This is a genomic window from Hydrogenophaga sp. ANAO-22, from assembly GCF_042466645.1.
Classification (GTDB): Bacteria; Pseudomonadota; Gammaproteobacteria; order Burkholderiales; family Burkholderiaceae_C; genus Hydrogenophaga.
Genome location: NZ_CP159956.1, coordinates 5,783,377 through 5,837,931, shown reverse-complemented (window position 1 = coordinate 5,837,931; position 54,555 = coordinate 5,783,377). Strand labels below are relative to the sequence as shown.

Sequence of the window (54,555 nt, the reverse complement as noted above, 5' to 3'; positions counted from 1 at the left end):
CAGCGCAGGCAGCGCAGCGGGCCGGCGTGCAGGACTTCCCCAAGCTGGGGGCCACTGCTCTGGTGGACCCGCCCTCCTCTTGGCAACCTCAGTACCAGCAGTTCGGAAAGGCAGGTCAGGTATGAGCCGCGCGCCCTCGATGTCTCGACGCCTTATGACGCCCGAGCAGCTGCGGTTGCATCACCGCGAGCAGCGTTTGAGGTCCAACGCCAAGCTCGGGCGAAATGGTGGGCCGTCGCCCTGGGATCAGGGGTTTGCGTATGGCCCGTCGCACGCTGTGCCAGTGCCAGCGTTCGCGCCTGGCGCGTTCGAGGCGCTGCGATGTGCCTTCGCTCGATTGGAGGTCTGAGCAAAGCCCTCGTGTAGGCGCCAATAAAGCGAAACGCCCGGGCAGACAGGCCCGGGCGTCTCTCACCAAAGTTCGAACTGAAATGGAGTTACGAAATGGCTAAGTCCGATGTTATTGCAAATGCGCTCGATGGTGCTGACCAGGTGGATGCTGCCTGGCAGGCTGTCGGCGGTCCCATGATCGAAGCTCAGGCCCTTGTGGAGCTGTACCAGGTGGCCGATATGGAGTCTTGGTCTTCGCTGGCCATTGGTACGCTGGAGCGCCTTCTTGCTGGCCTGCAGCGCTATGAGCACTTGATGGAGACTTCGGCGATTAAAGGGGTATGGGGGCCGTGGCCCCCATGGTGACAAAGGTGGTTGATAGCTAATCCACCCCTTCGCGGACGTAACTGAGTAACACCAATTAAAGGCTTCGCGGCCTGACAAGCGGTATTAATTGCGCAACGATTGAAGGAAATTCGCTATCATGACCAAATCAATTAGCCCACGATATACATCGTGGAAGATCAATCCACCACCTAGGAAACGGCCCTGCAGCCCTGAAGCCCGCATGGAACAAGCCCGCCGCTTCAAAGCCATGTACAGCCAGCTGGGCCTCACCGAGGCCGACGTGGCCCGTTTTCTTCAGGTGACGACCCGCACCGTCTACGCGTGGATCTCCGGCCGCGCGCGCATCCCGTACGCGGCCTACAAGCTGCTGCGGCTGCAGCTGCACTACGAACTGCCAGGCGATGCCTGGAAAGGCTGGTCGATCAGCGCAGGCCGGCTGTACACGCCTGAGAACTTCGAACTGCACCCTAGGGACTTCTACTGGTGGGGGTTGCTGGCCCGCAAGGCCGCGATGTTCAACGAGCTCTACAAGGCCAACAACGAGCTGAGAGCGGCGGTTGCATCGCTGCCTGGAGGGCCGGTCGGAGACCGGGCAGCGGCTTGCCGCGACCGCGGCTCAGAACGGCCCGAAGGGCCTGAGGTGCTTGTAACACCTCACTTTAGTCTCACCAGCGAGACTTTCCCCACCGCAGGCGCCCTCGATCGGGCTGAACACTGCGCGGCCTGCAAACGGTCGTTGAGGCCTCGGTTCGGTGCCCGGAAAGGCGGTGTCCGATGAGCACCTCAGCGAAGTACATGGCCGTGCTCCGCCAGCGCCGTCGCGACGGCCTGGTGCCGATCCAAGCGCCCTGGCAGTGGCTCACCAATGCCGAGGCCGCCCGGATCGCTCAGAAGGCCTACAGGCGCGCCGCCTGGGCCTCTCGTGAGCCAGGCACCAGCCAGGCCGACTTTGTTCGCGCCTGGCTGGCCGGCATGGCCGAGCTTGCAGCGCAGGCAGCGCAGCGGGCCGGCGTGCAGGACTTCCCCAAGCTGGGGGCCACTGCTCTGGTGGACCCGCCCTCCTCTTGGCAACCTCAGTACCAGCAGTTCGGAAAGGCAGGTCAGGTATGAGCCGCGCGCCCTCGATGTCTCGACGCCTTATGACGCCCGAGCAGCTGCGGTTGCATCACCGCGAGCAGCGTTTGAGGTCCAACGCCAAGCTCGGGCGAAATGGTGGGCCGTCGCCCTGGGATCAGGGGTTTGCGTATGGCCCGTCGCACGCTGTGCCAGTGCCAGCGTTCGCGCCTGGCGCGTTCGAGGCGCTGCGATGTGCCTTCGCTCGATTGGAGGTCTGAGCAAAGCCCTCGTGTAGGCGCCAATAAAGCGAAACGCCCGGGCAGACAGGCCCGGGCGTCTCTCACCAAAGTTCGAACTGAAATGGAGTTACGAAATGGCTAAGTCCGATGTTATTGCAAATGCGCTCGATGGTGCTGACCAGGTGGATGCTGCCTGGCAGGCTGTCGGCGGTCCCATGATCGAAGCTCAGGCCCTTGTGGAGCTGTACCAGGTGGCCGATATGGAGTCTTGGTCTTCGCTGGCCATTGGTACGCTGGAGCGCCTTCTTGCTGGCCTGCAGCGCTATGAGCACTTGATGGAGACTTCGGCGATTAAAGGGGGTATGGGGGCCGTGGCCCCCATGGTGACAAAGGTGGTTGATAGCTAATCCACCCCTTCGCGGACGTAACTGAGTAACACCAATTAAAGGCTTCGCGGCCTGACAAGCGGTATTAATTGCGCAACGATTGAAGGAAATTCGCTATCATGACCAAATCAATTAGCCCACGATATACATCGTGGAAGATCAATCCACCACCTAGGAAACGGCCCTGCAGCCCTGAAGCCCGCATGGAACAAGCCCGCCGCTTCAAAGCCATGTACAGCCAGCTGGGCCTCACCGAGGCCGACGTGGCCCGTTTTCTTCAGGTGACGACCCGCACCGTCTACGCGTGGATCTCCGGCCGCGCGCGCATCCCGTACGCGGCCTACAAGCTGCTGCGGCTGCAGCTGCACTACGAACTGCCAGGCGATGCCTGGAAAGGCTGGTCGATCAGCGCAGGCCGGCTGTACACGCCTGAGAACTTCGAACTGCACCCTAGGGACTTCTACTGGTGGGGGTTGCTGGCCCGCAAGGCCGCGATGTTCAACGAGCTCTACAAGGCCAACAACGAGCTGAGAGCGGCGGTTGCATCGCTGCCTGGAGGGCCGGTCGGAGACCGGGCAGCGGCTTGCCGCGACCGCGGCTCAGAACGGCCCGAAGGGCCTGAGGTGCTTGTAACACCTCACTTTAGTCTCACCAGCGAGACTTTCCCCACCGCAGGCGCCCTCGATCGGGCTGAACACTGCGCGGCCTGCAAACGGTCGTTGAGGCCTCGGTTCGGTGCCCGGAAAGGCGGTGTCCGATGAGCACCTCAGCGAAGTACATGGCCGTGCTCCGCCAGCGCCGTCGCGACGGCCTGGTGCCGATCCAAGCGCCCTGGCAGTGGCTCACCAATGCCGAGGCCGCCCGGATCGCTCAGAAGGCCTACAGGCGCGCCGCCTGGGCCTCTCGTGAGCCAGGCACCAGCCAGGCCGACTTTGTTCGCGCCTGGCTGGCCGGCATGGCCGAGCTTGCAGCGCAGGCAGCGCAGCGGGCCGGCGTGCAGGACTTCCCCAAGCTGGGGGCCACTGCTCTGGTGGACCCGCCCTCCTCTTGGCAACCTCAGTACCAGCAGTTCGGAAAGGCAGGTCAGGTATGAGCCGCGCGCCCTCGATGTCTCGACGCCTTATGACGCCCGAGCAGCTGCGGTTGCATCACCGCGAGCAGCGTTTGAGGTCCAACGCCAAGCTCGGGCGAAATGGTGGGCCGTCGCCCTGGGATCAGGGGTTTGCGTATGGCCCGTCGCACGCTGTGCCAGTGCCAGCGTTCGCGCCTGGCGCGTTCGAGGCGCTGCGATGTGCCTTCGCTCGATTGGAGGTCTGAGCAAAGCCCTCGTGTAGGCGCCAATAAAGCGAAACGCCCGGGCAGACAGGCCCGGGCGTCTCTCACCAAAGTTCGAACTGAAATGGAGTTACGAAATGGCTAAGTCCGATGTTATTGCAAATGCGCTCGATGGTGCTGACCAGGTGGATGCTGCCTGGCAGGCTGTCGGCGGTCCCATGATCGAAGCTCAGGCCCTTGTGGAGCTGTACCAGGTGGCCGATATGGAGTCTTGGTCTTCGCTGGCCATTGGTACGCTGGAGCGCCTTCTTGCTGGCCTGCAGCGCTATGAGTGTTGAATTCCACCGATCTTTGACCCGAGATTTCCATCGAATACTGACCCACCCGCTTTGTGAGCAAAGTAGCTCACGGTGTGGATAAGTGCTTCGTTTTCTCCTTTTCATGTGTGGAGCTGCAGCAAAGTGCGCCGCTGTTTGCGCGACTTTGTTGCCTCGATCGATAGCCAGGTTGAGAGTTTGTCGGCGTAGGGATCGAGCTTGCTGGAGCTCGCACGCCTGGCGTAGCGGGGTTCTTCATCGCCCGCCCGCAGGTACTTCTTAACGGTGTTGCGAGCCAGGCCTGTGCGCCTGGAGATCTCGCGAATGGACATCTGCTCGCGCAATGCCCAGCGTCTTATGACACTCAGTGTCGCCACGTCTATCACTCCTGAAATCTCCTGCTGTCAAAAGCAGCAGGATAGGGTTCTTACGTGGGTCAGCTTTAAATGGAAATTGCAGCTCTAACTGGGTCAGTTTTCAATGGAAGACAACAACTACGGCGCCGGCGGACTTCAATAGCCGCTCGCGGGTCCAGAAGAAATATGGCCGCCTTCTCGACAGAACTCGGGTCTCCCAGAGTCGCGTCGATGCGTACCTCCCGAAGCGGCCGAGCGGGGTGATTCTGCACGGCCTATGCTCACGATTCCTGAAAGTGCACGGCTTAACGCAAGGGATACCTGCCTGCGCGCGCTATGCAGCAGATGCCTGCGCGTTCGCGGTTGGCGGCCGGTGTGATGCGTGACTCTCGAGCAGGCATTGTGCCCTGTCACTCGAATGTTTGTTCGAGTTTTCAAGGACTTATCGAGCAACCTTCTAGTAAGCCCAATGGTGCGCCGCCCACGAAAACGGTCCCGCCCCGAGCTCAGCTCGCGACAGCCAGAATCACATCCGACGCTTTCACCAGCGCCGTTGCGGAGGCGCCTGGTGTCAGCGCAAGTTCGGCGACGGCACCTTGCGTGACGATCGCGACGACCTCCAGGCCATCCTCGGTCTTGAGGGTGACTTCCGCGTTCACCGCGCCCGGCGTCAGCGCGTGCACCTTGCCTTCGATGCGGTTGCGCGCCGAAATCCTGGCGCCTTGCAAGTCGGTGGCCAGCAGCACGGACGAGGCTTTCACCAGCGCGATCACCGCCTGCTCGGTCTTGAGTCCCAGGGCTTGTGTGCTTTCCCGGGTGATGATGGCCGCGAGCCGCTGTCCACCAGGCAAGGTCACTTCGACCTCGTCGTTGACCGCGCCCGAGCGCACCGCCGTGACTTTTCCCATCCATTGGTTGCGCGCGCTGGTCTTCATGTTCAGTACCTTCAAAAGGGAGAATTCCTGATCCAGGTCCATCGAGCCCTGGTCCAGAAGTTCGACAAAACGTTGGTGAACGGCGTCCACCTGTTCATAGCGCTCGATCAACCTCCGGCCGTGCTCGGTCAAGTGAGTGGACCCACCTCCTCGGCCCCCGACGGCGCGCTCGATCAGGGGCGTTCGAGACAGCTCGTTCATCCTGTTGATGGCATCCCAGGCGGCCTTGTAGCTCATGCCGAAGGCCTTGGCGGCCTGTGTGATGGAGCCGTGTTGGTCGACGGCGCGCAGCAAGGCCACCCGTCCATGCCCACCCAGGCTGTCTCCACCGACCGAGATCCAGATCGATCCGCGGACATCCAGCCGATCGCCGCCTTTGCGCCTTCTTGTCACCATGCCCGTTCCCGCTTGTTGTCCGCCGTCTTGGCCAGATTTTGAGCATAGCAGTCACGGGCGCGGCTACTCGCGCAGTTCCGGTGGCGTTGCGGGACTCTCGACGACCTTGCCCCCGTCGATGCAGATCACCTGCTCCGCCAGGCAGTTCACGTCGTCGTCGTCGTGGGTGATCAGCAGCATCGGCAGCTGGATCTGCATCTGCAGCGCCTTGAGCTCGTCTCTCAGGCGCCGCCGCAGTCCCTTGTCCAGGGCAGCGAACGGTTCGTCCAGCAGCAAGGCGCGCGGGTTGGAGACCAAGGCCCGGGCCAGCGCGGTGCGCTGTCGTTGCCCGCCGGAAATCTGGTGGGGATAGTGACCCGCCACCGATTCCAGGTGGAACGTCGAAATCCAGCGCTGCACGCTCTCGTCCGCGATGGCCTTGTTCGGGTTCTTCCAACCCCGGCGCAAGGCGAAGGCCACGTTCTGGACGACGGTCAGGTGGGGAAAGAGTGCGTATTCCTGGAACACGTAGGCGAGATGCCGTTCCTGTGGCGTGGCGACCATGCCCCGGGCGGTGTCGCAGAGCACCTGCCCAGCCACCACCACCCTCGCCTCGTCCGGTGTTCCAAGGCCCGCGATCATGCGCAGCGTCTGGGTTTTGCCGGCCCCCGATGGGCCAAAAATCACCACGCGCTGGGCCGAGGTCTGGAAGCTCACATCGAGCTCGAACTGCGAGTCTCCTTGCCGCAGGAGCTTGCGCAGCCTCACGTCCCAGACCGTGGCCGGAGCCTTTGCATCGGTATCGCCATCCATGCGAGAGGATGCCATGGCCAGAGGAAGCGTGTTGTCCCGGTACATCTCAAGCCCGCGCGGCCACGCGGCCCGGCACCAGGCGGCCCGCGCTCAGCAGCACCACCATGCAGGTGATCGAGGTCACCGCCACGAGGAAGTTCGCCGTGTGATCCTGGCCGGCCTGCACCGCTTCGTAGACGGCGATGGACAGGGTCTGCGTCTTGCCCGCGATGCTGCCGGCCACCATCAGCGTGGCGCCGAACTCACCCAGCGCCCGGGCGAACGACAGCAGCAGGCCCGCGAGAATGCCGCGCCACGCCAGAGGCAACGACACCCGGAAGAACACCGCCCACTCGTTGATGCCGAGGGTGCGGGCCGCATCTTCCAATTGCGGGTCCACCGTTTCGAAAGCCGCGCGCGCGGCCTTGAACACCAGGGGGAAGGAGACGATGGTGGCCGCGATGATGGCGGCCGGCACCGTGAAGATGAGACGCAGGCCGAAGTGTTCGAGCAGCCAGGCACCCAGCACGCCGTGGGTGCCGATGACCACCAGCAGGTAGTAGCCCAGCACCGTCGGTGGCATCACCATCGGCAGCGTCAGCGCGGCGTCCACCACCTCACGGCCGGGGAAGCGCCAGCGCGCCAGCGCGTAGCCCACACCCACACCGAGCAGCAGGTTGATGGCGGTGGCCCAGCCCGCCACCTTGAGGGTGAGCGCGAGGGGTATCCAGGCTTCGGCCACGGGGCGCTCCGGTTCTCGAAATCAGGGCTTGCCGAAGCCGTACTTGCTGAGGATGGCCTGGGCCGGCGGGGTGAACAGGAAGTCGACGAATTTCTCACCCTGCGCGGCATTGGGGCCGGCGGGCAGCGGTGCCACAGGGTACAGGATGGGCTTGGGCGTCGGCACCGTGAGCGCGACCTTCACCTTGTCCAACATGATGGCGGCGTCCGTCGAATAGACGAAGCCGGCATCGACCTCCCCTCGCGCCACGTAGTCCAAGGCCTGGCGCACGTTGCTGGCGCCGATCATCTTGGGCTCGATCGCGCCCCAGAGGTTGGCGCCTTCCAGCACGCTCTTGGTGTAGCGGCCCACCGGCACGCTGGCGGGAAGGCCGATCGCGATGCGGGCATAGGCCGGCTGGGTGAGATCGTTGGTCGATTTCGGCGCGTTGGCGCTGGCGCTGGGCACGATGACCACCAGGGCGTTGGACACAAAGTTGCGACGCTGGGCTTCCTTCACCAGACCCTGGGTTTGGGCCTGGTCCATGGTTTCCTGGTCGGCGCTGGCAAAGACATCGGCCGGCGCGCCCTTGGCGATTTGCTGCAGCAAGGCGCCCGAAGCGGCGAAGTTGAGTTGCACCTTGGTGCCCGGATTCGCCGATTCGAACAGGGGCGCGATTTCGCGGAAGGCGTTGGTCAGGCTGGCCGCGGCCGAGACCGTGACGTCGGCCGCGTGCGAGGCGAAGGCAAAGCCGGCGGCCAGAGCGAAGGCCAGAGAGCGGGTGGCGAAGGTTTTCATGGGCATCTCATGGAAGGTGGTGGATCGCAATATCAAAGTATATACAGCGATGCGCATATTTTTCTGCATGAGGTTGATTTTCAAAGGAAATATGACGATCCCATCGAAGTATCAACATCCACCTTTTGAATGAAAGATCAAGGCAAAAAAAGCCCGGGCCACTTTGCAGCGGCCCGGGCTTGGTGAAGAGATTGGGCGTGCGATGCGCCCGGTGCTTCAGTCCTCGACGAAGGCTTCTTCGCGCTTCTTCTTGATCGATGGCAGCAGCACGATGAGCAGCAAGGCCACGGCCACGGCCAGCAAGGAGGCGGAGATCGGGCGGGTCACGAAGACCGACCAGTCGCCACGCGAGATCAGCAGGGCGCGGCGCAGGTACTCTTCCATCATCGGGCCCAGGATGAAGCCGAGCAGCAAGGGCGCCGGCTCGCAACCGAGCTTGATGAAGATGTAGCCGATCACGCCGAACAGCGCCACCATCCAGATGTCGAAGCTGTTGTTGTTGGTCGAGTACACACCGATCGCGCAGAACAGCACGATGGCCGGGAACAGCCAGCGGTAAGGCACGGCCAGCAGCTTGATCCACATGCCGATCAGCGGCAGGTTCAGGATGATCAGCATGGCGTTGCCGATCCACATGGAAGCGATCAGGCCCCAGAACAGTTCCGGGTTGCTGGTCATGACCTGCGGGCCCGGCTGGATGTTGTGAATGGTCATGGCACCCACCATCAGCGCCATCACGGCGTTGGGCGGAATGCCCAGCGTGAGCAGCGGGATGAAGGAGGTCTGCGCGCCGGCGTTGTTGGCGGACTCGGGGCCGGCCACGCCGCGGATGTTGCCCTTGCCGAACGGGATCTCACCGGGCTTGAGCTTGAGCTTCTTCTCGATCGTGTAGGCGGCGAAAGCCGACAGCAGCGCACCACCGCCAGGCAGGATGCCCAGCGCAGAACCCAGGGCCGTGCCACGCAAAACGGCCGGCAGCATGTTCTTGAAGTCTTCCTTGGTGGGCATCAGGCCGTGCACCTTGTCGGTGAACACCTGGCGTTCGCCTTCGGGGTGGGACAGGTTGTGGATGATTTCGCCGTAGCCGAACACGCCCATGGCGATCACGACGAAGCTGATGCCGTCGGTGAGTTCAGGCACGTCGAAGCTGAAGCGGGCCACGCCCGAGTTCACGTCGGTGCCCACCAGGCCCAGCAGCAGGCCCAGCACGATCATGGCCAGCGCCTTGACGAGCGAACCCGAAGCCAGCACCACGGCGCCGATCAGGCCCACGATCATGAGCGAGAAGTACTCGGCGGGGCCGAAGCTCAGGGCCACCTCGGTCAGCGGCGGCGCGAACGCGGCCAGCACCAAGGTGCCGACGCAACCCGCGAAAAACGAACCCAGACCAGCGGCCGCCAGCGCGGGGCCTGCCCGGCCCTTCTTCGCCATCTGGTGGCCGTCGATCACGGTCACCACCGAAGACGACTCGCCCGGCAGGTTGACCAGAATGGCGGTGGTGGAACCACCGTACTGCGCGCCGTAGTAGATACCGGCCAGCATGATCAGTGCGGCCACGGGCGGCAGGCCGTAAGTGGCGGGCAGCAGCATGGCGATGGTGGCGACCGGGCCGATGCCGGGCAGCACGCCGATCAGGGTGCCCAGCAGGCAACCCACCAGGGCGTAGAGGATGTTCTGGAAAGTGAAGGCGACGCCGAAGCCCAGCGCCAGATGGTCAAAAAGTTCCATGAAAAGAGTCTCCGGATCAGGCGGTCAGGAACGCAGGCCACACCGGGAACTGCAGATTCAATGCGTAGACAAAGGCGCCGTAGCTGCCGACGGCAAGGATGGTCGCGAGGATCACCGACTCCTTGAGGCTGGAGTTGGGGCGCGCGTAGCCGGCAATGAGGACCAGTGCGTAGATCGCGACGATCAGGCCGAAGGCGGGAAGGCCCACGCTTGGCAGGCCGACGAGCAGGATGCCGAAAGCCAGGTTGGCGCCGATGATGAAGCCCAGGGGGCGCCAGGCAATGCTGCCGATGGGGTCACCATCGATGGCCTTGCTCTTGAATGACTGCAGCGTCACGATCACTCCCAGCCCCGCCAGGACGATGCCTAGCAACAGTGGGAAGTAGCCTGGGCCCATGCGCGCCGCGCTGCCAACCGTGAAGTTGGTCGCTCCGATGGCAAACGTGATGCCAACGATGGTGAACATGAGTCCAGAGAAAAAGTCCTTTTGGCTTGCCAATTTCACGGCGTCTCCTCAATTTGTGGGTGTCGGGGGCGATTTTGATGCGGCCGCGCCATTTGGCGCATGTGGGTTACACCTACTCCAGGCCAGTTCGACCAGAGGCCTGCGGGTCGCAGGCCTGGCTTCACCACTTGCCTTTGGGCTGCTGGGCGCGCACAAAGGCCGCAATGATATCGGCGGAAGCCTGCCGATTCGCCTGCCGCGCGAAATCAATCGCGGTCAGTCCCCGTTCGTTCCTGAGCAGGGGGTCGGCGCCCTCCTCCAGCAACAGCTTGACCACGCCCGCGCTGCCGTATTGGGCGGCCATCATGAGGGGCGTGGTCTTGTTGGGCGACTCGGCGTCGATGTAGGCGTGGTGTTCGAGCAGCAGGCGCACCATGGCCGCGCTGTTGTCGTCGCCGTGGCTGGCGGCGTAGTGCAAGGGCGTCCAGCCCGGCTTGTTGACCTCGGCCTTGCGCGCGATCAGCCGTTTGGCCAGATCCAGCTGGCCCTTGATCGCCGCGATCATCAGGGGGCTCTCGTCCTTGCTGGTGCGAGCTTCCACGTCCACCTTGTTCTGGCTCAGCAGAAAGTCGGTCACCTGTGGTGCGTCGCCGCGAATCGCAAGGTACAAGGCGTGTTCGCCTGCGGCGTTGCGGGTGTTCAGGTCGAAACCCCGCTGCCCGAGCTGCCGCACGGTCGCGACGTCGTCTTTCGCGACGGCGATGAAGAAGTCGTCGAACGAGTTGGCCCAGGCCGAACCCGTGCATGCCAGGATCAGGCCAACGATCCATTTAAAAACAAGGAGCTTTTTAATATTTCTCATGTATTGGATGAGGATTTTTGCGTCGATGGAGCGGCGATCACGTGGTCAAACAGCTGCTCGAAATTGCGGCTGGTGGCTTCGGCCACGGCCTCCACGCTGAGTCCCTTGAGCTCGGCGACCTGCTTGGCGACCCAGGGCACGTAAGCCGGCGTGTTCGTCTTGCCGCGGTAGGGCACGGGTGCGAGGTAGGGGCTGTCGGTCTCGATGAGGGTGCGGTCCAGCGGCACATAGGCGGCCACCTCGCGCAGATCGGCCGCGGTGCGAAACGTCAGGATGCCGGAGAAGGAGATGAAGAAACCGAGGTCGAGCGCGGCACGGGCCACCGACATGCTTTCGGTGAAGCAGTGAAAGACCCCTTTTGCCGGCGCCAGCCCGGCGGTGGTGTCGGAGGCGAAACCGCCCTCCTCGCGCAGGATCGCCACCGTGTCGTCGGACGCGCTGCGGGTGTGGATCACCAAGGGCAGCGCGGTCTGGCGGGCGGCGCGGATGTGGACGCGAAACCGCTCGCGCTGCCACTCCATGTCGGCCACCGTGCGGTCGCCCAGGCGGTAGTAGTCCAGCCCGGTTTCACCGATGCCCACCACCCGCGGGCGGGCCGCGCGTTCCAGCAGGTCCTCGAGCATGGGCTCCTGCACTTCGTCGCTGTCGGGATGCACGCCCACGGTGGACCAGAGGTGGTCGTGGTCGCGGGCGAGGCTGTAGACGTCTTCGAATTCTTCCAGCGTGGTGCAGATGCACAGGGCCCGGTCGACCTGGGCTTGCGACATGGCGTCGAGGATGTCGGGCAGTTGGGCCCGGAGCTCGGGAAAGCTGAGGTGGCAGTGGGAGTCGGTGAACATACGGAAAAGGTGCCGGCACGAAAAAGCCGATGGGCACCGCATTGTGCGCCGCATCGGCTGGCCGGGAATCGGGGTGTCAGAGTGTCTGGGTGGCGCGGTCGGAACCGAGGCTGGAGCCCAGGATCTCCTCGATCTTCAATTTGAGCTGGCGCGACTTCTCGTCGGCCGGGAACCGGATGCCCACGCCCTGCGTGCGGGCCCCCTGGGCCTTGGCGGGAGTGACCCAGGCCACCTTGCCCGCGACCGGGTAACGCTGCGGGTCGTCGGGCAGGCTGAGCAGCACGTACACGTCATCGCCCAGCCGGTATTCGCGCGAAGAAGGGATGAAGATGCCGCCATCGGCGAACAAGGGGATGTAAGCGGCGTACAGCGCCGCCTTTTCCTTGATGGAGAGCTGGATCACGCTCGGCCGCGCCGCCGCGGCCGATGGAGGGGGGGAGGTGCTCATGGTTGGCGAGTTTAGCGGCAATACCCTGCCGCGCGGGTGGTTTTAAGGCCGTGTGTCAGCCCTTGCGCCCCGCCCCGCTGGCCAGCACCTGCCGGGTGCGCGCCGCCCAGGCTTCCTGCATCAGGCCGGCGTTGTAGGGGTGCTCGACCGAGCGCGCGGCGCTCATGAGCTCGCGCGACCACTGCGCCAGCGCGCCCCAGCGGGGGGCGGGGGGAGCTGATCGGTCTGGAAAAAGCGCGCGGGCGCGCCCGCGGCCCGGGCCATGAGGTCGTGGCACAGCTTCTGCAGCACGGCGAGTTGCTGGGCCGGCGGCCAGCCATTGAGAGTGCCCCAATCGCCTCGGGCCAACGCCTGGGGCAGTTGCGCCCAGGTCGCGCCCTGCAAACCGGTGGCCGCCCAGGCCAGGGCATCGTCGGGCCGGCCACCGGCGGCCTGCAGCCACACGGCGGCCTGCGCGCGGTCCACCGCTTTGTTGCCGTCGGTGGCCTGTTGCACCAGCCAGTCCAGCGCCTCGGCCTCCTCGGGCCACACCATGCTGTGGGTCTGGCATCGGCTGCGGATGGTGGGCAGCAGCTGGTGCGCGGCTTCGGTGGAGAGCACGAAGCGCACTTCCCCCACCGGTTCTTCCAGCGTCTTGAGCAAGGTGTTGGCCGACTCGATGTTCATGCGCTCGGCCGGGTGCACCAGGATCACCTTGGTGCGGCCGCGCGAGCGCGTGAACTGCGTGAAGCCCACCGCCTCGCGCGCCGCCTCCACGCGGATGAGCTTGCTGGCCTTGCGCTTCTTGTCGTCGATTTCTTTCTGCGCGCCCTCGTCCAGCGGCCAGCCGAGTTCCAGGCTCAGGGTCTCGGGCATGAGCGCGCACAGGTCGGCATGGGTGCGCACGTCGATCGCATGGCAGCTGCCACAGACGCCGCAGGCCCCATCGGGGGTCGGCTGCTCGCACAGCCAGGCGCGGGCCAGCGCCAGCGCGAGGTCGTACTGGCCCAGGCCCGACGGGCCGGACAGCAGCAGGGCGTGGCCGCGCTGGGCCAGCAGGCCGCGCAGCTGTTTCTGCAGCCAGGGTGCGAGCGGGCTCATGCGCGGGCCTCGGTGGGTTGAAGCCAGCCACGCTGTTCGAACGCCTGGCGCACCTGCTGCCAGACCTCGGCCTTGGGCTGGTCGGACGCGATGCGGGCAAAGCGCTCGGGTGCGCCTTCCATGCGCTGGGCGTAGCCCGCCGCCACCCGCTCGAAGAACGCCTGCGGTTGCGACTCGAAACGGTCGGGCACGCGGGCGGAGGCCAGGCGCTGCGCGGCCACGGCGGGCGGCAGGTCGAACCACACCGTGAGGTCGGGTTGGCGCAGCGCGTCCGTGCCAGGCTGCCCCTGGACCCAGCGCTCCAGTTGCCGCAGGACCTCGAGGTCGAACCCACGGCCGCTGCCCTGGTAGGCGAAGGTGGCGTCGGTGAACCGGTCGCACAGCACCACCTCGCCCCACGCCAAGGCGGGTTCGATGACCTGTTGCAGGTGATCGCGGCGCGCCGCGAACATCAACAGGGCCTCGCTCAGCGGGTCCATGGCGTCGTTCAGCACCAGTTCGCGGAGCTTTTCCGCCAGCGGGGTGCCACCGGGCTCGCGGGTGAGCGCGACGCTGCGGCCCGCCGCGCGGAAGGCGTCGGCCAGCGCGGCGATGTGGGTGGACTTGCCCGCGCCGTCGATGCCTTCGAAGGTGATGAAGAGTCCGGCCGGATGCATGTGCGGAAGTGGGGTGGGTGCCTGCGCGGGATCAGCGGCGCAGGATGTAGCGCTGGACCGCGGCATTGTGCTCTTCGAGGGTGGCGCTGAACTGGCTGGAGCCGTCGCCGCGCGAAACGAAATAGATGGCGTTGGTGGGCTGGGGACGCACCGCCGCCAGCAGCGAGGCCATGCCCGGAATGGCGATGGGCGTGGGCGGCAGGCCGGCGCGGGTGTAGGTGTTGTAGGCGGTGTCGGTCTGCAGGTCGACCCGGCGCAGGTTGCCGTCAAAACGTTCGCCCAGGCCGTAGATCACCGCCGGATCGGTCTGCAGCCGCATGCCGATGCGCAGGCGGTTGGAGAACACCCCCGCGACGCGCCGGCGGTCGCTCTCGAGGCCGGTTTCCTTTTCGACGATGCTGGCCAGGATGAGCGCCTCGTCGGGCGTGCGCAGCGGCGATGCCGGGTCGCGCTGCTCCCACACCTGGGTCAGGCGCTGCTCCATGGCCTGCGCGGCTTGGCGCAGCACGCTGGAGGCCGGCGCGCGCGTGACCACGCGGTAGGTATCCGGGAAGAAGCGCCCTTCGGGATGCCGGCCCGGGTAACCGATGAGCGCCATGATGTCGTTCTGGCTCATGCCCTCGATGTCCTGCGTGAGGTCGGGCGAGGTGCGCACGGCCTGCAGCACCTGGCGGATGTTCCAGCCTTCCAGCAGGGTGATGCTGCGCAGCGCCTGTTCGCCGCGCACCAGCTTGGACAGCAGCGCCCGAGGCGTGGTGCCGGGTGCGATTTCGTAGGTGCCGGCCTTGATGTCGCGGGCCTGGCCGGAAAAGCGGAACCACGCATACAGCAACTGCGAGGGTGTGTTCACGCCGGAGGCCTGCAGGGTGTCGGCCACCGACTGGGCCGAGGCCCCGGGCTCGATCGTGACGAGCAGCGGGTTCTGTGCCGAGGTGCTTGCCGCCAGGGGCAGCGGTTGCTGCAGCCACCACATGCCGCCCGCGGCCAGCAGCATGCCCAGCAGCAGGGACACAACCAGCAACATTTTCAGGAGACGGATCACAGGCTTGGGCTCGGCAGGGACAAGGCGTGGAGGGGCGGCGGGGAACCGGGCCGGCCATGATAATCGACGCCATGAGCACCTCGACGATCCCCTCCAGCATCCCCGACGGCCTGGCCACAAGCGGCGTTGCCCCGCTGCCGCACCTGGGTGTGATCCGGGTGGAAGGCGAAGACGCCGCGAAGTTCCTGCAGGGTCAGCTCACGCAGGATTTCGCCATGCTCGGCCAGTCCGAGGCTCGCCTGGCCGCGTTCTGCTCGGCCAAGGGCCGCATGCAGGCCAGCTTCGTGGGCTTCAAGCGCGGCCCCGACGAGATCCTGCTGGTCTGCAGCCGCGACCTGCTGGCCCCCACGCTCAAGCGCCTGTCCATGTTCGTGCTGCGCGCCAAGGCCAGACTCAGCGACGCGAGCGAGGCCTACGCCCTCTTCGGCCTCGTGGGCAGCGCCGTGCCGCCGGCCCTGCCGCCCACCTTGTGGAGCCAGTGGCGCGATGGCGAAGCCAGCGTGGTGCGCCTGTACCCGGCCGAAGGCCTGGCGAGAGCCCTGTGGGTTGCGCCCGTGCAAACCGAAGCGCCGGCGGGGGACGCCATGGCCGAGCCGCTGTGGCAATGGCTGGACGTTCGCAGCGGCGTGGCCACCTTGAGCCAGCCGGTGTTCGAGGCCTTTGTGCCGCAGATGCTGAACTACGAATCGGTCGGCGGCGTGAACTTCAAGAAGGGCTGCTACCCCGGCCAGGAGGTGGTGGCCCGCAGCCAGTTCCGCGGCACGCTCAAGCGCCGCGCCTATCTGGTGCATGGCCAGACACCCATGGCGGCCGGCCAGGATGTGTTCCATGACGGCGACGCCGAACAACCCTGCGGCACCGTGGTGCAGGCGGCGGCCCATCCTTCGGGTGGTTTCGATGCCATCGTCTCGCTGCAGACCAGCGCGGCCGCGCAAGGCAGCCTGCACATCGGCGGCGCGCAGGGCCCGGTGCTGCAACTGCTGCCCCTGCCCTACCCCTTGCTGGACGACATCTGAGCAACGCGGCGGGTGCGCCATGTGTCTGATCGCCTTTGCCCTGCACGCCGACCCGGGCTGTCCCCTGCTCATCGCGGCCAACCGCGACGAGTTCCTGGACCGGCCGACCGAAGCCCTGCACCGCTGGACCCTCGCCGACGGCACCGAGATCGTGGCCGGGCGCGACCTGCGCGACGGCGGCACCTGGCTCGGTTTGAGCCCTCGTGGCCGGGTCGCCATGCTCACCAATGTGCGGCAGACGCAGGCCGGCCCGGGCCCGCGCAGCCGGGGTGAGCTGGTCACGCGCTGGCTGCAGGGCCAGGGCGACGACCACGACGTGGACCAACTCGCCACCACGATCGATCCTGGCGCCTACGGCGGCTTCAATCTGGTGGTGGGCGACTTCCACCGCCACCGTTGGACCTGGCTGAGCAACCGCCATCCCGATGCACCGCACGAGGCGCGCTCGCCCGGGCTGTACCGCAAGGCGCTGGAGGCTGGCGTCTATGGCCTGTCCAACGCCAGCCTGGACACGCCCTGGCCCAAGACCCAGCGCCTCAAGCGGGCCGTGGCCGATGCGCTGGTGGGCCTGCACCAGCGCTCCGCCTCGGACGACTGGCTGCAGCCGCTGGCGCGCACGCTCACCGACCGCGCGCAGGCCGAAGTGCGCGAACTGCCGCACACCGGTGTGCCCGACGACATGGAGCGCGCGCTCTCCAGCCCCTTCGTGCACATGCCCGACCGCGCCTACGGCACCCGCAGCAGCCTGGTGGTGAGCGCGCGGCCCGGCGCCGACCAGGGCTGGGAGGTGCGCATGGACGAGTGGACGCACGACCACGCGGCACTGGGCGGCCCGTTCGAGGCCGTGCCCCACCGGCGCGAAACGCTGGTGTGGTGAAAGCCTGCCCGGATCAGAGTTTCGCGACCATTTCCTGGTGCGGGATGCCGGCCTCTTCGAAGGCCTCACCCCGGCGGTCGAAGCCCAGCCGGGTGTAAAAGCCCTCGGCGCTGCGCTGTGCGTGCAGCATCACTTCGGTGTCGCCGCGCTCGCGGGCCGCGCCCATCAATGCGTGCAGCACGTCCCGCCCCAACCGCCCGCCCCGCAACGAACGCTCTACCGCCATGCGGCCGATGCGCGCCACGCCCGGTTCGTGCGGCAGCATGCGTCCCGTGGCCACCGCGCGGCCCAGGCGGTTGTAGGCCACGGCGTGCAGCGCGACCGCATCGGCTTCGTCCCATTCGAGTTCCTTGGGGATGCGCTGCTCCTCCACGAACACCGCCGTGCGCAGGCGCTGTGCGTCGGTGCCGAGTTCGCTCCAGGGTCCCACGCGCACCGAGCTCATGGGCTCGCCGGCCTCGTAGCCGTTGAGGGCCTCGCGCAGCGCGGGCGGCACCGGGCGGGACTTCTGCGTGGCGGGGTCGGCGAACACGTAGATCAGCTCGCCGCTGATCAGGTGCTCGTCACCGCGAAAGATCGCGCCGGTGAAGCTGAGCGACGAGGTGCCGATGCGGCTGCACTTCATGGCCACGTCGATCTGGTCGTCCACCCGCGCCGAGGCATGGAACTCCACGGTGGCTTTCACCACGTACAGATCGCCTTCGAGCTGCTCCATCGTCTCGTGGTACGGCAGGGCCAGCGCGCGCCAGTAATCGGTGATGGCGGTGTCGAAGTACATCAGGTAGTGCGCGTTGAACACGATTTTCTGCATGTCCACCTCGGCCCAGCGCACGCGCAGGCGGTGGAAGAAGCGGAAGTCGGATCGGGTCAAGCTCATCTCAAGCGGCTCCAAAAGCGTTGCGCAGCGCCAGGGCCGCGTGTTGGTGGGCGGTCCTGGCCTGGGGAATGGCTCGACCGAAGTTGATGAAGCCGTGGACCACGCCGGCGTAGATCTCCAGGTCCACCGCCACGCCGGCATGGCGCAGGCGGTCGGCGTACATCACGCCCTCGTCGGTGAGGGCGTCGCATTCGGCCAGGCCGATCCAGGCCGGCGCCACGTCGTCCAGATCGCGCGGGTGACCGCTTTCGTCGACCCCGTCCAGCGGGGCAAAGCGCCAGTCGTCCCGGTCGGCCGCGTCGCGCAGGTAATGGCCGAAGAAATAGCGGATGTCCGCTTCCTCGAGCAGGAAGCCTTGGGCGAAGGTCTTGTGGCTGGCCGTGTCCTGGTGGCCCGCACAACCGGGGTAGAACAGGCATTGCAAGGCCAGCGGCCAGCCCGCGTCGCGCGCGGCGATCGCCGTCACCGCCGCCAGCGTGCCGCCTGCGCTGTCGCCGCCCACCGCGATGCGGGTGCCATCCAGCCCGAGTGCGTTGGCGTGTTCACGCAGCCAGGCCAGGCTGTCCCAGGCATCGTGCACCGCGGTCGGAAATTTCGCCTCGGGCGCGAGCCGGTAGTCCACCGAGAGCACGGCACAGCCCGCGAGATGGGCGAGTTGGCGACACAGCGGCCCGTGGGTGGTGACACTGCCCACCGTGAAGCCTCCGCCGTGAAAGTACAACAGCACCGGCAGCGGGCTCCCTGACTCGGGCGCGAAGAGGCGCGCCGGCAGGTCGGCACCATCGCGCGCCGGGATGCGCAGGTCTTCCACGCGGGCCATGGGGTGCGAGGGCACCTCCAGCACGCCGGCACCGGCCTCGTAGGCCGCCTTGGCCTGTTCCGGCGGCAGCGCGTGCAGCGGCGGGTGCCCGGCGCGGGCGATGCGGTCGAGCACGCCACGCATCATGGGCGTGAGCAGGTCGCGGGGATCGGGTGCATTCGACATGGCATGCGATTGTGGCTGTCTTTTGCGCGACCCGTGCAGGCCCAGCGCCATAGGCAAGGCCCCGGGTCAACCGTATAGTTTTCCTCGCACCACGGAGACCCACATGGCCCAAATTCTTTACGTCACCAACGTCCTGATCGATTTCGGCGCCCTCGCGCAATTGAAAGCGGAGTGCGAGCGCGTCGGCATCACCCGCCCGCTCATCGTCACCGACGCGGGCGTGAAGGCCGCGGGCCTGCTCGACAAGGCCCTGGCCGCCCTGCCTGGCCTGCAGCCGGCGGTGTTCGACCAGACGCCATCCAACCCCACCGAAGCGGCCGTGCGCGCCGCCGTCAAGGTGTACCGCCAGGCGGGCTGCGACGGCCTGATCGCGCTCGGCGGCGGCAGCGCCATCGATTGCGCCAAGGGCGTGGCCATCGCGTCCACGCACGAAGGCCCGCTCAAGACCTACGCCACCATCGAAGGCGGCTCACCGAAGATCACCGACCGCGTGCCCGCCCTGATCGCCGTGCCCACCACCGCCGGCACCGGCAGCGAAGTGGCGCGCGGCGCCATCGTGATCGTGGACGACGGCCGCAAGCTCGGTTTCCACAGCTGGCACCTGGTGCCCAGGACCGCCCTGCTCGACCCCGAACTCACGCTGGGCCTGCCGCCCATGCTCACCGCCGCCACCGGCATGGACGCCATCGCCCACTGCATGGAAACCTTCATGGCCCCCGCCTTCAACCCGCCGGCCGATGGCATCGGCCTCGACGGCCTGCAGCGCGGCTGGGCGCACATCGAGCGCGCCACCAAGGAGGGCCAGGACCGAGAGGCCCGCCTGAACATGATGAGCGCGTCCATGCAGGGCGCGATGGCGTTCCAGAAGGGGCTGGGCTGTGTGCATTCGCTCAGCCACAGCCTGGGCGGCGTGAACCCGCGCCTGCACCACGGCACGCTCAACGCGGTGTTCCTGCCCGCCGTCATCCGTTTCAACGCCGAAGCCGAGTCGATGAAGAAGGACCACCGCCTGCAACGCATGGCTCACGCCATGGGCCTCGCCAGCGGCAGCGACGTGCCCGAGGCCGTCAAGGACATGAGCGCTCGCCTGGGCCTGCCCAGTGGCCTGGCGGCCATGGGCGTCACGCCCGACCTGTTCGACCGCGTGATCGAAGGCGCTCTGGCCGACCACTGCCACAAGACCAACCCGCGCCTGGCCAGCGCGGACGACTACCGCGCCATGCTCGCCGATTCGCTCTGAGGCCCGCGCGGCACCGAGTCCCGCTGCGCGGCGATCTCGCCCAGGCGCTGTGCGTCGATCACCCGCACCCCGCCATAGCCCAGCTCGACCGCGCCTTTCGCCACCAATTGCTGCAGGGCCGCGTTGATGCGCTGGCGCGGGATGCCGATCAGGTACGACAGCTCCTGCTGCGTGATCTGGAAGAACGGATCGACCGCCGGATACAGCACCGGGTTGAACAGCGCGAGCAGGCTGCGCGCCACCCGGATCTCGGGATTGCGCAGGCGGTCGGTCACGCGCGCCGCCATGAACTGGCCCAAGCGCTCGTTGATCTGCGCCATGAGGTACTGGTTGAACTCCAGCGACCCTTCCAGCAAGCGATGAAACGCCCCCACCGGCAGGCAGCCCACCGTGCTGGCGCGAATGGCCGATACCGTGTACCGGTAAGGCTCCAGCTTGATCACCGTGCCCTCGCCGAACCACCCGCTGGTGGGCAGGCCGGCGTAGGTGATGGCCAGGCCGTCGCGTCGGTCGTTGCCGAGCTTGAGCAGTCCCTTGAGCGTGCCGTACCAGTGCGTGGGAAGGCTGCCGAACTGGCAAAGATGCTCCTGCGCGCGCAATTGCAGAACCTGGATCTCCGCGCTCACCCAGTGCCGGTCTTCCGGTGCGAGCCGCTGCAGCCAGTGGATCTGGGCCAGCTCTTCGGGAGAGGCGGACCGGCGTCGGGGCGGAGAAACGGGGGCGGGCATGTCGAGTGGGTGGACATCGAAAGGTGAAGAAGCCCTCCACGGTAGGTCAGCCTCGGGTGGTTTTTTGTCCGCCCAATCACAATTCTCGGGTCTTCCCTAGGTGGATGTCGGCGCGGTGGCGCGGGCTCAGTGCTCCACGGTCAGGTCAACGAGCTTTTGCGCGTCCAGGACGCGCAGCGTGCGGTACTCCGCCCGGAGCACCCCCCGGTCCTCCAGCCGCGCAAGCGCCCGGTTGACACGCTGGCGCGAGATGCCGATCAGGTTGGAGAGGTCCTGCTGCGTGATCGACAGCACGTTGCCGGCGGAGGGAAACAGCACCGGATTGCGGAGCCAGAGCAGGCTGCAGGCCAAACGCTGCTCGTCGTCGGCCATGCGTTCGATTTCCCGGGCCGCGATGAATTGCGCCAGGCGCTCATTGAGTTGCCCCATGGCATGGCGGTTGAAGGCAATCGAACGCCGCGCCAGCAGGTGGAAGTCGGCCGCGGCCAGGCTGGCCACCACGCTTTTGCGCAGGGCCTGCACGCTGAACATGAACGCGTGGCCTTTGAGCAAAGTGCCTTCGCCGAACCAGCCGCCCGCTGGGATGCCGCTGAACATGAGGTGATCCTCATCGCCATGCGGGTGCTCCACCCGCAGCATGCCTTCGAGCACGCCCCTCCAGTGGGTGGATGGATCGCCCGCCCGCACCACGAAGCGACCGGCCTCCCATTCGCGCACCCGCAGGCGGGGCACCACCCACGCGCGGTCCTCGCCCGAGAGCACGGCCACCCAGGGAATGCGGTCGAGTTCGCGCCCCGTGGCCGGCCGTTCGTTTTCTGCTTCTGCACACATCCGGGCAATGGTAAATCGCGCGAGGCATTAGGTGACTTCCCTAGGAATGGTGTGTCACGGACAAACTGGGCGAGAGACCCTCCCTAGCATCGGCCCTGCTCAAAACGACCCCTTGAAGGAACCGATCGATGGGAAACACCTTTCCGCTGATGCTGCTGCACCATGCGCTTGAGCGCGGCGATGCGCCGGCCATGCGCGAGAAGGAATACGGCATCTGGCAAACCACGACCTGGGCCGAACTGGCCCGACTCGTGGAGCACATCGCCTGCGGCCTGTATTGCGCGGGCCTGCGGCGGGGTGAGCACCTGGCGCTGGTCAGTGGCAACCGCCCTTTCCTCTACGCCACCATGCTGGCGGCGCAGTCGCTGGGCGCCATCCCGGTGCCGCTGTACCAGGACGCGGTGGCCGCCGAATGCGTCTTCCCGATCAACAACGCCGAGGTGCGCTTCTGCGTGGTGGAAGACCAGGAGCAGGTCGACAAGATGCTGGAGATCCGCGAGCGCTGCCCGCAGCTCAGCCACATCTACTACGACGACCCGCGCGGCCTGCGCAACTACGACCACCCTGGCCTTGTGCCGCTGGCCTCGCTCATCAAGATCGGCCGAGCCTTTGCCCACAGCCACACCCAGTTCTTCCGCACCGAGATCGGCAAGACCCATGCCCACGACGTGGCCGCCATGTTCTTCACCAGCGGCACCACCGGCAACCCCAAGGGCGTGGTGCACACGCACCACACGCTGCTCAACCGGGCGCGGGCGGGCGCCCTCTTCGACAGCCTGAGCGACCACGAGGAAGTTCTTGCCTACCTGCCTCCCGCCTGGATCGGCCAGAACATCTTCAGCTACGCGCAGTGGCTGGCCTGTGGCTACGTGGTGAACTGCCCGGAGTCGGCCTCCACGGTCACGATCGACCTCAAGGAAGTCGGCCCGACCTACTACTTCGCGCCACCGCGCATCTTCGAAGGCCTGCTCACCAGCGTGATGATCCGCATGGAAGACGCCGGCGCGATCAAGCGCGGCATGTTCCACCGCTTCATGGCGCTGGCCCGCCGCGTGGGCCCGGACCGCATGGACGGCAAACCCATCGGCCTGATCGACTCGATCAAGTACCGCCTGGGCGACTGGCTGGTCTACGGCCCGCTGCGCAACAACCTGGGCATGAGCCGCGTGCGCGTGGCCTACACCGCGGGCGAAGCCATCGGGCCCGACCTCTTCAGCTTCTACCGCTCCATCGGCATCAACATGAAGCAGCTCTACGGCTCCACCGAAACGGCCGTGTTCGTCTGCCTGCAGCCCGACCACGAGGCCCGCGCCGACACCGTGGGCGTGCCCTGCGAGGGTGTGGAGATCAAGCTCTCCGAGACCGGCGAGATCCTGGTCAAGTCCCCCGGCCTGCTCAAGGGCTACTACAAGAACGAGGCCGCCACGGCCGAGGTGCTCACCGCCGACGGCTGGTACCACACCAGCGACGCGGGCTTCATCGACGCCTCGGGGCACCTGAAGATCATCGACCGCGTCAAGGACGTGGGGCGGCTGAAGGGCGGCGCGCACGACGGCGCCATGTTCGCGCCCAAGTACGTGGAGAACAAGCTCAAGTTCTTCTCCCACATCAAGGAGGCCGTGGCCTACGGCGACCAGCGCGAGCGGGTCTGCGTGATGGTCAACATCGACTTCGAGGCGGTGGGCAACTGGGCCGAGCGGCGCAACCTGCCCTACGCGGGCTACACCGACCTGGCGCAGAAGCCCGAGGTGTACGAACTCATCCGCGAGTGCGTGGAGAAGGTCAACGCCGACCTCAGCCGAGACGAGCTGCTCGCGGGCAGCCAGATCAGCCGCTTCCTGGTGCTGCACAAGGAGCTGGACGCCGACGACGGCGAGCTCACCCGCACCAACAAGGTGCGCCGCGGCTTCATCGCCGAGAAGTACGGCGTGCTGGTCGAGGCGCTGTACGGCGGCAAGGCCGAGCAGTACATCCAGACGCAGGTGAAGTTCGAGGACGGGCGCACCGGCTCGGTCAGCGCCACGCTCAAGCTGAGCGACGCGAAGACCTTCACCCCCGTCAAGGCCGCAGCCTGATTGAGCCAGACCCCAACATGACACAGAAGAAGATCGGCGACGTCGTCCTCAACGTCCAGAACATCAGCCTGCGCTTTGGCGGCGTCAAGGCGCTGACCGACATCAGCTTTGACGTGCGCGAGCACGAGGTGCGCGCCATCATCGGGCCCAACGGCGCGGGCAAGAGCTCCATGCTCAACTGCATCAACGGGGTGTACCAGCCCCAGGAGGGCTCGATCAGCTTCCGCGGCCGCACCTTCAGGCACATGAACAGCCGCCAGGTGGCCGAGATGGGCATCGCGCGCACCTTCCAGAACCTGGCCCTCTTCAAGGGCATGAGCGTGATCGACAACCTCATGACCGGGCGCAACCTGCGCATCAGGAGCGGGCTGCTCGCGCAGGCCTTCCGCAACCCCTTCGGCATCGGCGGCGCTCAGAAGGAAGAAGAAGCGCACCGCGAGTTCGTCGAACACATCATCGACTTCCTGGAGATCCAGGCCCACCGCAAGACGCCGGTGGGGCAGCTGCCCTACGGGCTGCAGAAGCGCGTGGACCTGGGCCGAGCGCTGGCCATGGAGCCGCAGGTGCTGCTGCTGGACGAGCCGATGGCGGGCATGAACCTGGAGGAGAAGCAGGACATGAGCCGCTTCATCCTGGACGTGAACGACGAGTTCGGCACCACCATCGTGCTGATCGAGCACGACATGGGCGTGGTGATGGACATCTCCGACCGCGTGGTGGTGCTGGACTACGGCAAGAAGATCGGCGACGGCACCCCCGAAGAGGTCCGCCGCAACGAGGAGGTCATCAGCGCCTACCTCGGCACGAGTCACTGAACGAGAACGACACCATGGCATTTTTTCTTGAGACTCTCTTCGGCGGCCTGATGGTGGGCATGCTGTATTCGCTGGTCGCGCTGGGCTTCGTGCTGATCTTCAAGGCCTCCGGCGTCTTCAACTTCGCCCAGGGCGCCATGGTGCTCTTCGCCGCCCTGGCCATGGCCCGCTTCTCCGAGTGGATCCCCCTGTGGCTGGGCATCGAGAGCAAGTGGCTGGGCAATCTGTTGGCCTTGGCCACCGTCGTGCTGCTGATGGTGGTCGTGGCGCAGCTCATCGAGATGGGCGTCTTGCGCCATCTCGTCAACCAGGACGGCATCACCTTGCTGATGGCCACGCTCGGCATCAGCTACTTCCTGGATGGCCTGGCCCAGCTGGTGTTCGGCAGCAGCACCTACAAGATCGATGTCGGCATGCCCAAGGATCCGATCATCGTGCTCGAGAGCACCTTCCAGGGCGGGCTGTTGCTGAGCCTGGAAGACCTGTATGCCGCCGCCATTGCCGCCATGCTGGTGGCCTTGCTCACGCTGTTCTTCCAGAAGACGGGCACCGGCCGGGCGCTGCGCGCCGTGGCCGACGACCACCAGGCCGCGCAGTCCATCGGCATTCCGCTCAACCGCATCTGGGTCATCGTCTGGTCGGTGGGCGGCCTCGTGGCGCTGGTGGCCGGGATCATCTGGGGCTCCAAGCTCGGTGTGCAGTACTCCATCTCGCTGGTGGCGCTCAAGGCCTTGCCGGTGGTGATCCTGGGCGGCCTCACCTCCGTGCCCGGCGCCATCGTGGGCGGCTTGATCATCGGCGTGGGCGAGAAGCTCTCGGAGATCTACATCGGCCCCATGGTGGGTGGCGGGATCGAGAACTGGTTCGCCTACGTGCTGGCACTGCTCTTCCTGCTGGTCCGCCCGCAGGGCCTCTTCGGCGACAAGATCATCGATCGCGTCTGACCCCCTCCTCCCGACACACGCACAAGGACACGCACCATGTTTTACCGGGAGAACGGTCAGCTCAAGACCTCCTACCGCGCCGATCAGCAGATCTTCACGGTGGCACAGGACCGGCTCGCCATCGGTCTGCTCGCCGTGCTCGCTTTCGTGGCCATCCCCCTGCTGGCCAGCGACTACGCCTTCCGCGCCGTGCTCATCCCCTTCCTGATCCTCTCGCTCGCGGCCTTGGGCGTGAACATCCTGGTCGGTTACTGCGGCCAGATCTCGCTGGGTACGGGGGCCTTCATGGCGGTGGGGGCCTATGCGGCGTACAACCTCCAGGTCCGCATCGAAGGCCTGCCCCTGTTGCTCGCGCTGATCGGCGGTGGGCTGTGCGCCATGGCCCTGGGCATCGTGTTCGGCATCCCCAGCCTTCGCATCCGTGGCCTGTACCTGGCCGTGGCCACGCTGGCGGCCCAGTTCTTCGTGGACTGGTTCGTCAACCGCGCGGCCTGGGTCACCAACCACTCGACATCGGGACTGGTGAGCATCCGGTCCCTCGATTTTCTCGGCATGGCGCTGGACACGCCCGCCCGCAAGTACCTGCTCTGCCTCACGTTGCTGGTGGTGCTCGGCCTGATGGCCAAGAACCTGGTGCGCAGCGCCAAGGGCCGCGAGTGGATGGCGATCCGCGACATGGACGTGGCCGCCGCCGTCATCGGCATCCGGCCGGTGAGCGCCAAGCTCAGCGCGTTCGCGGTCAGCAGCTTCATCGTCGGTGTGGCCGGCGCGCTCTGGGGATTCGTCCATCTGGGGGCCTGGGAACCCGCGGCTTTCGGCATCGACAAGTCGTTCCAGTTGCTCTTCATGGTGATCATCGGCGGCCTGGGCTCCATCGTCGGCGCCCCCATGGGCGCAGCCTTCATCGTCCTGCTGCCGCTGGTCCTCAACCATGTGCCCCATTGGCTGGGATTGCCGATTTCCACCGGCACCGCCGCCTTCCTGGAACACATGATTTTTGGCGCGCTGATTGTCGTTTTCCTCATCGCCGAACCCCATGGGCTGGCCCGCCTGTGGTCGACCGCGCGCCAGAAGCTGCGGCTGTGGCCCTTTCCTCATTGACCGCGCGACACCCTCGCCTTCTTCCTTTCCCCAACCCCTTGAACCTCTCAGGAGACCCGCCATGAAGACCCACAGCCCTTCTTCGTTCGCCCGCGTCGCCGCCCTGGCGGCCATGAGCCTGACGTCCTTCTTGCCGCTCGCGGCAAGCGCACAGGCGTCCGAACAGTTCATCCCATTGCTCGTCTACCGCACCGGCCAGTTCGCGCCGCTCGGCATCCCATGGGCCGACGGCAAGCAGGACTACCTCAAGCTGATCAACGCCCGCGATGGGGGTGTCAACGGCGTGAAACTCGTGTTCGAGGAGTGCGAAACCGCCTACGACGCGGCCAAAGGCGTGGAGTGCTACGACCGCTTGAAAGCCAAGGGCTCCGGCGCTTCCGGCTTCGACCCTCAGTCCACCGGCATCACCTTCGCCGTCACGGACAAGGCCCTCACCGACAAGGTCGCCATCCAGACCATGGGCTACGGGCTTTCGCAATCGGTGGACGGCACGGTGTTCGAGTGGAACTTCCCGTTGCTGGGCACCTACTGGACGGCCACCGACATCATCCTGCAGGACATCGCCCGCAAGGAAAAGGGCAACCTCAAAGGCAAGAAGATCGCCCTGGTCTACCACGACTCGCCCTATGGCAAGGAGCCGATCCCGCTGCTGCAGAAGCTGGCCGCCCAGGATGGCTTCGACCTCTCCCTCTTCCCCGTCACGCCGCCCGGCGTCGAACAGAAGTCCGCCTGGCTGCAGATCCGCCAGCAGCGTCCCGACTACGTTCTGTTCTGGAGCGCGGGGGTCATGACGCCGGCCGGCATCCGCGAGGCCCAGGCCAGCGGGTTCCCACGCGACAAGTTGTATGGCGTCTGGTGGGCGGGCTCCGACCACGATGTCAAGGACATCGGCGAAGGCGCCAAGGGCTACAACGCCGTCACCATCCACAACAGCGCGGCACGGGACAAGGTCCACGATGAGCTCAAGAAACTCGTCTACGACAAGGGCATGGGCACCGCGAAGGACGATGGTGAGGTGGGCGTGATGGCGCACACGCGCGGCATGATGATCGCGATGCTTCAGGTCGAGGCCATCCGCGCCGCCCAGGAGAAGTTCGGCAAGGGCAAGACCATGACACCCGAGCAGGTGCGCTGGGGCTTTGAAAACCTGGACCTCACCGAGGCCAGGCTCAAGACGCTCGGCTTCGGCGAGATCATGCGGCCCGTCAAGACCTCTTGCAGCAACCACATGGGCGCCGCCTGGGGACGCATCGCCCAATGGGATGGCGCCAAGTGGGCCGTGAAATCCGACTGGTACGAAGCTCGCAAGGCCAATCTGGACCCCCTGGTGAAGGAGCACGCCGCCAAGTACGCCAGGGACAAGAACATCACGCCCCGCAGTTGCAACTGAACACCGCTTCAGCGACCAAAACATGCGCCCTTCCGACTCCACCCGCGCCGCGCCTCAGGCCATCGCATCCGTCGATGCGGTGGTGCTCAACGTCAACGGCATCGAGGTCATCTACAACCACGTCATCCTGGTGCTCAAGGGCGTCTCGCTGCAGGTGCCCCAGGGCCAGATCGCGGCCATCCTGGGCGGCAACGGCGCGGGCAAGACCACCACGCTGCGCGCCATCTCCAACCTGCTCAAGGGCGAGCGCGGCGAAGTCACCAAGGGCAGCATCGAACTGCGCGGCGAGCGCATCGAGAACCTCTCGCCGGCCGACCTCGTGCAGCGCGGCGTCGTGCAGGTCATGGAGGGGCGCCACTGCTTCGCCCACCTCACCATCGAGGAAAACCTCATGACCGGCTCCTACACCCGCAAGAGCAAGGCCGAGGTCGCGGCCAACCTGGAGAAGGTCTACACCTACTTCCCGCGCCTGAAGATCCGGCGCACCAGCCAGGCCGCCTACACCTCGGGCGGCGAGCAGCAGATGTGCGCCATCGGCCGCGCCCTCATGACCAACCCCAGCGTGATGCTGCTCGACGAACCCTCCATGGGCCTGGCGCCGCAGATCGTCGAAGAGGTGTTCGAGATCGTCAAGGACCTCAACCAGAAGGAGAAGGTCACCTTCCTGCTGGCCGAGCAGAACACCAACATGGCGCTGAAGTACGCCGACTACGGCTACATCATGGAGAGCGGGCGCATCGTGATGGACGGCGTGGCCAGCGAGCTGCGCAACAACGAGGACGTCAAGGAGTTCTACCTCGGCATGGGCGGGGGCGAACGCAAGTCCTTCAAGGACATCAAGAGCTACAAGCGGCGCAAGCGCTGGCTGGCGTAGGAGATACCACCATGAGCGAGCATTTCGATCACTTGGAGACCCGCTCGCAGGCCGAGCGGGAGGCCTATCTGATGAAGGCCTTGGCGCGGCAGGTCGAGCACGCCAGACGGCACACCACCGCCTATGCCGACATCCTCAAGGATGTCGACCCCGCGGCCATCAACACGCGCGAAGCGCTGGCGCAATTGCCCGTGACCCGAAAGCACGAACTGATCGCGCTGCAACGCCAAGGGCGCGAGTTGCATGGGGGCCCTTTTGGTGGCTTCTGCAGCATCGGCTACGGGCCCGGCATGTCCCGGGTCTTCGCCAGCCCGGGACCGATCTACGAACCGGAGGGCGAAGGCCGGGGCAGTTGGCGCGTCGCGCGCGCCATGCACGCCGCCGGTTTCCGGCGCGGCGACCTGATCCACAACGCCTTCAGCTACCACCTCACGCCCGCTGGCGCCATCATGGAGTCCAGCGCCATCAGCCTGGGCTGCACCGTGCTGCCCGCCGGCACCGGGCAGACGGAGCTGCAGGTGCAGACCATGGCCGATCTGGGACCGCAGGCGTACGTGGGCACCCCGAGCTTCCTGAAGATCGTTCTGGAGCGGGCCGCCGACATGGGCGTGCCCCTGTCTTCGCTCAAGCGCGCCCTTTTCAGTGGCGAGGCCTGCTCGCAGAGCCTGCGGGGCTGGTTCCAGGAACAGGGCATCTCGGCCTTCCAGGCCTACGCCACGGCCGATCTGGGCCTGATCGCCTACGAGACCCAGGCGCTGGAGGGCATGGTGCTGGACGAAAACCTGGTTCTGGAAATCGTGCGGCCCGGCACCGGCGAGCCGGTGGCCGTGGGTGAAATCGGCGAGGTGGTCGTCACCACCTTCAACCCCACCTACCCGTTGATCCGCTTTGCCACGGGCGACCTGTCGGCCTTCCTGCCCGGCCAATGCCCCACCGGCAGGACCAATCTGCGCATCGAGGGCTGGCTGGGCCGCGCGGATCAGACCACCAAGGTGCGGGGCATGTTCGTGCACCCGACCCAGGTGGCATCGATCTCCGAGCGCTTTTCGGAGATACGGCGTGCCAAGCTGGTCGTCAGCGGCGAAATGGGCACGGACCACATGCTCTTCCAGGTCGAGGTGTCGAGACCTTCCGAAGAACTCGAGCAGCGCATCCAGGAGGCGATCCGCGAAGTCACCAAGCTGCGGGCCGAGGTGGCGCTGCTGGTGCCCGGAGCGCTTCCCGAGGACGGCAAGACCATCGAAGACCTGAGGCGCCACCGCTAGGGTCAGGCATGCGGCTCGGGCTGGCCCTCCGCACCGCCGCCTTGCCCGTCCATGCGCGCCCCCACGTGCACCTCGCCGCGCGCTTCGGCCAGCTCCACCTGGCGCTGGCGCTCCGCGAGGCGGGCTTTCTCTTCCGGGCTGCGCTGGTCGTGGCAATGGGCACAGCTCACGCCCTTGACGTAGTGGGGTGAGGCCTTTTCCTCGGGGCTCAGTGGCCAGCGGCACGAACGGCAGAGCTCGTGCGGGCCGGGCGCCAGGCCGTGGCCCACGCTCACGCGCTCGTCGAACACGAAACAGTCGCCCTGCCAGGTGCTTTGCTCGGGCGGCACCTCTTCCAGGTACTTGAGGATGCCGCCTTCCAGGTGATAGACCTCGTCGAAGCCCCGCATCTTCATGAGCGCGGTCGACTTCTCGCAGCGGATCCCGCCGGTGCAGAACATCGCCACTTTGGGTTTCCTGCCCTCACCCTGCAAGGCCGGCTGGGCATCCAGCCAGGCCGGCAGTTCGGTGAAGGTCTTGATGTTCGGGTTGATCGCGCCCTGGAAGGTGCCGATGGCCACTTCGTAATCATTGCGCGTGTCGATCAGCACCACGTCCGGATCGGCCAGCAAGGCGTTCCAGTCCTGTGGTTTCACGTACTGGCCCACGGTCTGGTTCGGGTCCAGCCCGGGCACCCGCAGGGTGACGATCTCCTTCTTCAGCCGCACCTTCATGCGGTGGAACGGCGGGTGGTCGCTCCAGGAGGTCTTGTGCGGCAACTGAGCCAGGCGCGGGTCGGCGCGCAGGTGGGCAAGCACCGCCAGCACCCCCTCTTCCGGCCCCGCGATGGTGCCGTTGATGCCTTCGCGCGCCAGCAGCAACGTGCCCTTGACGCCGTGGGCCTCGCAGCAGGCCAGAAGGGGTTCACGCAGGTCGGCGTGGTCCGGCAGATCGACGAACTGGTACAGGGCGGCGGTGAGAAAGGCGGGCATGGGGGGATTATCCCGCGCCCTACAGCGGCTCGACGCGCGAGAGGTCGGGCTTCTCCAGCCAATGGGCGAACTCGTCGGCCAACTGGCGCGCGGCGCTGGTGGCGCCGTTCCAGGCCTTCATGCGCGCCGGCAGGTCCTGCCCGTAGCGGCTGAAGTCGTCCCGGTCGGGCAGCTTGCTGTTGGGCAACTGCTTGACCCACTCCGGGTCGGGCGCGATCACCAGCATGGTGTCCAGCGCCGGGCTGCTGCGGTGCCGGCCCTTCCAGGCCTTGTCGAGCCAGCCGGGCACCACGGCTTTCTGGAAGTGGGGGTACAGCACGAGGGGCGATGCCGTCGGCGGCTGGTATTGCAGGTGCAGGTGGTAGTCGGTGAGACCGCCGTCCCAGTAGGTGCCCGGTGGCGCGCCCGCGATGTTGCGCACCGGGCGCAGCATGAAGGGAATCGAGCAGCTCGCCTGCAACGCGTCCATGAAGTTGTCGGCGAACATCGGTACCTGCCGCGTGCGGTAGTCGAGCGTGGCGAAAGGCAGCGGGCTCACCCCGCCCGAGCCGGACGGCACGGACGAGAACACCACCCGCTCCAGCCAGGCGCCCAGCGCCTTGCGGTGCAGCGCATTGGCGGTGAAGGCACCAAGGTAACCCAGCGGCGTGCGCAGGTGGCCTTCGTGCCGCAGCAGCAGGCGCCCCCGCGAGGTGACGATGTGCAGGCGGTAGCGGGGGTTGTGAAGGGCTTCCTCCACCCGTCCGCCGTAGAACAGCTGAAGGTTTTCACCGAAGCGTTGGCTGATCTGGCTGGCCGTGGGGCGCTTTTGCCCGGCGGGCAGGTCGTAGTGCTGGGCGATGTAGTCCCGCTCCAGCCGTTCGAAGGCTTCCACGGGGTTGTCCAGGCAGGCCGTGGCCATGCGCCAGGCGCCGATGGACGCACCGACCAGGTGCACGGCCTGATCGCTGCGCGGCAGCCACTCGCCGAACAGGAAGCGATCGAGGGGGCCGAGGATCAGACCCTTGGGGCCGCCCGCCGCCGCGGGGATGATGCCGACGTCGTGGGGACGCAGGCCATGTTGTTCGATGTGCCGCCGGGCCGTGGGGCCGGCGTAGAGACGGAGCGCGGACATAGGGCTGCGATTGTCGCGCAGCCCCGGAGGTTCAAAAAGATCAGTTCGGTTCGGACGCCTCGGTGACTTCCGAATGGCGCGAAATCGACGGAATCTCTTCGGCCACCACGGTGTCGGGATCGATGCCGAGCACCAGCCCCACGGGATCCGGGTAGGTGTTGATCAGCAGCTCCGAGCGCATCTGCTGCTCTTCGGCGCGGGCGCGCCAGGAGCCGATGTGGATCACGCCGGCAATGGGCTCGTACACGTCGTTGTCGAACGGCGCGGTCTGGTGCAGGATCGCGTTGATCATACGCTTGGGGAAATGCCAGTCGCGGGCCAGCGCCGCGCCCACTTCGGCGTAGCTGTAGCCGAACAGGCCGCGCTCGGCCTTGGCGCGCTTGAGATCGAGCATGGGCACGCTGCGGTCGAGGTCGATCATCGCCTCGGGCATGCCCACGTGCATGACGAGTTCCCCGATGCCATGGATCAGGCCGGCCGTGAACGCGGTGTTCTCGTCCATCTTGATCGGCAGCGCGATGTAGCGCGAGAGGTTGGCCGTGTTGAGGCTGTAGCGCCAGAACTGGTTGAGGTTGACCCCACCCACGGTGTGGAAGCCTTCGCCCAGCGAGGCGGCAATCACCAGCGCGCGCACCTTGATGAGGCCCAGCACATTGATCGCGTCGCGCGCATTGCTCACCGAGCGGTGCAGCCCGAAGAAGGCGGAATTGGCGGTCTTGAGCAGCTTGGCGGTCAGCACCGGATCGTCTTCGATCAACGAGGCCGCCAGCATGGCGTCGACATCTTCCTTGTCGAAGGTCTCGATCAGCTTGCGCACGACCTTGGGCGCAGACGGAAGTGCATTCGGTTGCTTGAGGAGCTTTTCGAGTTGCATGATGACCTGCCTTTGCTGAGACTTGACTGCAAGAAAGTTGTCCCTTTGTCATCGTCGCAAAGGCGACGCACTTTAGAACTTTTCAGTCAATGAATGCGCTGAGGGCCTGGCTGAATGACCATTCCGTGGGATCCTTGCCCAGCACGCTGTCCAGGTCCAGGCCCAGCGTGAGGCCGATCATGTCGGGGAAGGTGGCCACCAGGCCGGCTTCGTCGAGCTGGATTTCCTCGGCACGGGCGCGCCAGGAGGCCAGGTGCAGCACGCCGCCGAGCGTGTCGTACACCTCGCCGTCGAACGGCGCGGTCTGGTGCTTGAGGGCGGAGACGATGGTGGTGGGGAACTGCCACTTTTCGGCCATGCCGGCGCCGACCTCGGCGTAGGTGTAGCCCAGCACCGAGCGCTCCACCTCGGCGCGGCGCAGGTCCAGCGGCGGCGTGCCCATGTCGATGGGGCCGATCACGTCGGGCATGGCGATGTGCATGATCAGGTCGCCGATGGCGTGCACCAGGCCGGCGGTGAAGGCATTGCCCTCGTTCTGGCGCAGCAAGCTGGAGAGCGAGCGCGAGATATCGGCCACCCGCAGGCTGTAGCGCCAGAACTGGACCATGTCCACGCCCGGCACGTTCTTGAAGCTTGAGCCCAGCGCCGCGGCCATCACCAGCGAGCGCACATGGGTCATGCCCAGCAGGGCCACGGCCTCTTCGGCGCTGCCGATCTGGCGGCTGACGCGGAAAAAGGCCGAGTTCGACAGGCGCAGCACGCGGGTGGTGAGCGCGGGATCGTGCGCCACCAGGCTGGCGACGCGTTTGGGGCTGGGGTCTTCCTTGTTCATCTCGGCCAGCAGGTCCGAGACGGTGCGCGACATCGCGGGCAAGGCGCGCGGGTAGTTCAGGAGGGCTTCGAGTTCCATGGGGTGGTGAAGGCCGTGCGTGCAGAAGGATTTCCGATTTCCCTCCTTATCGGCGATTCAACCGAAGACTTGAGGCCGGTGGGCCTCAAGTCTGTCGCCCCTGCCCGGCCGGGCCCCGGCGCGGGCTCAGGCGCCTTTTTTCAGCTTGGCGAAGGCCGAGGCCATGGCGGATGGCGCCGGTGGCGAGGCCGGGCCGCCGGAGCGACCGTGTCCGCGCGAGGCTTCGAAGCGGTTGTCGCGCGGCCCATCGCGCCGGGCCGGCGCGGCGTCGAGTTTCATGGACAGGCCGATGCGCTTGCGCGCCACGTCCACTTCCATCACCTTGACCTTGACGATGTCGCCGGTCTTGACGATCTCGCGCGCGTCGTTCACGAACTTGTGCGACAGCTGGCTCACATGCACCAGGCCGTCCTGGTGGACGCCAAGGTCCACGAAAGCGCCGAACTGGGCCACGTTGCTCACCGTGCCTTCGAGGACCATGCCCTCGCGCAGGTCGCTGATGTCGTCCACGCCTTCGTTGAAACGCGCCACCTGGAAGTCCGGGCGCGGGTCGCGGCCGGGCTTTTCCAGTTCGCCCAGGATGTCCTTGACCGTGATGACACCGAAGCGCTCGTTGGCGAACAGCTCGGGCCGCAGGGTCTTGAGCATGTCGGCGCGGCCCATCAGCTCACCCACGGGCTTGCCGGTCTTCTCCATGATCTGCTCGACCACGGCGTAGGTCTCCGGGTGCACGCCGGTCATGTCCAGCGGATTCTCGCCACCCCGGATGCGCAGGAAGCCCGCGCTCTGCTCGAAGGTCTTGGCGCCCAGGCCGGCCACGTCCATCAGCTGCTGGCGGCTCTTGAACGCGCCGTGCGTCTCGCGCCAGCGCACCACGGCCTTGGCCACGCTGCCCGAAAGGCCGGAGACGCGCGAGAGCAGCGGCACGCTGGCGGTGTTCAGGTCCACGCCCACGCCGTTCACGCAGTCTTCCACCACGGCGTCGAGGGTGCGCGCGAGCTCGCTCTGGTTCACGTCGTGCTGGTACTGGCCCACGCCGATGCTCTTGGGGTCGATCTTCACCAGCTCGGCCAGCGGGTCCTGCAGGCGGCGCGCGATGCTGGCCGCGCCGCGCAGGCTCACGTCCACGTCGGGCATTTCCTGCGAGGCGAATTCGCTCGCGGAATAGACCGAGGCGCCCGCCTCGCTGACCACGACCTTCTGCACACCGGTCAGGTTGGCCTTCTCCAGCAGCTTGATGAGGTCGGCGGCGAGCTTGTCGGTCTCGCGGCTGGCGGTGCCGTTGCCGATGGCGACCAGGTTCACGCCGTGCTTGCGGCCCAGCAGCGCCAGGGTGTGCAGCGCGCCGTCCCAGTCGCGCCGGGGTTCGTGCGGGTACACCGTGGCGGTGTCGACGAGTTTGCCGGTGGCGTCGACCACCGCCACCTTCACGCCGGTGCGGATGCCCGGGTCCAGGCCCATCACCACCTTGGGACCGGCCGGCGCGGCCAGCAGCAGGTCGCGCAGGTTGTCGGCGAAGACCTTGATCGCCACCGCCTCGGCGCTCTCGCGCAGGCGGGCGAACAGGTCGCGCTCGCTGGAGAGCGAGAGCTTGACGCGCCAGGTCCAGGCCACGCACTTGCGCAGCAGGTCGTCGGCGGCACGGCCCTTGTGGCTCCAGCCCAGGTGCAGGGCGATGCGGCCTTCGGCCAGCGAGACCACGGGCGCGGCCTTGCCGGTGGTGGCGGGCACCACCTCGGGCTCGGGCAGCACCAGCTTGGCGTCCAGGATCTCCAGCGCGCGGCCGCGGAACACGGCCAGCGCCCGGTGCGACGGCACGCGGGAGATCGGCTCGTCGTAATCGAAATAGTCGCGGAACTTCGCCACCTCGGGCGCGTTCTCGTCCTTGCCGTTCACCAGCGTGCTCTTGAGCAGGCCTTCGGTCCAAAGCCATTCGCGCAGGTTCTGCAGCAAGGTGGCGTCTTCGGCCCAGCGCTCGCTCAGGATGTCGCGCACACCGTCGAGCACGGCCGGCACGGTGGAGAAATCGGCGCCGGGCATGCCGTCGTCCAGCACCTCCGGCGGACGGGTGAACGCGGCGGCTTCGGCCGCCGGGTCCAGCGTGGGGTCGGCGAACAGCTTGTCGGCCAGCGGTTCGATGCCGAATTCGCGCGCGATCTGGCCCTTGGTGCGGCGCTTCTGCTTGAACGGCAGGTAGAGGTCTTCGAGTTCCTGTTTGGTCGGCGCGGCGGCGATGGCGGCGCGCAGCGCGTCGGTGAGCTTGCCCTGTTCGTCGATGCTCTTGAGCACCGAGGCACGGCGGTCCTCGAGTTCGCGCAGGTAGTCCAGGCGGTAGGACAGCTCGCGCAGCTGGATGTCGTCCAGGCCGCCCGTGGCTTCCTTGCGGTAGCGCGCGACGAAGGGCACCGTGGCTCCCCCATCCAGCAGCTCGACCGCTGCGAGCACTTGTCGTTCTTCAACCCTGATTTCTGTGGCGATCTGCCGGATGATCTGCTGCATGCACCGTCGATGTGGAAACGAGAAGCGCGCGAGTTTGCCACAGCCGTTGGGGCTACCATGGGCGCTGTTTGTGGTAGGCGCCTGACCCGTTTCCACCATGCAAGACGACCTCTTCGGCGACCCGCCTCCTCCCCCCGCGCCCTCGGCGCCCTCACCCGCCCCGGCCGCGCGCAAAAGCCTGGCCCGGGTGAATCCCGCGCCGCCCGATCCGGTGCTGCAGGGGCTGGCTGCCGCCCTGCCCGCTCGCGTGCGGCTGGGCAGCTCGTCCTGGTCCTACCCCGGTTGGGCCGGCCTGGTGTGGGACAGCGAATACCCCGACACCCTGTTGTCGAAAGAAGGCCTGCGCGCCTATGGTCAGCACCCGCTGATGCGCTCGGTCAGCGTGGACCGCAGCTTCTACCGCCCGCTCACGCAGGACCAGTACGCGCGCTACGCGGCCCAGGTGCCGGACGACTTCCGCTTCGTGGTGAAAGCGCCCAGCCACGTGACCGACGCGCTGGTGCGCGGCGAGGACGGCCGGGGCGTGCAGCCCAACCCGGCGTTCCTCGACCCGGCGCTGGCGACGCAGGACTTCGTGGCGCCCGCGCTCGCGGGCCTGGGCCACAAGGTCGGCGCGCTGGTGTTCCAGCTCAGCCCCCTGCCCCGGCACCTGCTGCACAACCTGCCGCTGGTGCTGCAACGCCTGCGCAAGCTCCTGCTGGCCCAGCCGCCGCTGGCGCCCACCGCGCCCGACGGCGTGCTGGCCGTGGAGGTGCGCGACCCGCAGTGGCTGGACGAACCCTTCGTGCACGAGCTGGCCGCCGTGCTGCGCGAGGCCGGCGCCACCTGGTGCCTGTGCCTGCACGCCAAGATGCCGCGCCTGCGCGACCAGTTGCCCCTGCTGCGGGCGCTCTGGCCCGGCCCCATGGTCTGCCGCTGGAACCTCAACCCGCTGCACGGCGCCTACGGTTACGAAGACGCCCAGCGCGAGTACAGCCCCTACGACCGCATCCACGACGTGGACCAGGACACGCGCGAGCTGCTGGTGCGCACCATGGCGGGCATCGCCGGCGCCGGCCAGAACGTCTTTGTCACCATCAGCAACAAGGCCGAGGGCTGCGCGCCGCTGTCGGTGCGGGCCCTGGCCGAAGGATTAGCGGGTCGCCCTCACCCGAAGTGAGCTGCTCAGCCCGGCCAGCAGCGCGCAGCCCGCCGCCAGGCACAGCGCGATCGTCTCGGCCCGGCCGTCGTGCTGGTTCCAGACCGCGAAGATCGCCGCCAGGATCACCGCGCCCAGCGTCTGTCCCGTGAGCCGCGCCGTGCCCAGCATGCCGCTGGCCGCGCCGCTGCGGTGCACCGGCGCGGTGGTCACGATGGTGTGGTTGTTGGGCGACTGGAACAGCGCGAAACCCGCGCCGCACAAGGCCAGGCGCCAGCCCATCTCGAAGCTGGTGGCGTGCTCGGGCCGCAGGCCCACCAGCAGCAGGCCGGTGGCGAACACCACCATGCCGATGCCGCCCAGCCAGCCCGCGGGGTAGCGGCCGATCAGGCGGCCGGCGATCGGCGCCACGACCACGGTGGCCAGCGGCCAGGCGGTCATGATCAGGCCGGCGTCCATGTGCGAGCGGCCCTGCACTTCCAGCAGCAGGAACGGCAGGCTGAGAAAGGCCAGCATCTGCGCGCAGAAGGCCCCGAGCGACGAGCCCATGGACAGCGCGAACACGGGAATGCGCAGCAAATCCAGCGGGAACAGGGGCGCCGTCAGCCGCCGCTGGCGGCGCAGGTAGATCACCCCCACCGCCACCCCGGCGGCCAGCAAGGCCCAGCCCAGCACCGGGGCGCTGTGCGCCGCGCCACTGCGCACGCCCAGGTAATCGGCACCGACGAAGACCAGCGTGAACATGAGCACGTTGAGCGCCACGTCGATCAGCGAGAACTGGGGCGCGGCCTCGGCGCGCGTGGGGTTGTAGGGCAGCGCGCGCCGCCCCATCCACAGCGTGAGCAGGCCCAGCGGCAGGTTCAGCGCGAACAGCCAGGGCCACGACGCCACCGACAGGATGGCCGCCGCCACCGCCGGGCCGGCCATGGTGGAGGTGGCCACCACCATCGAATTGAGCGCGATGCCGCGCCCCAGGCGCGAACTCGGGTAGACCAGGCGCACGAGCGCGGTGTTCACGCTCATGATGCCGGCCGCGCCCAGCCCCTGCAGCGCCCGCGCGGCGGTGAGCATGGCCAGCGAATCCGCCAGCATGGCGGCCACCGAGGACAGCACGAACAGCAGCATGCCCACCAGGTAGACGCGGCGGTAGCCCAGCCGGTCGCCCAGCGCGGCCAGGGGCAGCAGCATCACCAGCGAAGCGATCTGGTAGGCATTGACCACCCAGATCGCCTGCGAGGCCTCGGCCTGGAGCTGGCGCGCGATGCCGGGCAACGCGAGGTTGACGATGCTGCCGTCCATCACCGACATGGCGATGCCGAGCACGATCACCAGCACGGCCTTGCCGCGCTGGGGAGACGGCAGACCGTCCTGCGCCGTCACCCGCGCGCCTCGGCGGCCAGGTGCCTCGTGGGGTCGCCCGAGAGCGTGATCCAGGTCAATGCCACGCCGATCAGCGCGCCCGTGGCCATGCCCACCACCATGGGCAGGGGCTTGCCGGTGGCGAACAGGCTCACGATGCCCATGGCGGCCGCGCCGCCCAGCATCTGCAGGGTGCCCAGCAGCGCCGAGGCGGTGCCGGCGATGGCGCCGTGTTTCTCCAGCGCGAGCACCGAGGTGGTGGGAATGACCAGGCCCATGAAGGCGCTGGCGATGAAATACAGAATGATCAGCACCACGAGCTGGTCGCCGCCCGCGAGGTAGTAGGCCAGCATCAGCGCCATGGTCAGGCCCGAGGCGGTGGCCGCCACCTTCACCAGCCGCACCAGGCCGAAGCGCTGGCCGAGCACGCCGGTGAACTGCGAGGCGCCGATGAAGGCGATGGCGTTCAGCGAGAACGCCAGGCTGTACTGCGTGGGCGTGAGGCCGTAGTGGTTGATCAGCACGAAGGGCGAACCGGCCAGGTAGACGAAGAACCCGGCCATGGCCGTGGCGCCGATGCCCACGAGACCCAGGTAATGCCAGTCGCGCAGCAGCAAGGCGTAGGCGCGCAGGGCGCTGTCCAGGCTGCTTTCCACGCGCTCGGCTTCGGTGCGGGTCTCCTGCAGCGTGCCGTAGACCAGGGCCAGCCCGGCCACGGAAGCCAGGGCCACGGCCCAGAACACGCCGCGCCAGCCGGTCAGCGCGATCACGCCGCTGCCCGCCAGCGGGGCCAGGATGGGCGAGACGCTGAACACCAGCATCAGCAGCGACATCAGGCGCGCGGCATCGGCGCCGGTGTGCAGGTCGCGCACCACGGCGCGCGGGATCGCCATGCCGGCGGCCGCGCCCAGGCCCTGCAGGAAGCGCAGCGCCACCAGGGTCTGGATGTCGGTGGCCAGCGCGCAGCCGATGCTGGCCAGGGTGAACAGGCCCAGGCCGAAGTACAGCGGCGGCTTGCGGCCCACCATGTCGGACACCGGGCCGTAGAGCAGCTGGCCCACGCCCAGGGACAGGAAAAACGCGGTCAGGCTGAACTGCACGGCACCGACCTCGGCGCCCAGGCTGCTCCCGATGTCGGGCAGCGCGGGCAGGTACATGTCGATGGCGAAGGGGCCGATGGCGGAGAGCAGGCCCAGAATCAGGGCCATCTTGAGATAACGGGTGAAGAACATCCCCTATTGTCGCCAGGGCGCGAAGGCTTTGCCGGGGCACGGTTGGACCGTTCTGGTGTAGGGGCGGTCCGGGTGCGTCACAATTTCGCATCCCACCCCCTTACTTTCCCCCGGAGAACCCCACCATGGCCGTTGAAGGCAGCGCAGGCGACCTGCTCAAAGTCGTGACCCTGCTGGGCGCAGCGGTGGTCGCCGTGCCCCTGTTCAAGCGCATCGGCCTGGGCTCGGTGCTGGGTTACCTGGCCGCGGGCCTGGCCATCGGGCCGTTCGGCATGGGCCTGATCAGCGACCCGGCCACCATCCTGCACACGGCCGAACTCGGGGTGGTGATGTACCTCTTCGTGATCGGGCTGGAAATGCAGCCCTCGCACCTCTGGAGCCTGCGCAAGGCCATCTTCGGCCTGGGCAGCCTGCAGGTGGTGGTGTGCGGCTTTCTGCTCACCGGCGTCGGCCTGGCCTTCGGTTTCCCGCTGGGCGTGTCCTTCGTGAGCGCCATGGGCTTCGTGCTGACCTCCACCGCCGTGGTGATGCAGCTGCTGGGCGAGCGCGGCGACATGGCCCAGCCGCGCGGGCAGAAGATCGTCGCCATCCTGCTGTTCGAAGACCTGCTGATCGTGCCGCTGCTGGCGGTGGTGGCCTTCATGGCGCCGCCCGACATCGGCGGGCCGGTGGCCGCCACCTCGTCGCGCTGGGGCGCGATCGGCCTGGGCCTGGGCTCGCTGGTGGCGCTGGTGGCCGCAGGCGTGTGGCTGCTCAACCCCCTCTTCCGCATCCTGGCCAACGCCAAGGCGCGCGAGGTGATGACCGCCGCCGCCCTGCTGGTGGTGCTGGGCGCGGCCCTGCTGATGCAGGTCGGTGGCCTGTCCATGGCCATGGGCGCCTTCCTGGCCGGCGTGCTGCTGTCCGAATCCACCTTCCGCCACCAGCTGGAGGCCGACATCGAGCCCTTCCGGGGCCTGCTGCTGGGTCTGTTCTTCCTGAGCGTGGGCATGTCGCTGGACCTGGCGGCCGTGGCGAGCAACTGGCCCATCATCGTGGCCGGCGTGGTGGCGATGATGCTGGTCAAGGCCCTGTGCATCTACGGCGTGGCGCGCTTCGCCCGCAGCTCGCACGCCGACGCGCTGGACCGCGCCGTGCTCATGGCGCAGGGCGGCGAGTTCGCCTTCGTGCTGTTCGCCGCCGCGCTGGGCGCCAAGGTGATCGACCCGGTGGTCAACGCCAACATGACCGCCATCGTGGTCCTGTCCATGGCGCTCACCCCGCTGGTGGTGCTGGTGCACCGGCGCTTCGCGGCCAAGGACGCCGGCGTGTCCATGGACGGCATCGAGACCGTGGCCGACCGGGCCGCGAGCGTGCTGGTGATCGGCTTCGGCCGTTTCGGCCAGATCGCCAGCCAGGGCGTGATCGCCCGCGGCGCGAGCATCACCATCATCGACAACAACGTGCAGATGATCCGCGACGCCGAAGCCTACGGCTTCAAGGTCTACTACGGCGACGGCTGCCGCGCCGACGTGCTGCACGCGGCCGGTGCCCACGCGGCGCAGGCCATCCTGGTCTGCCTGGACAACAAGGAAGCCGCCACGCGCATCGCCGAGCTGGCCAAGACCGAGTTCCCGCACGCCGAGCTGCTGGTGCGCGCGTTCGACCGCGAACACGTGCTCGAGCTGCGCAAGGCCGACGTGGGCTACCTCGTGCGCGAGACCTTCGAGTCGGCCATGGCCATGGGCCGCCAGGCGGTGCTCACGCTCGGGGCCGCCGAGGAGGAAGCCGACGAGGTGATGGAGCACCTGCGCCGGCGCGACGCCGAGCGCATGGACCTCGAAGCCGCCGGCGGCCTGTTCGCCGGCCGCCAGCTGGTGCTGGGCAACCAGGTGAAGAAACAGCAGGCCGAGGGCCAGGACGCGCAGGCCCCGGCCTGAACCCTCACGGGCAGACGGCTTCGACGTTGTTGCCGTCGGGGTCGATCAGGAAGGCCGCGTAGTAGGTCGGGCTGTAGTCGGGCCGCGCGCCGGGGCCGCCGTTGTCGCGCGCGCCGGCCTTCAGGCCTGCTTTGTAGAAGGCGTCCACCGCCCGGTGGTCGGGGGCGCGAAACGCGACGTGCGTGCCCGGGCCCTGGTGGCCCGGCGCCGCGTAGAGCCACAGCGCAGGGGCGTCTTTCGGCCCCAGGCCGGCATAACTGTCGTCGTGGGAGCCCAGCACGTGGCCGAGCGGCGCGAGCGCGGCTTCGTAGAAGCGGGTGCTCTTGGCGAGGTCGTTGACTTTCAGTCCGAGGTGGTCGTACATGGCGAAGGTTTCCTGCTCGATGGGTGGATGAGGCGTTCATCTTCGAGCAGGGTCGCCAGGCGGTCTTGGAGAATCTTGCGGTCTTTCGAGGGGCCTTTGCGGGCGGCGCGCCGGAAGCCGCGCGGGGACAGGCCGGCCGCGCGGTGGAAGCTGCGCACGAAGTTGCTGAGGTCGGCGAAGCCCACCTCCAGCGCCACCTCGGTCACCGGGCGGTCGTCCTCGGCGAGCAGCCGGGCCGCGTGCCGCAGGCGCGAACGCACCAGGTACTGGTGCGGCGTGACGCCCAGCACCCGCGAGAACACCCGCAGGAAATGGAACGGGCTCAGGGCCGCTTCGCCCGCCGCCCGGTCCAGGTCGACGGCCTCGTTCGAATGGGCCGCGATCCACGTCGCAGCCTCCACGGCGCGGCGCCGGTCGCGTTCGGCCACCGGCGCGGGCCTGAGCTCGCGGCCGCTCACCACGTCCACGAAGCGCGACGCGAACCACAGGCCCACCTCGTCCAGGCCGGCGTCGCCCTGGCCGCTGGCCACGGCTTGCGCGAGCTCGCCCAGCACCATGAGCTCGGGCAAGGGCGGCAGGCCGCCGGTGCGCCAGGTGCGGCGGTCGCCACCGACCAGTTCGACAAAACCGGGCGAGAGGTGAAAGGCCAGGCACTCGTCGCCGCAGACCGCGTGGTCGTGCGTGCACATGAATTCGTCGCCCGGGTGGCCCACCAGCACCGAGCCGGCCACCAGCTCGTAGGCATCGCCGCCCACCCGGTAGCCGAAGGTGCCCTTGCGCACATAGGACACCGAATGGCCCTGGTGCACCTCGGTGAACGGCCGCTCGGCCGGGCCTGTGCCGCAGCGGTAGTCCACCACGCGCACCGGGCCGGCCTGCAGCTCGGTGGCGGTGATCACGGCGGCTCTCCGTCGAACAGGCCGGGCTCGTTGCCGATGCGGGCGCGCTCGATCTGCAGCATGCGCAGCTTGGTCGGCACGCCGCTGCCGCCCGAGAAACCACCCGAGCGCCCGCCCGCCGCGAGCACGCGGTGGCAAGGCACGATGGGCGCGAACGGGTTGTGGCCCATGGCCTGCCCCACCGCCCGGGCCAGGCCGGCGTCGCCCAGGGCCTCGGCCAGTTCGCCGTAGGTGCGCGTTTCGCCGGGCGGTATCGCGCGGGCCAGGGCATAGACCTCGCGCTGGAACGGGGTGAGTCCGCTCATGTCGAGCGCGATCTCGCGCAGATCGCTGCGCGAGGCGCCCGCCAGCAAGGCCTGGACGCCGTCGATGGCGGCCTGCACCGGCGCGGGCGGGTGCGCATCTTCCGGCAGCGGCGGCAGGCCCTTCAGCAGCCGCGCCCGGGTGCGCGTGGCATCCGCTTCGGGCAACTGCACCGCCACCACGCCGTGCGGCCCCCAGGCGATGCCGATCGCACCGATGGCGGTGTCGAACAGCGTGTGGCCGCCGTCCATCGCGGTCTCACACCGCGCGCAGCGCCGCGCGCAAACCCGCACCGATCTCGGGCCGTTCGAGGAACGGGTCGGCCGGGTTGGTCTGGTTGACGATGCCTTCCATGCGCGCGCGCACATTGCCCAGCGCGCGCGGGTGGCTGAAGATGTAGAAGCGGTCGGCGCTGATGGCGTCGAACACCAGCTGGGCCACCTCGGCGGCCGAGACCTTGCCCGAGCCCACGGCCTTGTCGGTCATGGCCTGGCCGATCAGCTGGCTTTGCGTGGCTTTTTCGTCGGCCATCTCGGCCGGGCGGTTGCGGTGGCTCTGGTTGATGCCGGTGGGCACGAAGTACGGGCACAGCACGCTGGTGCTGAGCTGATCGCTCACCAGCTTCAGGTCCTGGTAGAGCGTCTCGGTCAGGCTCACCACGGCGTGTTTGCTCACGTTGTAGATGCCCATGTTGGGCGGCGTGAGCAGGCCGGCCATGCTGGCGGTGTTGACGATGTGGCCGCGCCAGTTCGGGTCTTTCCTGGCGGCGGCCAGCATCATGGGGGTGAACAGGCGCACGCCGTGGATCACGCCCCAGAGGTTGACGCCCAGCACCCATTCCCAGTCGCGCACCGAGTTTTCCCACACCAGGCCGGCCGAGCCCACGCCCGCGTTGTTGAAGACGAAGTGCGGCGCGCCGAAGCGCTGTTCGACCGCCTTGGCCAGGGCTTCCATCTGTTCCTGGCTGGAGACGTCGACCTTGCGCGAGAGCACCTGCACGCCGGTGGCCTCGATCTCGGCCGTGGCCTTGTCCAGCGCGTCCTGCTGCACGTCCACCAGCACCAGGTTCATGCCCAGCTTCGCGCCGATGCGCGCGCATTCGAGGCCGAAGCCCGAGCCGGCGCCGGTGAGCACCGCCGTTTTGCCCTTGAAGTCCTGAATCATGGATGTCTCCTGTGTGTGAAAGAACTCAGGCGGCCCGAACCATCTCGATGTGGTCGATGCCGTCTTCGATGTAGATCTCGCTGGCCGGTTCGAAGCCGTGCTGGCGGTAGAAGGCCTCCAATCTGGCCTGCGCGCCGATGCGGATGGGCTGCACGCCCCACAGGCCGTGCAAGGCCCGCACCGCTTCGCGCATCAGCACATGGCCCAGGCCACCGCCGCGCGCGGCAGGCAGCGTGACCACGCGGCCGATGCTGGCTTCGGTGAATTTCAGGCCGGCCGGCACCAGGCGGGCGTAGGCCGCCAGCGTGCCGTCGGTGCGTTCGCCGAGCAGGTGGAAACATCGGGCGTCGGCGCCGTCCATGTCCTGGAACACGCAGTTCTGTTCCATCACGAACACCTCGGTGCGCAGTTGCAGCAGGGCATACAGGTTGCGGGCATGCAGGGCATCAAAAGGCAGGCAGCGCCAGGTCAGGTTCGGGGTCGGGGAGCTCAAGCGCGCACTTCCCTCAACACATAACCGATGCGCGGGAAGTGCACGTGCAGGCGCCCGGCGCGCTCGTCGTTGCGTTCCAGCGTGTAGCGGGTGCGGGTGGCCGCGCGCAGGATGCCTTCGGTGGGCTCGGGGCCGAAGGACTCGGCGGTCACAGTCACACGGCTGCCCAGGGCGATGCCGTGTTCGTCCTGGAACACGTCGTCGGTCAGCGGCGCGGGCTCGGCGGCGGCCGCGATGGCGATCGCCTCGGAGGACGTCATCTTGTGGGACGTGCCGTGGCCGATGGCGGCCATGCGGTCCAGCCACTCGATCACGTGGGGCGTGGCGTCCAGGATGCCGGCCATCGCGGGGTTGACCACGCGGGTGAACCACAGCGGGTGGTAGGCGGCGAAGTCGGCCACGCAGGGCGCGCCGCCCAGCAGGAAGGGCTGTTCCTCGACCATGGTGGAGAGGCGGCGCAGGTAGCTGCGGTAGGCGGCGGTGGCGTCGCCCGGGCGCAGGCTGGTCATGCCGCCGCGCATGGCGCCGCGGTCGGCCGCGAAGGCCTGGGCCGCTTCGGGCGGCTGGCCGGCGAACAGCGCGGCCGCGCCCTTCGGGCTGAGGCTGTAGGCCATGGCGGCCCAGAACAGCGTGGTGTCGGCCCATTGCGCCAGCACGCGTGCCACGCCCTTGTGGTGCTCGTGGTAGAGCGCGGGCTGGGGCTGGCGGTGCTCCAGCACGTCGCAGATCAGCGCGGTGTCGCAGTAGATGTCGGCGCCGACCTGCAGGATGGGCGTGCGGCGGTAGCCGCCGGTGAGCGCGACCACGTCGGGCTTGGGCATGATGCGCGGGATGTTCACGCTCTGCCAGGCAAGGCCCTTGTGGCCCAGCATCAGGCGCGCTTTCTCGGAAAACGGCGACGTGGCGTAGTGGTGAAGGATGAGGTCGGACATATCGGGGGCCTTGTGGGGATGTTCAGCGCGGCATGGCTCGGGCAATGATGGCATCGAAATCGGTGCCCGCACCCAGCGACCCGAAGCTGTAACCCCACTGCCCGGCCAGGCGCGACTCGCAGAAGGCGCCGAACACGGCCGCAGGCGCGGTCTGCGCCAGCAAGGCGGCCTGCACGGCCAGGGCCACGTCCTGCGCCAGGCGGCGGGCCTCCATCTCGGTGGCCATCTCTTCCACACGCGCCGGCAGGCGATCGGCCAGGTGATCGAGTGCGGGGTGCATGCCGCGTGCGGGCGCCAGTTCATGGGCCAGCGCGGCGGCGGCATCGGCCTTGCGCAAGGCGCGCAGCAGGTCCAGCGCCATGATGTTGCCCGCGCCCTCCCAGATCGAGTTGAGCGGCATTTCGCGGTAGATGCGCGCCATGACGCCCTCGCCGCCCTCCTCCACGTAGCCGTTGCCGCCCAGGCATTCCATGGCTTCCTGCGCGAAGTGGCTGCCGCGCTTGCAGATCCAGAACTTGGCCACCGGGGTGAGCAGGCGCGTCATCACCTGCTCGTGCGGGTCGGCCGCCCGGTCGAAGCTGCGCGCCAGGCGCAGGGCCAGCGCGGTGGACGCCTCGGACTCCAGCGCCAGGTCGGCCAGCACGTTCTTCATCAGCGGCTGGTCGATCAGCGCCTTGCCGAAGGCCTTGCGCTGAGTGGTGTGGTTCAGCGCGATGGACAGCGCCTGGCGCATCAGGCCGCTGGTGCCCAGCGCGCAGTCCAGCCGCGTCATGGTGCCCATGGCCAGGATCTGCGGCACGCCGCGCCCCTCCTCGCCCACCAGCCAGGCGCTGGCGCCCACGAACTCCACCTCGGAGCTCGCGTTGGCCTTGTTGCCCAGCTTGTCCTTCAGGCGCTGGATGAACAGCTGGTTGAGCGTGCCGTCGGGCAGCACGCGCGGCAGGAACAGGCACGAGAGCCCGCTGGCCGTCTGCGCCAGGATCAGGAAGGCGTCGCACATCGGCGCCGAGAAGAACCACTTGTGGCCGGTGACGGTGTAGCGCTGGCCCCAGGCGTCGCTGCCGGCGGGCTCGGCGCGCGTGGTGTTCGCGCGCACGTCGGAGCCACCCTGCTTCTCCGTCATGCCCATGCCCATGGTCAGGCCGGGCTTGTCGCGCCAGACCTTGAGCGCCGGGTCGTAGGCGCGGCTGGTGAGGCCGGGCGCCCAGTCCCGGTAGATGGCCGGGTTGTCCTTGAGCGCGGGCGCCACCGCGTAGCTCATGGAGATGGGGCACAGGATGGACGGTTCCAGCTCGGTGAAGAGCATGAAACCGGCGGCGCGCAGCTGGTGGGCGTGGCCGGTGGCCTGCTGCTCGGCCGAGAACGCGGTGCCGTGCAGGCCCGCGCCCACCGCGGCCGTCATCAGCGCGTGGTAGCTCGGGTGGAACTCCACCTGGTCGATGCGGTGGCCGAAGCGGCTGTGCGTCTTGAGCTGCGGTGTGTGCACGTTGGCCAGGCGCGCGTGCGTCTGCATCTCGCCGCTGCCCACCGTGGCGCCCAGCGCCTGCAGCGGCGCGGTGTCCAGCGCGGGCGCGTTGAATTTCAACGCCGCCTGCATCGGCCGGTTGCCGTCGAACAGGTTCACATCCACCAGCGGCTCGGGCTGGTTGAAAACGTCATGCGTGGCGGGCATCTCGGGGTCTCCTCGGGGCAAAGATCCGGGTCCAGGTGTCGCTCAGGTCGCGCACCTCGGCGGTGTCCAGCGCGCCCTTGTCGCGCAGCAGCCGGTGCAGGCGCGGCAGGTGGTAGTGCGGCACGGCCGGGTACAGGTGGTGTTCCAGGTGGTGGTTCACGTGGTGCGGGAACAGCAGCGCGCGGCCCAGCCAGTTGGCCAGCGAGCCGCTGGTGCGGTTGCAGCGCGCCGCGGTCAGCGGCGAGGACAGGTCGGTCACCGCGCCGTGCTCGCAGATGGCGCGCAGGCGCAGGATGGGCTGCAGCACCGTGACCAGGGGCAACAGCCACAGCACCGCGTACATCAGCAGGCCTTGCGCACCACCCCAGGCGAAGGCCGCCAGCGGCGCGGCCAGCTGGAAGGCCAGCACCAGCCAGCGGTCCTGCCGCGCGGCGGCGCGCAAGGCGGGCGAGGTGTCGTCCAGCGGGCGGATCTCGCGCCGCGTGTCGTCGTTGATGGCGGGCGCACCGAAGAAGTAGGCGTAGGTCTTCCAGGCGTTGAAGCCCAGCAGGTCTTCACCCAGCTTGCGCAACAGGTACAGGCGACCGCGCGGGTAGCCGCCATGGATGGCGGTGTCCGGGTCTTCCTCGGTGTAGAGGTGGTTGTGGTGCAGGCGGTGCGTGACGCGGTAGGTGCACATCGACAGGCCCACGGCCATGCCCATCAGTCGGCCCAGGCCGTCGTTGGCCCAGCGCGCGGCGAACAGGCGGTAATGGGCGGCCTCGTGGATCAGGATGAAGACCGCGTGCTGCGCCACGCCGAGCACCAGCACGCTGAGCACCATCCACGGGCTGGGCCAGGTAAGCACCGCCAGCGCCACGGCCGCGGCGATCCAGCCCAGGGTCTGCGCGATCGCCAGCAGGGAGCGCGCCGTGGACAGCCGCGTCAGCGGCGCCAGCTCGGCCGTGCTGAGCAGGCGGCGCGCCTGCGCGTTGCGCGCGCCGGGTGCCCGCAGGTCCTGGCGGAACTCTTCACCTTGCTGCTGGCCCGGCGTGTCCACGCGCGACCCCGGTGGCTCAGACCAGCTTGACGAGCTGCTTGCCGAAGTTCTTGCCCTTGAGCAGGCCCATGAAGGCCTCGGGCGCGGCGGCCAGGCCCTGCGCCACCGTTTCGCGCGGGCGCAGCTTGCCGGTGCCCACCAGCGTGCCCAGCTCGGTCAGGGCCTCGGGCCAGACTTCCATGTGCTCGCTGACGATGAAGCCCTCGACCTTGAGGCGGTTCACCAGGATCAGCGCGGGATTGGCCAGCGGCAGCGGCTGGCCGTCGTAGCCGGCGATCATGCCGCACACGGCGATGCGGCCGAAGGCGTTCATGCGCAGCAGCACCGCGTCGAGCACCATGCCGCCCACGTTCTCGAAGTAGCCGTCGATGCCCTTGGGGCAGACTTCCTTCAAGGCCTTGGCCAGCGAGTACATGTCCTTGTGGACCTTGTAGTCGATGCAGGCGTCGAAGCCCAGCTCTTCCACCGCGTACTTGCACTTGTCCGGGCCACCGGCGATGCCGACCGCGCGGCAGCCGCGCGCCTTGGCCAGGGCACCGAAGGCGCTGCCCACCGCGCCCGTGGCGGCGCTCACCACCACGGTGTCGCCGGCCTTGGGGTTGATGATCTTCACCAGGCCGTACCAGGCGGTCACGCCCGGCATGCCGACCGCACCCAGGTAGTGCGAGAGCGGCACGTGGGTGGTGTCCACCTTGCGCAGCGCGCCGGGCTGGCCGGCATCGACCACGCTGTACTCCTGCCAGCCGCCCATGCCCACGACCTTGTCGCCGGGCTGGAACTTGGGGTGCTTCGATTCAGCGACCTCGCCCACGGTGCCACCGATCATCACCTCGCCCAGCGGCTGCGAGGCGGCGTAGCTCTTGCTGTCGTTCATGCGGCCGCGCATGTAGGGGTCGAGGCTCAGGAAGTGGTGGCGCACCAGCACCTGGCCGTCGGCCAGCGCGGGCGTCTGGGTGGTGACGAGCTTGAAGTTGTGGACGGTGGCTTCGCCGTCGGGGCGGTTGTCGAGCAGGATCTGTTGGTTGGCAGGCATGGTGTTTCTCCGTTGGGCGACAAGGACCGTCAGTCGGTCCGGATGCGGTTGAGGGGCTGCGCGCTGCTGGCGCCGGTGGCCAGGCGCGGCATGAGCTTGAAGGTGCCGGTGGCGTGGGCGCAGAGCTTGCCGGCGGCGTCGTGAATGTGGCCTTCGGTGAAGACCATCGTGGCGGTGCGGTGCAGCGTGCGGCCCGTGGCCCGCAGCGGCCCCTTGGCGGCGCGCATGAAGCTGGTCTTCATCTCGATGGTGACCGCGCCCATGTCGGGCTCGGTGGAGCGCGCGGCATGGGCCATGACCACGTCGAGCAGCGTCATGCTGGCGCCGCCGTGCACCACGTCGAACGAGTTCAGATGGTCGGGCCCCGGGTCGAAGCGCAGCTCCGCCTCCCCGCCTTCGAACCGGTGCAGTTCGAAGCCCAGCAGCTCGACGAAAGGGATGCGGACGGAAAACTCCATGAAACGCTCAGCCTCCGGTGATCACGCTGACGCCACCGTCCACCGCCAGCCACTGGCCGGTGATGTGCTTGCCGGCGTCGGAGGCGTAGAGCACGGTCAGGCCCTTGAGGTCTTCGTCGTCGCCCAGGCGGCGCAGCGGTGCGTGCGAAGCGAGTTTTTCCTCGCCCATGGTCTTGAGCGTGCCCACGGTCATCTTGCTCGGGAAGAAGCCCGGGCAGATCGCGTTGACGGTGATGCCGTACTTGCCCCACTCGGCGGCCAGCGCGCGGGTGAAGTTGATCACCGCGCCCTTGGAGGTGTTGTAGGCGATGGTGTTCATGCCCGAGGGGTTGCCGCCCAGGCCGGCGATGGACGCGGTGTTGATGATGCGGCCCGACTTGCGCGCGATCATGCTGCGCCGGGCGATCACCTGGCTCAGGATGAAGTAGCTGCGCACGTTGAGGTTCATCACCTTGTCCCAGGCCTCCACCGGGTGGTCTTCGGCCGGCGCGCCCCAGGCGGCGCCCGCGTTGTTCACCAGGATGTCGATGTCGCCCAGGCGCTGCAGACTCTCGTCGGCCAGGCGGTGGATGTCCTCTTCCTTCGAGCAGTCGGCCGCGATCCAGCGTGCGTCGATGCCGGCGGCCTGCAGTTCGGCGGTGGCGCTCTCCAGGTCCTCGGCCTTGCGCGAACTCACCAGCACGCGCGCGCCGGCCTCGCCCAGGGCGTGGGCCATCTGCAGGCCCAGGCCGCGCGAGCCACCGGTGATCAGGGCGGTCCTGCCCTTGAGGTCGAAGAGTTGGGGAATGGTTCGGGTCATGTGGTCTCCTGTGGTGTCTGTGAAGAATCAGGTCTCGTAGTCCATGCACTGCCGCTGCTCCACCACCAGGCGCATGAACGGCTTGAGGGCGGTGTGCGAGGGATGGTTCTGGTACGCGGCGAGCGCGTCGCGGCCGGTGAAGCTGCTGTTGAGCACCAGATCGTAGGTGCATTCCAGGTCGCCGCCGGCGGTGGCGACCTCGAAGCGCACGATGCCGGGCACCAGCTGGGCGCAGGCGTCGAGCAAGGCCTTGGCCTTGGCGATGTTGGCCTCGCGGCTGCTGCCGTCGGCGGTCGCCTTGATCTTCCACATGACGATGTGATGCAGCATCAGAAGGCCTCCTCGGGCAGGGCCGCGCAGGTCTGGTCGCGGCTGCTCACCACCTGCAGCCACGCGCCGATCTTGGGCAGCTCGTAGTGGAAGAAGAAACGCATGGCGGCGAGGCGGCCGGTGCGGGCGTTCGATTCGGGTGCCGCGTGCGCGGCAAGCGCCACGTCCAGCCAGACCCAGGCCAGCACGGTGTGGCCGAAGGCCTGCAGGTAGGGCACGGCATTGGCCAGCGCGTCGGTGGGTTCGCCGGTGGCCCAGGCGGCCTTGGTGGCGGCGCCCACCTGCGCGAGCGCCTGGCCCAGCACATTCGCGTGGGCGGCCAGTTCGGGCACGTGGATGGCGCGCTGAATGGTCTCGTTGATGCGCCCGGCCAGCAGGCTCAGGCCCTTGCCGCCTTCCATCAGCACCTTGCGGCCCAGCAGGTCCATGGCCTGGATGCCGTGCGTGCCTTCGTGGATCATGTTCAGGCGGTTGTCGCGCCAGTACTGCTCCACCGGGAAATCGCGCGTGTAGCCGTAACCGCCATGGATCTGGATCGCCAGGCTGTTGGCTTCCAGGCACCATTCGCTGGGCCAGCTCTTGGCGATGGGCGTGAGCACCTCCAGCAGCAGCCGCGCGTCGTCCGCCGTGGCGGCGTCCGCCGTGTGCTGCTCGTCCACCAGGCGCGCGCAGTACAGCTCCAGCGCCAGCGCGCCTTCGCAGTACGCCTTCTGCGCCAGCAGCATGCGCTTGACGTCCGCGTGTTCGATGATGCGCACCGGCGGCTGCGCCGGGTCCTTGCCGGCCGGGCCCATGGGGCGGCCCTGCGGGCGGTTCTTCGCGTAGTCCAGGCTGGCAAGGTAGCCTGCCATGCCCAGCATGGTGGCGGCCATGCCCACGCCGATGCGGGCCTCGTTCATCATGTGGAACATGCAGTGCAGGCCTTTGCCCGCCTGCCCCACCAGGTAGCCCACCGCGCCCGCTTCGCCCTGCACCGGGTACTTGCCCTCGCCGAAGTTGAGCAGCGTGTTGGTGGTGCCGCGCCAGCCGCATTTGTGGTTCAGGCCGGCGAGCGCCACGTCGTTGCGTTCGCCCGTCAATTCCCCGGCGGGGTTCACGATCTTCTTGGGCACGATGAAGAGCGAGATACCGCGCGTGCCGGGCACGAGCTTGCCGTTCTCATCGGGAATCTTGGCCAGCACCAGGTGGATGATGTTCTCGGTCAGCTCGTGCTCGCCGGCCGAGATCCACATCTTGTTGCCCTTGAGGCGGTAGCGCGGCCCGAGCGGGTCGCTCTCGAAGCCGGCGCCATCGGGCACGGCGCGGGTCGTCACGTCGCTCAGCGACGAGCCGGCCTGCGGTTCGGACAGGCACATGGTGCCGGAGAACCGGCCCGAGAACTCGTTGAGCGCGAACACGTTCTTCTGCGCCTCGGTGCCGTGCACCATGAGCAGGTTGGCGTTGCCGGTGGTGAGCATGCCGCTGCCGATGCTCACCGAGGCCATGGCGAAGAAGGCGTTGGCCGCAGCCTCCACCGTGTAGGGCAGCTGCATGCCGCCCACCTCGTAGTCCTGCGCGGCGCTGAGCATGCCGCTCTCGGCGTAGGCCTTCTGCGCGTCGTGCGTGGCCTGGGGCAGGACCACCTTCTCGCCGTCGAAATGCGGCTCCTGCGTGTCCACCACGCGGTTGAACGGCGCGTATTTCTCGCGCGCGATGCGCTCGCAGGTGTCGAGCACGGCGTCGAAGGTCTCGCGGCTGTGGTCGGCGAAGCGCTCGCGCCCGCTCAGCGCGGGTGCGTCGAGCCAGTCGTAGAGCAGGAAATCGACGGTGGGGCGCAGGCTCATGGAGGTCTCTTCTTCAGTTCTTGGGCGGCAGCGCGGCGATGGTGCCCTGCGCCACCGCGCACAGCTTCTCCACCCCGCCCTGGACCACGAAGACGTCGCAGCGGCAGACCGATTGCGTCCTGCCGGTGTGCACGGCTTCGGCCCGGGCGATCAGGCGCTCGCCGATCGCGGGTCGCAGGTAGTTGATCTTGAACTCTGCCGTGACCACCGGCAAGCCCAGGGCACTGCCACCGGCGTAGGTGAGCGCGTTGTCGGCGGCGTAGCTGAGCACGCCGCCGTGCACGAAGCCGTGCTGCTGCTTCACCGATTCGCCAATGGGCACGTGCAGCTCGCAATGCCCCTTGGAGAACGCGGCCAGCTCGGCGCCGATGAGGCGCGAGAACGGCTGCGCGGCCAGCACCTCGCGCCCCATGGCCAGAAACACCTCGGGGCTGACGCTGGCCTCGGCCATGGTGCCGGCCCTCAGAGGACTTCGAACACGCCGGCGGCGCCCATGCCACCGCCAATGCACATCGTCACGCAGACGCGCTTGGCGCCACGGCGCTTGCCTTCGAGCAGCGCGTGGCCGGTCAGGCGCTGGCCCGACACGCCGTAGGGGTGGCCCACGGCGATCGCGCCGCCGTTCACGTTGAGGCGGTCGCCCGGGATGCCCAGCTTGTCGCGGCAGTAGATCACCTGCACCGCGAAGGCTTCGTTGAGCTCCCACAGATCGATGTCGCCGATCTTCAGGCCCAGGCGCGCGAGCACCTTGGGAATGGCGAAGACCGGGCCGATGCCCATTTCATCGGGCTCGCAGCCGGCCACCGCGAAGCCGAGGAAACGGCCCAGGGGTTTGAGGCCGCGCTTCTCGGCGAGGGTCTCGTTCATCAGCACGCAGGCACCGCCGCCGTCGCTGAACTGGCTGGCGTTGCCGGCCGAGATCACGCCACCGGGAATCGCCGGGCGGATGCCGCTGATGCCTTCCTTGGTGGTGCCGGCGCGGATGCCTTCGTCGTTCTCCACCGTCACCTGTTTGGTGCTCAGGCCCATGACCTTGTCGACCACGCCGGCGGTCACGGTGATGGGGGCGATCTCGGCCTTGAAGAGACCCGCTTCCAGCGCGGCCGTGGCCCGCTGCTGGCTGGCGGCGCCGTACTCGTCCATGGCGTCGCGCGAGATGTTGTAGCGCTTGGCCACCTGCTCGG

57 protein-coding genes and 2 pseudogenes (2 of these 59 cut by a window edge) are annotated in these 54,555 nt (G+C 67.7%); 20 read left to right on the top strand and 39 right to left on the bottom strand.

What is annotated here, in order from left to right:
• The 8 genes from ABSY19_RS28385 to ABSY19_RS28350 form a co-directional block, all read left to right on the top strand.
• On the top strand, positions 1-125 hold the 3' end of the coding sequence (locus tag ABSY19_RS28385) for a hypothetical protein (protein ID WP_382157889.1). It extends 211 nt beyond the left edge of the window; only the last 125 of its 336 coding nucleotides appear in the window; its start codon lies beyond the left edge, outside the window; it ends in the stop codon at positions 123-125.
• Positions 126-444: 319 nt separating this feature from the next.
• Positions 445-696 carry a hypothetical protein gene (locus ABSY19_RS28380; protein WP_382157895.1) on the top strand — a complete coding sequence of 84 codons (252 nt, stop codon included), beginning with the start codon at positions 445-447 and terminating at the stop codon, positions 694-696.
• A gap of 202 nt (positions 697-898) precedes the next feature.
• The gene (locus ABSY19_RS28375) at positions 899-1,456 is read left to right on the top strand and encodes a VC1465 family Xer recombination activation factor (protein ID WP_382157891.1); all 558 of its coding nucleotides are present in this window, start codon (positions 899-901) and stop codon (positions 1,454-1,456) included.
• Positions 1,453-1,788 carry a hypothetical protein gene (locus tag ABSY19_RS28370; protein WP_382157889.1) on the top strand — a complete coding sequence of 112 codons (336 nt, stop codon included), beginning with the start codon at positions 1,453-1,455 and terminating at the stop codon, positions 1,786-1,788. The genes ABSY19_RS28375 and ABSY19_RS28370 overlap by 4 nt, the downstream gene beginning before the upstream one ends.
• Positions 1,789-2,107: 319 nt before the next feature.
• Entirely contained in the window at positions 2,108-2,380 is a 273-nt protein-coding gene (locus ABSY19_RS28365) for a hypothetical protein (RefSeq protein WP_382157893.1), read from the top strand.
• A gap of 182 nt (positions 2,381-2,562) precedes the next feature.
• Complete coding sequence (locus ABSY19_RS28360) at positions 2,563-3,120, top strand: VC1465 family Xer recombination activation factor (RefSeq protein ID WP_382157891.1); 558 nt, start codon at positions 2,563-2,565, stop codon at positions 3,118-3,120.
• Positions 3,117-3,452, top strand: a complete 336-nt coding sequence (locus tag ABSY19_RS28355) for a hypothetical protein (RefSeq protein ID WP_382157889.1) — start codon at positions 3,117-3,119, stop codon at positions 3,450-3,452. Before ABSY19_RS28360 ends, ABSY19_RS28355 begins: the two co-directional genes overlap by 4 nt.
• Positions 3,453-3,771: 319 nt before the next feature.
• Positions 3,772-3,972, top strand: a complete 201-nt coding sequence (locus tag ABSY19_RS28350) for a hypothetical protein (RefSeq protein WP_382157887.1) — start codon at positions 3,772-3,774, stop codon at positions 3,970-3,972.
• A 107-nt stretch (positions 3,973-4,079) separates the two neighbouring features.
• On the opposite strand, the pseudogene ABSY19_RS28345 reads toward ABSY19_RS28350, so the two are convergent.
• From ABSY19_RS28345 to mltG, 13 genes and pseudogenes are all read right to left on the bottom strand, one after another.
• A pseudogene (locus ABSY19_RS28345) lies at positions 4,080-4,337 on the bottom strand (IS21 family transposase); the annotation flags it as partial.
• Positions 4,338-4,813: 476 nt separating this feature from the next.
• The gene (locus ABSY19_RS28340; protein WP_382157885.1) at positions 4,814-5,638 is read right to left on the bottom strand and encodes a TOBE domain-containing protein; all 825 of its coding nucleotides are present in this window, start codon (positions 5,636-5,638) and stop codon (positions 4,814-4,816) included.
• 63 nt (positions 5,639-5,701) lie between these two features.
• A complete protein-coding gene (locus ABSY19_RS28335; RefSeq protein WP_382157884.1) occupies positions 5,702-6,430 on the bottom strand; it encodes a sulfate/molybdate ABC transporter ATP-binding protein in 729 nt (242 codons plus the stop codon).
• A 46-nt stretch (positions 6,431-6,476) separates the two neighbouring features.
• On the bottom strand, positions 6,477-7,151 hold the full coding sequence (modB, locus tag ABSY19_RS28330) for a molybdate ABC transporter permease subunit (protein ID WP_382157882.1): 675 nt from the start codon (positions 7,149-7,151) through the stop codon (positions 6,477-6,479).
• Positions 7,152-7,172: 21 nt separating this feature from the next.
• A complete protein-coding gene (gene modA, locus ABSY19_RS28325) occupies positions 7,173-7,928 on the bottom strand; it encodes a molybdate ABC transporter substrate-binding protein (protein WP_382157880.1) in 756 nt (251 codons plus the stop codon).
• A gap of 216 nt (positions 7,929-8,144) precedes the next feature.
• Positions 8,145-9,656 (bottom strand): tripartite tricarboxylate transporter permease, encoded by a 1,512-nt coding sequence (locus tag ABSY19_RS28320; RefSeq protein WP_382157878.1) that lies wholly within the window; start codon positions 9,654-9,656, stop codon positions 8,145-8,147.
• A 16-nt stretch (positions 9,657-9,672) separates the two neighbouring features.
• Positions 9,673-10,161, bottom strand: a complete 489-nt coding sequence (locus ABSY19_RS28315) for a tripartite tricarboxylate transporter TctB family protein (RefSeq protein ID WP_382157876.1) — start codon at positions 10,159-10,161, stop codon at positions 9,673-9,675.
• Between the two features lie 121 nt (positions 10,162-10,282).
• On the bottom strand, positions 10,283-10,963 hold the full coding sequence (locus ABSY19_RS28310) for an ankyrin repeat domain-containing protein (protein ID WP_382157874.1): 681 nt from the start codon (positions 10,961-10,963) through the stop codon (positions 10,283-10,285).
• Positions 10,960-11,802, bottom strand: a complete 843-nt coding sequence (locus tag ABSY19_RS28305; protein WP_382157872.1) for a TatD family hydrolase — start codon at positions 11,800-11,802, stop codon at positions 10,960-10,962. Before ABSY19_RS28305 ends, ABSY19_RS28310 begins: the two co-directional genes overlap by 4 nt.
• A gap of 76 nt (positions 11,803-11,878) precedes the next feature.
• Positions 11,879-12,250, bottom strand: a complete 372-nt coding sequence (locus ABSY19_RS28300) for a PilZ domain-containing protein (protein ID WP_291119507.1) — start codon at positions 12,248-12,250, stop codon at positions 11,879-11,881.
• Between the two features lie 55 nt (positions 12,251-12,305).
• Positions 12,306-13,330 (bottom strand): annotated as a pseudogene (locus ABSY19_RS28295) (DNA polymerase III subunit delta').
• Positions 13,327-13,986: a dTMP kinase gene (gene tmk, locus ABSY19_RS28290; protein ID WP_382157870.1), complete on the bottom strand. Its 660-nt coding sequence runs from the start codon at positions 13,984-13,986 to the stop codon at positions 13,327-13,329. Before tmk ends, ABSY19_RS28295 begins: the two are co-directional and overlap by 4 nt.
• A gap of 31 nt (positions 13,987-14,017) precedes the next feature.
• Complete coding sequence (mltG, locus tag ABSY19_RS28285) at positions 14,018-15,010, bottom strand: endolytic transglycosylase MltG (protein WP_291119500.1); 993 nt, start codon at positions 15,008-15,010, stop codon at positions 14,018-14,020.
• Positions 15,011-15,099: 89 nt separating this feature from the next.
• Between mltG and ABSY19_RS28280 the strand changes: the two genes are divergently transcribed.
• Complete coding sequence (locus ABSY19_RS28280) at positions 15,100-16,044, top strand: YgfZ/GcvT domain-containing protein (RefSeq protein ID WP_382157868.1); 945 nt, start codon at positions 15,100-15,102, stop codon at positions 16,042-16,044.
• 19 nt (positions 16,045-16,063) lie between these two features.
• Positions 16,064-16,921, top strand: coding sequence for an NRDE family protein (locus tag ABSY19_RS28275; RefSeq protein WP_382157866.1), 858 nt, complete (start codon positions 16,064-16,066; stop codon positions 16,919-16,921).
• A gap of 13 nt (positions 16,922-16,934) precedes the next feature.
• Here ABSY19_RS28275 and ABSY19_RS28270 read toward each other — a convergent pair whose 3' ends face one another.
• Positions 16,935-17,798 (bottom strand): YbgC/FadM family acyl-CoA thioesterase, encoded by an 864-nt coding sequence (locus ABSY19_RS28270; RefSeq protein WP_382157864.1) that lies wholly within the window; start codon positions 17,796-17,798, stop codon positions 16,935-16,937.
• 1 nt (position 17,799) lies between these two features.
• Positions 17,800-18,783: an alpha/beta hydrolase gene (locus ABSY19_RS28265; RefSeq protein WP_382157862.1), complete on the bottom strand. Its 984-nt coding sequence runs from the start codon at positions 18,781-18,783 to the stop codon at positions 17,800-17,802.
• 103 nt (positions 18,784-18,886) lie between these two features.
• Here ABSY19_RS28265 and ABSY19_RS28260 point away from each other — a divergent pair, with 103 nt between their 5' ends.
• Entirely contained in the window at positions 18,887-20,023 is a 1,137-nt protein-coding gene (locus tag ABSY19_RS28260) for an iron-containing alcohol dehydrogenase (protein WP_382157860.1), read from the top strand.
• Here the strand turns inward: ABSY19_RS28260 and ABSY19_RS28255 are convergent.
• The gene (locus ABSY19_RS28255) at positions 19,993-20,751 is read right to left on the bottom strand and encodes a Crp/Fnr family transcriptional regulator (RefSeq protein WP_382157858.1); all 759 of its coding nucleotides are present in this window, start codon (positions 20,749-20,751) and stop codon (positions 19,993-19,995) included. The two genes, ABSY19_RS28260 and ABSY19_RS28255, sit on opposite strands and share 31 nt — an antisense overlap.
• A gap of 126 nt (positions 20,752-20,877) precedes the next feature.
• Positions 20,878-21,582 (bottom strand): Crp/Fnr family transcriptional regulator, encoded by a 705-nt coding sequence (locus ABSY19_RS28250; RefSeq protein ID WP_382157856.1) that lies wholly within the window; start codon positions 21,580-21,582, stop codon positions 20,878-20,880.
• A 128-nt stretch (positions 21,583-21,710) separates the two neighbouring features.
• On the opposite strand from ABSY19_RS28250, the gene ABSY19_RS28245 reads away from it, so the two are divergent.
• The 7 genes from ABSY19_RS28245 to ABSY19_RS28215 all read left to right on the top strand — a co-directional run bounded on the left by ABSY19_RS28245 (position 21,711) and on the right by ABSY19_RS28215 (position 30,046).
• On the top strand, positions 21,711-23,657 hold the full coding sequence (locus ABSY19_RS28245; RefSeq protein ID WP_382157854.1) for an AMP-dependent synthetase/ligase: 1,947 nt from the start codon (positions 21,711-21,713) through the stop codon (positions 23,655-23,657).
• A 17-nt stretch (positions 23,658-23,674) separates the two neighbouring features.
• The gene (locus ABSY19_RS28240) at positions 23,675-24,472 is read left to right on the top strand and encodes an ABC transporter ATP-binding protein (RefSeq protein ID WP_382153996.1); all 798 of its coding nucleotides are present in this window, start codon (positions 23,675-23,677) and stop codon (positions 24,470-24,472) included.
• 14 nt (positions 24,473-24,486) lie between these two features.
• Complete coding sequence (locus tag ABSY19_RS28235) at positions 24,487-25,416, top strand: branched-chain amino acid ABC transporter permease (RefSeq protein WP_382157852.1); 930 nt, start codon at positions 24,487-24,489, stop codon at positions 25,414-25,416.
• 36 nt (positions 25,417-25,452) lie between these two features.
• Positions 25,453-26,517, top strand: a complete 1,065-nt coding sequence (locus ABSY19_RS28230) for a branched-chain amino acid ABC transporter permease (RefSeq protein WP_382157850.1) — start codon at positions 25,453-25,455, stop codon at positions 26,515-26,517.
• Between the two features lie 112 nt (positions 26,518-26,629).
• The gene (locus tag ABSY19_RS28225) at positions 26,630-27,907 is read left to right on the top strand and encodes an ABC transporter substrate-binding protein (RefSeq protein ID WP_382163978.1); all 1,278 of its coding nucleotides are present in this window, start codon (positions 26,630-26,632) and stop codon (positions 27,905-27,907) included.
• Between the two features lie 22 nt (positions 27,908-27,929).
• Positions 27,930-28,781, top strand: coding sequence for an ABC transporter ATP-binding protein (locus tag ABSY19_RS28220; protein WP_382157848.1), 852 nt, complete (start codon positions 27,930-27,932; stop codon positions 28,779-28,781).
• 11 nt (positions 28,782-28,792) lie between these two features.
• Positions 28,793-30,046 carry a phenylacetate--CoA ligase family protein gene (locus tag ABSY19_RS28215; protein WP_382157847.1) on the top strand — a complete coding sequence of 418 codons (1,254 nt, stop codon included), beginning with the start codon at positions 28,793-28,795 and terminating at the stop codon, positions 30,044-30,046.
• A gap of 2 nt (positions 30,047-30,048) precedes the next feature.
• Here ABSY19_RS28215 and ABSY19_RS28210 read toward each other — a convergent pair whose 3' ends face one another.
• The 5 genes from ABSY19_RS28210 to ABSY19_RS28190 form a co-directional block, all read right to left on the bottom strand.
• Positions 30,049-31,017 carry a rhodanese-related sulfurtransferase gene (locus tag ABSY19_RS28210; protein ID WP_382157845.1) on the bottom strand — a complete coding sequence of 323 codons (969 nt, stop codon included), beginning with the start codon at positions 31,015-31,017 and terminating at the stop codon, positions 30,049-30,051.
• Between the two features lie 19 nt (positions 31,018-31,036).
• Positions 31,037-32,131, bottom strand: a complete 1,095-nt coding sequence (locus tag ABSY19_RS28205; protein ID WP_382157843.1) for a patatin-like phospholipase family protein — start codon at positions 32,129-32,131, stop codon at positions 31,037-31,039.
• A 40-nt stretch (positions 32,132-32,171) separates the two neighbouring features.
• On the bottom strand, positions 32,172-33,005 hold the full coding sequence (locus ABSY19_RS28200) for an HDOD domain-containing protein (protein ID WP_382157841.1): 834 nt from the start codon (positions 33,003-33,005) through the stop codon (positions 32,172-32,174).
• Between the two features lie 82 nt (positions 33,006-33,087).
• Positions 33,088-33,915: an HDOD domain-containing protein gene (locus tag ABSY19_RS28195; RefSeq protein WP_382157839.1), complete on the bottom strand. Its 828-nt coding sequence runs from the start codon at positions 33,913-33,915 to the stop codon at positions 33,088-33,090.
• 126 nt (positions 33,916-34,041) lie between these two features.
• Positions 34,042-36,414, bottom strand: coding sequence for a Tex family protein (locus tag ABSY19_RS28190; protein ID WP_382157837.1), 2,373 nt, complete (start codon positions 36,412-36,414; stop codon positions 34,042-34,044).
• A 97-nt stretch (positions 36,415-36,511) separates the two neighbouring features.
• On the opposite strand from ABSY19_RS28190, the gene ABSY19_RS28185 reads away from it, so the two are divergent.
• Positions 36,512-37,573, top strand: coding sequence for a DUF72 domain-containing protein (locus ABSY19_RS28185; protein ID WP_382157835.1), 1,062 nt, complete (start codon positions 36,512-36,514; stop codon positions 37,571-37,573).
• Here ABSY19_RS28185 and ABSY19_RS28180 read toward each other — a convergent pair.
• Positions 37,547-38,932 carry an MFS transporter gene (locus ABSY19_RS28180; RefSeq protein ID WP_382157833.1) on the bottom strand — a complete coding sequence of 462 codons (1,386 nt, stop codon included), beginning with the start codon at positions 38,930-38,932 and terminating at the stop codon, positions 37,547-37,549. The genes ABSY19_RS28185 and ABSY19_RS28180 overlap by 27 nt on opposite strands.
• On the bottom strand, positions 38,929-40,143 hold the full coding sequence (locus ABSY19_RS28175) for a multidrug effflux MFS transporter (RefSeq protein WP_382157830.1): 1,215 nt from the start codon (positions 40,141-40,143) through the stop codon (positions 38,929-38,931). Before ABSY19_RS28175 ends, ABSY19_RS28180 begins: the two co-directional genes overlap by 4 nt.
• A gap of 125 nt (positions 40,144-40,268) precedes the next feature.
• Between ABSY19_RS28175 and ABSY19_RS28170 the strand changes: the two genes are divergently transcribed.
• Positions 40,269-42,062, top strand: a complete 1,794-nt coding sequence (locus ABSY19_RS28170) for a monovalent cation:proton antiporter-2 (CPA2) family protein (RefSeq protein WP_382157828.1) — start codon at positions 40,269-40,271, stop codon at positions 42,060-42,062.
• Between the two features lie 4 nt (positions 42,063-42,066).
• On the opposite strand, the gene ABSY19_RS28165 is transcribed toward ABSY19_RS28170, so the two are convergent.
• The 15 genes in view from ABSY19_RS28165 to ABSY19_RS28095 are tightly spaced (at most 29 nt apart) and all read right to left on the bottom strand, a layout consistent with a single transcriptional unit that may run on beyond the window.
• The gene (locus tag ABSY19_RS28165) at positions 42,067-42,426 is read right to left on the bottom strand and encodes a VOC family protein (RefSeq protein WP_382157826.1); all 360 of its coding nucleotides are present in this window, start codon (positions 42,424-42,426) and stop codon (positions 42,067-42,069) included.
• Positions 42,405-43,325, bottom strand: coding sequence for a helix-turn-helix domain-containing protein (locus ABSY19_RS28160; RefSeq protein WP_382157824.1), 921 nt, complete (start codon positions 43,323-43,325; stop codon positions 42,405-42,407). Before ABSY19_RS28160 ends, ABSY19_RS28165 begins: the two co-directional genes overlap by 22 nt.
• Positions 43,322-43,879, bottom strand: a complete 558-nt coding sequence (locus tag ABSY19_RS28155; protein WP_382157822.1) for a methylated-DNA--[protein]-cysteine S-methyltransferase — start codon at positions 43,877-43,879, stop codon at positions 43,322-43,324. Before ABSY19_RS28155 ends, ABSY19_RS28160 begins: the two co-directional genes overlap by 4 nt.
• Before the next feature lie 7 nt (positions 43,880-43,886).
• Positions 43,887-44,792, bottom strand: a complete 906-nt coding sequence (locus ABSY19_RS28150; RefSeq protein WP_382157820.1) for an SDR family oxidoreductase — start codon at positions 44,790-44,792, stop codon at positions 43,887-43,889.
• Positions 44,793-44,817: 25 nt separating this feature from the next.
• Complete coding sequence (locus ABSY19_RS28145; protein WP_382157818.1) at positions 44,818-45,285, bottom strand: GNAT family N-acetyltransferase; 468 nt, start codon at positions 45,283-45,285, stop codon at positions 44,818-44,820.
• A complete protein-coding gene (locus ABSY19_RS28140) occupies positions 45,282-46,217 on the bottom strand; it encodes a glutathione S-transferase family protein (protein WP_382157816.1) in 936 nt (311 codons plus the stop codon). The genes ABSY19_RS28145 and ABSY19_RS28140 overlap by 4 nt, the downstream gene beginning before the upstream one ends.
• A 22-nt stretch (positions 46,218-46,239) precedes the next feature.
• Complete coding sequence (locus ABSY19_RS28135; protein WP_382157814.1) at positions 46,240-47,889, bottom strand: isovaleryl-CoA dehydrogenase; 1,650 nt, start codon at positions 47,887-47,889, stop codon at positions 46,240-46,242.
• Complete coding sequence (locus tag ABSY19_RS28130; protein ID WP_382157812.1) at positions 47,873-48,928, bottom strand: fatty acid desaturase; 1,056 nt, start codon at positions 48,926-48,928, stop codon at positions 47,873-47,875. The genes ABSY19_RS28135 and ABSY19_RS28130 overlap by 17 nt, the downstream gene beginning before the upstream one ends.
• 16 nt (positions 48,929-48,944) lie before the next feature.
• On the bottom strand, positions 48,945-49,961 hold the full coding sequence (locus ABSY19_RS28125) for an NADP-dependent oxidoreductase (protein WP_382157810.1): 1,017 nt from the start codon (positions 49,959-49,961) through the stop codon (positions 48,945-48,947).
• A 29-nt stretch (positions 49,962-49,990) separates the two neighbouring features.
• The gene (locus ABSY19_RS28120; RefSeq protein ID WP_382157808.1) at positions 49,991-50,419 is read right to left on the bottom strand and encodes a PaaI family thioesterase; all 429 of its coding nucleotides are present in this window, start codon (positions 50,417-50,419) and stop codon (positions 49,991-49,993) included.
• Between the two features lie 7 nt (positions 50,420-50,426).
• A complete protein-coding gene (locus ABSY19_RS28115; RefSeq protein ID WP_291119432.1) occupies positions 50,427-51,218 on the bottom strand; it encodes an SDR family oxidoreductase in 792 nt (263 codons plus the stop codon).
• A 27-nt stretch (positions 51,219-51,245) separates the two neighbouring features.
• A complete protein-coding gene (locus ABSY19_RS28110) occupies positions 51,246-51,548 on the bottom strand; it encodes a Dabb family protein (RefSeq protein ID WP_382157806.1) in 303 nt (100 codons plus the stop codon).
• Positions 51,548-53,371 (bottom strand): acyl-CoA dehydrogenase, encoded by a 1,824-nt coding sequence (locus ABSY19_RS28105; RefSeq protein ID WP_382157804.1) that lies wholly within the window; start codon positions 53,369-53,371, stop codon positions 51,548-51,550. The genes ABSY19_RS28110 and ABSY19_RS28105 overlap by 1 nt, the downstream gene beginning before the upstream one ends.
• 13 nt (positions 53,372-53,384) lie before the next feature.
• Positions 53,385-53,822, bottom strand: coding sequence for a PaaI family thioesterase (locus tag ABSY19_RS28100; protein ID WP_382157802.1), 438 nt, complete (start codon positions 53,820-53,822; stop codon positions 53,385-53,387).
• Positions 53,823-53,833: 11 nt separating this feature from the next.
• Positions 53,834-54,555 carry the 3' portion of an acetyl-CoA C-acyltransferase gene (locus tag ABSY19_RS28095; protein ID WP_382157800.1) on the bottom strand. Its footprint extends 454 nt past the window's final position, so the window shows 722 of its 1,176 coding nt (coding positions 455-1,176); its start codon lies off the right edge, out of view; it ends in the stop codon at positions 53,834-53,836.

Excerpts from the sequence above, each read along its gene's own strand:
- ABSY19_RS28380 (WP_382157895.1), top strand. The coding sequence starts at position 445 with ATGGCTAAGTCCGATGTTATTGCAAATGCGCTCGATGGTGCTGACCAG.
- ABSY19_RS28375 (WP_382157891.1), top strand. The coding sequence starts at position 899 with ATGGAACAAGCCCGCCGCTTCAAAGCCATGTACAGCCAGCTGGGCCTC.
- ABSY19_RS28370 (WP_382157889.1), top strand. The coding sequence starts at position 1,453 with ATGAGCACCTCAGCGAAGTACATGGCCGTGCTCCGCCAGCGCCGTCGC.
- ABSY19_RS28365 (WP_382157893.1), top strand. The coding sequence starts at position 2,108 with ATGGCTAAGTCCGATGTTATTGCAAATGCGCTCGATGGTGCTGACCAG.
- ABSY19_RS28360 (WP_382157891.1), top strand. The coding sequence starts at position 2,563 with ATGGAACAAGCCCGCCGCTTCAAAGCCATGTACAGCCAGCTGGGCCTC.
- ABSY19_RS28355 (WP_382157889.1), top strand. The coding sequence starts at position 3,117 with ATGAGCACCTCAGCGAAGTACATGGCCGTGCTCCGCCAGCGCCGTCGC.
- ABSY19_RS28350 (WP_382157887.1), top strand. The coding sequence starts at position 3,772 with ATGGCTAAGTCCGATGTTATTGCAAATGCGCTCGATGGTGCTGACCAG.
- ABSY19_RS28340 (WP_382157885.1), bottom strand. The coding sequence starts at position 5,638 with ATGGTGACAAGAAGGCGCAAAGGCGGCGATCGGCTGGATGTCCGCGGA.
- ABSY19_RS28335 (WP_382157884.1), bottom strand. The coding sequence starts at position 6,430 with ATGGATGGCGATACCGATGCAAAGGCTCCGGCCACGGTCTGGGACGTG.
- modA (WP_382157880.1), bottom strand. The coding sequence starts at position 7,928 with ATGAAAACCTTCGCCACCCGCTCTCTGGCCTTCGCTCTGGCCGCCGGC.
- ABSY19_RS28320 (WP_382157878.1), bottom strand. The coding sequence starts at position 9,656 with ATGGAACTTTTTGACCATCTGGCGCTGGGCTTCGGCGTCGCCTTCACT.
- ABSY19_RS28310 (WP_382157874.1), bottom strand. The coding sequence starts at position 10,963 with ATGAGAAATATTAAAAAGCTCCTTGTTTTTAAATGGATCGTTGGCCTG.
- ABSY19_RS28305 (WP_382157872.1), bottom strand. The coding sequence starts at position 11,802 with ATGTTCACCGACTCCCACTGCCACCTCAGCTTTCCCGAGCTCCGGGCC.
- ABSY19_RS28300 (WP_291119507.1), bottom strand. The coding sequence starts at position 12,250 with ATGAGCACCTCCCCCCCTCCATCGGCCGCGGCGGCGCGGCCGAGCGTG.
- tmk (WP_382157870.1), bottom strand. The coding sequence starts at position 13,986 with ATGCATCCGGCCGGACTCTTCATCACCTTCGAAGGCATCGACGGCGCG.
- mltG (WP_291119500.1), bottom strand. The coding sequence starts at position 15,010 with ATGTTGCTGGTTGTGTCCCTGCTGCTGGGCATGCTGCTGGCCGCGGGC.
- ABSY19_RS28280 (WP_382157868.1), top strand. The coding sequence starts at position 15,100 with ATGAGCACCTCGACGATCCCCTCCAGCATCCCCGACGGCCTGGCCACA.
- ABSY19_RS28275 (WP_382157866.1), top strand. The coding sequence starts at position 16,064 with ATGTGTCTGATCGCCTTTGCCCTGCACGCCGACCCGGGCTGTCCCCTG.
- ABSY19_RS28270 (WP_382157864.1), bottom strand. The coding sequence starts at position 17,798 with ATGAGCTTGACCCGATCCGACTTCCGCTTCTTCCACCGCCTGCGCGTG.
- ABSY19_RS28265 (WP_382157862.1), bottom strand. The coding sequence starts at position 18,783 with ATGTCGAATGCACCCGATCCCCGCGACCTGCTCACGCCCATGATGCGT.
- ABSY19_RS28260 (WP_382157860.1), top strand. The coding sequence starts at position 18,887 with ATGGCCCAAATTCTTTACGTCACCAACGTCCTGATCGATTTCGGCGCC.
- ABSY19_RS28255 (WP_382157858.1), bottom strand. The coding sequence starts at position 20,751 with ATGCCCGCCCCCGTTTCTCCGCCCCGACGCCGGTCCGCCTCTCCCGAA.
- ABSY19_RS28250 (WP_382157856.1), bottom strand. The coding sequence starts at position 21,582 with ATGTGTGCAGAAGCAGAAAACGAACGGCCGGCCACGGGGCGCGAACTC.
- ABSY19_RS28245 (WP_382157854.1), top strand. The coding sequence starts at position 21,711 with ATGGGAAACACCTTTCCGCTGATGCTGCTGCACCATGCGCTTGAGCGC.
- ABSY19_RS28240 (WP_382153996.1), top strand. The coding sequence starts at position 23,675 with ATGACACAGAAGAAGATCGGCGACGTCGTCCTCAACGTCCAGAACATC.
- ABSY19_RS28235 (WP_382157852.1), top strand. The coding sequence starts at position 24,487 with ATGGCATTTTTTCTTGAGACTCTCTTCGGCGGCCTGATGGTGGGCATG.
- ABSY19_RS28230 (WP_382157850.1), top strand. The coding sequence starts at position 25,453 with ATGTTTTACCGGGAGAACGGTCAGCTCAAGACCTCCTACCGCGCCGAT.
- ABSY19_RS28225 (WP_382163978.1), top strand. The coding sequence starts at position 26,630 with ATGAGCCTGACGTCCTTCTTGCCGCTCGCGGCAAGCGCACAGGCGTCC.
- ABSY19_RS28220 (WP_382157848.1), top strand. The coding sequence starts at position 27,930 with ATGCGCCCTTCCGACTCCACCCGCGCCGCGCCTCAGGCCATCGCATCC.
- ABSY19_RS28215 (WP_382157847.1), top strand. The coding sequence starts at position 28,793 with ATGAGCGAGCATTTCGATCACTTGGAGACCCGCTCGCAGGCCGAGCGG.
- ABSY19_RS28210 (WP_382157845.1), bottom strand. The coding sequence starts at position 31,017 with ATGCCCGCCTTTCTCACCGCCGCCCTGTACCAGTTCGTCGATCTGCCG.
- ABSY19_RS28205 (WP_382157843.1), bottom strand. The coding sequence starts at position 32,131 with ATGTCCGCGCTCCGTCTCTACGCCGGCCCCACGGCCCGGCGGCACATC.
- ABSY19_RS28200 (WP_382157841.1), bottom strand. The coding sequence starts at position 33,005 with ATGCAACTCGAAAAGCTCCTCAAGCAACCGAATGCACTTCCGTCTGCG.
- ABSY19_RS28195 (WP_382157839.1), bottom strand. The coding sequence starts at position 33,915 with ATGGAACTCGAAGCCCTCCTGAACTACCCGCGCGCCTTGCCCGCGATG.
- ABSY19_RS28190 (WP_382157837.1), bottom strand. The coding sequence starts at position 36,414 with ATGCAGCAGATCATCCGGCAGATCGCCACAGAAATCAGGGTTGAAGAA.
- ABSY19_RS28185 (WP_382157835.1), top strand. The coding sequence starts at position 36,512 with ATGCAAGACGACCTCTTCGGCGACCCGCCTCCTCCCCCCGCGCCCTCG.
- ABSY19_RS28175 (WP_382157830.1), bottom strand. The coding sequence starts at position 40,143 with ATGTTCTTCACCCGTTATCTCAAGATGGCCCTGATTCTGGGCCTGCTC.
- ABSY19_RS28170 (WP_382157828.1), top strand. The coding sequence starts at position 40,269 with ATGGCCGTTGAAGGCAGCGCAGGCGACCTGCTCAAAGTCGTGACCCTG.
- ABSY19_RS28165 (WP_382157826.1), bottom strand. The coding sequence starts at position 42,426 with ATGTACGACCACCTCGGACTGAAAGTCAACGACCTCGCCAAGAGCACC.
- ABSY19_RS28155 (WP_382157822.1), bottom strand. The coding sequence starts at position 43,879 with ATGGACGGCGGCCACACGCTGTTCGACACCGCCATCGGTGCGATCGGC.
- ABSY19_RS28150 (WP_382157820.1), bottom strand. The coding sequence starts at position 44,792 with ATGATTCAGGACTTCAAGGGCAAAACGGCGGTGCTCACCGGCGCCGGC.
- ABSY19_RS28140 (WP_382157816.1), bottom strand. The coding sequence starts at position 46,217 with ATGTCCGACCTCATCCTTCACCACTACGCCACGTCGCCGTTTTCCGAG.
- ABSY19_RS28135 (WP_382157814.1), bottom strand. The coding sequence starts at position 47,889 with ATGCCCGCCACGCATGACGTTTTCAACCAGCCCGAGCCGCTGGTGGAT.
- ABSY19_RS28125 (WP_382157810.1), bottom strand. The coding sequence starts at position 49,961 with ATGCCTGCCAACCAACAGATCCTGCTCGACAACCGCCCCGACGGCGAA.
- ABSY19_RS28120 (WP_382157808.1), bottom strand. The coding sequence starts at position 50,419 with ATGGAGTTTTCCGTCCGCATCCCTTTCGTCGAGCTGCTGGGCTTCGAA.
- ABSY19_RS28115 (WP_291119432.1), bottom strand. The coding sequence starts at position 51,218 with ATGACCCGAACCATTCCCCAACTCTTCGACCTCAAGGGCAGGACCGCC.
- ABSY19_RS28110 (WP_382157806.1), bottom strand. The coding sequence starts at position 51,548 with ATGCTGCATCACATCGTCATGTGGAAGATCAAGGCGACCGCCGACGGC.
- ABSY19_RS28105 (WP_382157804.1), bottom strand. The coding sequence starts at position 53,371 with ATGAGCCTGCGCCCCACCGTCGATTTCCTGCTCTACGACTGGCTCGAC.
- ABSY19_RS28100 (WP_382157802.1), bottom strand. The coding sequence starts at position 53,822 with ATGGCCGAGGCCAGCGTCAGCCCCGAGGTGTTTCTGGCCATGGGGCGC.